The sequence below is a fragment of the Helicobacter pylori genome (assembly GCF_011140715.1).
Classification (GTDB): domain Bacteria; phylum Campylobacterota; class Campylobacteria; order Campylobacterales; family Helicobacteraceae; genus Helicobacter; species Helicobacter pylori_DA.
Genome location: NZ_SFZZ01000026.1, coordinates 1 through 57,671, shown reverse-complemented (window position 1 = coordinate 57,671; position 57,671 = coordinate 1). Strand labels below are relative to the sequence as shown.

Sequence of the window (57,671 nt, the reverse complement as noted above, 5' to 3'; positions counted from 1 at the left end):
TTTAATCACAATGTGATTGCCCTCATTATACGCGCTCAATTGCACTTTACCGGTTTCAGGCTTGTTAAGCCTTTTTCTTTCTTCTAAAGGCTCAATCCCATGATCGCATGAGTTACGGATAATGTGGATGAGCGGATCGCCAATCTCTTCTACAATGGATTTATCAAGCTCGGTTTCTTCACCCTCAATGATCAATTCAATGCTTTTGCCTAATTCCCGGCTTAAATCCCTTACCATGCGAGGGAATTTATTGAACACCTTGCCCACTGGTTGCATCCGGGTTTTCATCACCGCAAGCTGCAAGTCTGTGGTTACCGCTGAAATAGAAGAGACTACCTGGTTTAATTCCTCTAAAAACTTTTCCCCATCATAGCGTTCTTCCACATCGCTATAGATTCTAATCAAGCGATTCTTCCCTAACACAAGCTCGCCGATTAGATTCATCAAGTGATCCAAGCGGCGCACATCTACCCTAACGGTTTGCTCCACGCCAATAGAGGGGGCTTTATTTTCTTCAGTATCTGCTTTAGCCTTAGCTTTAGTTTCTGTTTTAGGGGCTTTGGGGGTTTCTGTTTTGGGGGGTTCTTTTGCTGGGGTAACTTCTTGTTTAGGCTTGGCTTGATCTTCTTGCTTTTTTTGGGCTCTTCGTTCTTTATCGGCCTCTTGGCGCTTGTTAAGCAGCCGTTCAATTTCCGCTTCCACTTCTTCAGCGCTCATGTTGGAATAATCCAAATCCGGCTCATCGGCTAGTGGGTTATCGCTTGTAGGGTTTTCTGTAGTAGGGGCTTTTGTTCCTGTCTGATTTTCTTTTTTATTTTCTTTTTTTACTTCTTTTTCTGGGGCTTCTTTAGCCCCTAAAGTTTCTTTAGCGCCCTCTAAGTTTTGGCTCGTAATGGCTTGAAGCTTTTTGACTACTTCTTCAATCTCGTTTTCCTTGCCGTTATTAGTATCCGATCCGGTGTCTCTAATCGTTACGAGCAAAGTTTTCATCAAATCAATGGAGCGCAACACGACATCCATGATATCCGGCGTGATTTTGATTTCGCCCTTTCTGGCGCGATTCAGGACATCTTCCATGTTGTGCGTGAGGTGCGTGAGAATATTAAGATTCAAAAACGAGCTAGAGCCTTTAATGGTGTGGGCGACTCTAAAAATGCGATTGAGCAAGTCCAAATCTTCAGGGTTATGCTCTAATTCCACCAAATCCTGATCCAACTGCTCGTTCATTTCAAAGGCTTCAATCAAGAAGTCTTCCATTATTTCTTGCAAATCATCCATTTAAACCCCTTTTTAGCGTTTGAGATAAGAGTATTTTACAATTTTATAAAAAGAATTACGCATTCTTGTCTAAAATCTTAGAAATTTCTTCGGTGAATTTCTCTGCGTCAAACTTGACTAAATACGCTACAGCCCCCATTTCTTTAGCCCTTTCAGCGCTATAATTATCGCAAATAGAAGAATTAAAAATCACAGGAATATAAGCAAACCTAGGGTCTTTTTGGAGCTTGAATAAAAAATGATAGCCATCCATTTTAGGCATTTCAACATCTGAAATAATGAATTTCAAATGTTTTCTCAAATCGTCCCCGTATTTTTTGAATAACATTTCTAATTTGTTCAACCCGTCTTCCCCATCCACAGCTTCAGTGATGCTAAAACCCAATTTACTCAAATGGTTTTTTAAGGTTTTTCTTGCGGTCTTGCTATCGTCTAAAAACAATACTTCGCCTTCAAAATGCTGTTTAGGAGTATCTTTAGTGTTTTTAGCGTCTTCATTAAGCTTTAAATCGTCTAAAATGCTTTCTAAATCCAAAATGAGTAGGGTTTGATCGTTTTCAATGCGCGTGGTGCCGGTGATATTTTCTCTGTTGATGCTATTGGATGCGCTAAAGGACGCAGGCTCCACATCTTTCCAGCTAATGCGCCTGATACGCCTGGCTGAATGGACTAAAAAGCCCATTTTAATGTTGTTAAATTCAGTGATGATGACGATTCTTTCATTTTCCTTGCTTTTATCCGGGACAATCCCTATCCATTTAGCCAAATCAATAAGCGGAATGATCGTGGAACGCAAATCAAACACGCCGATAATGTAATCTAGATTCGTGGGGTATTCAAAAATGGTAGGCATGGGGATGATTTCTTGGACTTTAGCCACATTAATGCCATAAATCCCCTCATAAGGGACGCCCTCTTGCATGCCATAAATACGAAAATCCACGAGTTCTATCTCACTCAATTTTAAATCGTTAGCTGTTTTTTCTGCCATGATTTAGGCGTCCTTATCTTGAGATGGTTCTAAAAGGCTTGATGATACCTTAAAAAGGCTTTGTTCGTAATAAAAGGAAGGCAGTGGGCAGTAAATAGGCACGCTTAAGGGGATTTTTGCGCCGCTTTTGAGGTGAAAATGCCCCTCTATAATGCCGTCAATGCTGTCAATGTTAAGATCTTTAATGTAGTTTTGATAGGCTTTTAGGCGCTTTTCAATAAAGGCTTTTAATTCTTTTGGCTCTAATTCCCAAAGGCGGATGGGTTTTTGATAGATGCGTTTTTTCAAAAAAGGGTATAAGGTTTTAAAACTCGCAAAATTTAAAAAAGTTAGAAAAAATCTCGCCCAAGTGGAAGTGAGCTGCGTGATGTAAAATTCATACGCTTTAGTGGTGAATAAATCCCCATGGGCTAGCAAAAAGCGTTTGTTATCATACTGGAATAATACGGGTTGGTTTTGGCGCTCAAAAACAACCACTTTAGAACTCAACACCAAACGCATGGAAAAATCATGGTTGCCTTCAAAATAAAAGACTTGTGAAATTTCGCTTAACGCATGGATTAAATCAATGATTTTTTGCTGCTCTTTATCTAGGGGTAAATAGCCCACAAGAACATGGAAAATATCGCCCATGAAAAAGACTTGTGGAGGTTTGGCGCTTAAAAGTTCTTTAAGCGTATGGATTAAATGAGAGCTTTTAGGCAAAAAATGCGCATCAGAGATAAAAACAGCCCCATTTTTAAGCGCATAAGTTTCTAGCATCTTACTCTTTGAACAAAAAAGAACCAATCCTTAAAAGATTCGCCCCGCAAGCAATCGCTAATTCAAAATCACAACTCATGCCCATTGAAAGAACGCTCGCATTCTTTATTTGGTCAAAAAGCTTTTTGGTGGTGATAAAGGATTTTTCAATTTTCTTTTCATCATCAGCATGAGCGCCTATACACATCAGCCCCTTAAGCTTGAGGCGCTTGCAAGTTTCACTGATTTGAGAATAAATTTCTAGCGCTTCTTCAGGCACCACCCCGCTTTTACTTTTCTCATACGCGCTATTAACCTGTAAAAGAGCGTTTAAATTGACGCCCAATATTTCGCAACGCTTTTCTATTTTTAGGGCGAGTTTTAAAGAGTCTAAAGAATGCAAAAGGGCGGGTTTTAAACTCAAAAGCGCATTGATTTTATTTTCTTGTAAAGAGCCTATCATGTGCCATTCAAGGGGCAAATGCTCTAAAGAATGCATTTTAGTTTTTAAATCTTGAACTTTATTTTCTCCAAAAGCCCTTTGAGAGCAGTTGTAGTAATGTTGGATAGCTTCTGGGGAAGCGTTTTTTGAAATAGCCACGATTTTGACAATATGATGTCTTGAATAGGCGGTGCGAGCCTTTTCTATTTTGGTGATGAGAGCATCAATTTTTTGGCGATAATCTAACATAATCCTTCTTTATGGCTATTCTTTATAGATCTTCTTTGTGCGTGCTGAAAGAATGCGTGAGATGGAATTTTTGATTTAAAGTTTCAAAATCTTTTAAAAGCCCTTTCTTTTTCAAATTTTCTATGACTTCCATGGAGCAATTGGTTTCGGTGGGCCATTCTCTAAAATGTTTATCCATAACGCCCTTATTGGTAGCGTCTATAAAAAAACAATGTTTAGAGGTGAGAATATCACGCCTGGCGTCAATATTATTAACGATGCGCCATAACAGCATGTAAGGGTTGTTTAAATCGTTGCTGACATGCTCTACAAAGATGACGATGCGCAAATGCTCTTCAAAACCGAGCAAGTTTTTAGCCAATTCAATGACGCTTTTATCTTTCTTTTCCACGCTAATGACGCAAATGGGGTTACGAGTGTGTGGGTAATATTGCTTCAAAAGAACGATATTTTGCATTTTATCTTGTAAAAGCGCTAGTAGGGCGTTATCGTTTAAAAGCGTGGGGTAGGGGGTATTGCTTTTAGAGGTCGCATCAATACCGAGTTTCCCCCCCATAGCGTATTCAGGGCTTGCATGATCTAGCGCGTCGCACACGCCTTGAGAGATGAGCGCGTTTTCTTTAGAAAAATTTTCTAATATGTATTCAATGATAGCGTTGGTGTCCCTTAGATTAGGAGCGTCTTCATTGACAAAAATCGCATGCTTGACAAAACTCATCTGCCCCACGCCCCAAAAAGCATGCATGACTTGCTTGGCATGAGCGTTATAGCGCGTGTGTATTTTGGCTAAAATCAAATTATGAAACACCCCATTTTCTGGCATGTAATAATCTATGAGATTGGGGGCGTGCGTTTGAAGCAAGGGCAAAAACAGGCGTTCGGTCAAATACCCCATGTATTTGTCTTCTAAAGGAGGCTTACCCACCACAGTGGCTAAGTAAATGGAATCTTTTTTATAGCTAATGGTTTTGACTTCTAAAACAGGGTAAGGCTCAATAGGGGTGTAATAGCCAGTGTGATCCCCAAAAGGTCCTTCAAGCTCTAATTTCTCGCAATCCACAAACCCTTCTATCACAATATCGCAATCGCTTGGCACGCTTAAAGAGTTGCTTAGGCATGGCATTACGCGCGCTTTTTTCTCCCTAATAAACCCATAGAGCATGAGTTCATAAATGCCATAAGGTAAGGGGGCTGTCGCGCACCATGTGTAGAGCAAATCCCCACCAATAGCGATGCTGACAGGCATTTTGACTTTAGCCTTAGCGTATTCGTGGAAAAAGAGCTGGGAGTCTTTATGGATTTGCCAATGCAAGCCTAAATGGTTTTTATCATAAACTTGCAAACGATACATGCCTAAATTCTTTTTTTTATGATCTAGGCTTTGGGTATAGACTTGCCCCATAGTGATGAAAGCCCCGCCATCTTTTTCCCAAGTTTTTAAAACGGGTAGATCCCACAAATTGACTTCTTTATCTTGCTTGGTGATGAGGTCTTTAGGGCGAGCGGTTTTTTTAGGGAAAACGTGTCTTAAATCCCATAAATCTTTTAAAACTTTCAAACTCTCAGTGAAGTTTTTAGGGGTGTCAAAGCGCAAGAACGCTTGCATGCGTTGTTGCAGACTTTCTATAGGGGTTTTTAATAAAAGATCCAAGCGTTTGAAAGAGCCAAAAGCGTTCATCAAAACCGGCATGCCAAAGGTTTTGATCTGGTCATGCTCTTTTCTTATGGGTTGTGTGAATAAAAGGGCTTTGCCTCCATTAGGTTTTTTTGCTTCTATATAGGCTAGATGAGCGATTTCTAAATCCACTTCAAGGGGGGTGTCAATGATTTCTAATTCATTATGTTTTTTTAAAAGCTTTAAAAATTCTCGCATCCAACTACCTTAAATAACCACATAATGAACGCTTAAGCATGCAGGAATGTTTTTAAGCTCTTCTAAAACTTCCAAAGAAACTTCTTCATCTACAATGATGAGCGCTAGGGCTTCTTTTTGCGTGTTGCGTCCCAAACGAAAATCAGCGATATTAATGCCATGCCTAGCGAACGCATTCCCCACGCTCCCAATAACGCCTGGAATATCCGTATTCCTGAATAAAAGCATTTTACCCTTTGGCTCTATATCAATATGAAACCCATCGATCTCAGTGAGTTTTAAAATATCTTCTTCAAACACCGTGCCGCTCACGCTGATCGCGCCATTAGCCGCATTTAAAGTTAAAGAGAGCATGTTTTTATAGGGCGAAGCGCTTTCTTTAAGGCTAACCTTAATCTCAATGCCTCTTTCTTTAGCCACAAAGGGAGCGTTAATGTAATTGATTTTATCCCCTACAACGGGTTTTAACACCCCCACTAGCGTAAAAGCGACAAGGGCGTCTTTGAATTGGTTGATCTCCCCACAAAGACTGAGCTCAATTTTTTGGCACACGCCCTTATGGATTTGACTGGAAAAATAACCCAATTTTTGCGCTAAATTCAAGTAGGCTTTAGCGCTTGCATCAAAAGCTTGCATGGGTAGATTTAGAGCATGCGGGTGGCTTGAACCCCTTAAAGATTCCATAACCCCTTGAGCGGCTTGTTTGGAAATTTCTTCTTGGGATTCTAAAGTGTTCGCGCCAATATGGGGGGTCGCATACACATTAGGCAAGTCTAAAAGCTTATTATGAATGCCAGGCTCTTTAGAAAAGACATCAATGCCAAGCCAACGCACTTTTTTGGTTTCTAAAGCTTCATAAAGGGCGTCTTCATTATAAAGCCCCCCTCTAGCGCAATTGATCAAAATAACCCCTTTTTTCATGCGTTCAATCTCTTTAGCGCCTATCATGTTAATGGTCTCTTTACTTTTAGGGGTGTGGATAGTGATCATATCGCATTGTAAAATGTCTTCAAAATTCTTTGTGTAAATGACCCCTAAATCAGTGGCTTTTGAAGAAGGGATATAAGGATCATAGGCTAAAACTTCCATTTCAAAAGCTTTAGCCCTAATGCCCACCCTAGAGCCAATATTCCCAAAACCGATGATGCCTAGCTTTTTATTTTTCAATTCCGTGCCATACCAATCTTCTCTTTTCCATAACCTTTGGTGTTTGATTTGATCGTTCGCGCAAGGGAATGAGCGCACTGCATTAATCAAATGCGCCATGGTCAATTCCACAGCGGCAATCGTGTTAGCGGTAGGGATATTCATCACTACAATGCCTTTTTGAGAGCAACTTTCTAAATCAATATTATCCACTCCCACGCCCGCTCTCACAATGGATTTTAAGTGGGTTAAGGGCTTTAAAAAATCGCTTGTGATAGGGGTCATGCTGCGAGTGATGAGCGCATCCATGGGAGTGAGTTTTTCTAAAAGCTCCTTTTTGGGGCATTTGGAATAATCATGCAAGATAATGTCTTTTTGGGCTTCTAAAATTTGAATGCCTTTAGCATGGATGGGGTCGCAAATGGCTACTTGATACATTTTTATCCTTTGAATTTAAAAAACAGCATGATAGCGTATTTTATAATAGTCTAAATCAGCTAAAAAGCGTTCTTTTTTGTTTTTGTCTAAATAGATGATGAGATTGGATTGGTTTTTGGTGTTATCGTAAGCGTAATCAATTTGTTCTTTTTTGAGGATTTCTTTTAAACACCACCATTGATAGTCCTTTAAATCCTTAATGATAAGCTTTGAATATTCCCTTTTTTTTTCTTCAAAAGGGATTTCAAAATAATGTTCCACAACGGGGTAATTGATAGATTCTTGTGCATCAAGGTTTTGAGAAAGGGTGTTATTATGATCTTCTTCGTTATGGGAGGCTTTTTCATCGTTAGGGGTATTAGGATTATTAGGGCTTTCTTCTAGGTTGATTTCATGGCTTTTTTCATTGGTTTGAGAGGGGCTTTCATTGGCTTGAGAGATTGCATGTGTTTGAGAGATCGCATGAGAAGTAGCGGGCATTTCTTTTTTAACGCTTAAAAACAAATAGGCTAAAACGCCAAGAGCGACAGCTAGGGAAATAAAAGCAACAACACTCTTAAATCTCATGCCATTCTCATGTTTTTAAAATCGCTCTTTAGAGTTTTTCTTTAAGAATATCCCCTAAAGTCATTTTATCATCGCTCGTGTTAAAAGCTTGCAATTCTTCTTTTTCTTTTTTGCGCTCTAACCTATGCACAGAAGCGCGCACCTTGTTGTTAGATTTTTCAATCGCAACCACCACGCATGTGATTTCTTGCCCTATTTTGATTTCATCTTTTTTCAAGGGGTTCAAATCTTCATTTTTGATCAGCACATCAATGCCATCAGCATTAATGAAAACGCCAAAATCCTTAATACTCACCACTTTGCCTTGAATCACGCTATCTGTTTTATGCTTTTGAGCGAATTCTTCTGTAGGGGAAGTCACCAAGTGCTTCGCGCTCAAAGAAATCTTTTTATCTTTTTTGTTGATTTTAAGGATTTTCACTTTGATCACATCGCCAATTTTATAGTGGTCTTTGCACTTTTTATCTTTATCCCAAAAAGCATCGTGATTGTGGAGCAAACCATCCACCCCACCCAGATTCAAAAACGCCCCAAAATCCGTTAAAGTCGCCACTTTGCCCTCTACAATATCCCCCACTTGGTGTTTAGATTCAAAAACATCAAAAGGCCTGTTAGTGAGTTGTTTTAAAGAAACCCTTAAGCGGCGGTTTTTAGGATCAATGTCAATAATTTTCACATCGATCTCTTGCCCCACGCTCAAGTAATGGCTAGGGTGGCTGACATTTTTATCCCAAGAGATTTCAGAAACATGCAAAAAGCCTTCAATATCATTACCAATATCCACAAACACCCCGTAATGTTCAATATTGCTCACCACCACTTTAATGGCGTATCCGGGTTTTAGTTTGTCTTGGATCTCTTCCCATGGGTCTTCTATGGTCGCTTTTATGGAGAGTGAAAGGCGTCTTTTTTCTTCATCATAAGTGATAGCTTTGACATAGACTTCATCGCCTTCTTTGTAGTATTTCTCAGGGTTGACTGGCCCTTTATGGCTGATTTCAGAATAATGAACCAAGCCCTCAATCCCCTTAGCTTCTACAAAAATACCAAAAGGGGTGATCTGCCTTACGACCCCTAACACCGGCTCTGTAGCTTCTAACAATTCTTTAGAAACCTCAAGCTGCCGTTTGTCATTGACTTCAAAGAATCGTTTGCGAGAAATATTGATAGAGTGGTTTTCCTTATCCACACGAATGATACACGCTTTAATGCGTTTGCCGATGTGGTTTGCGTCATTCTTTAAAGAAGAGTGCGAGCGGGAGAGAAAATACTCCACGCCTTGAGACTCCACGATATAGCCCCCTTTATTCTTGCCTATAATCTTGCCCTCAATAATGGCGTTTTCATAGTTTTCGCCCAATTCTTCAATTTTAGCTTGAATCTTTTGTTGGGAGATGGCCTTTTTGTAGGAAACGCTAGGGTGTTCGCCTTTTTCGGACACATGCACGACAATGGGGTCATTTTTTTGATACATCAATTGCCCCTTTTCATCGGTGATCTCATTCAAAGCCAAACGACCTTCTGTCTTACCGCCCACGCTCACCATGGCATACCCATCATTCTCATTGATGGAAACGATTAACCCTTCTTTGATAGTGCCTTTTTCTAGAGTTTCTTCTTTTTCTAAGAGTTTTGCGAAGTCTTCCTCCTCGTCATTAAAATACTGATCGTCTGCTATCTTGCTCATTGACTGCCTTACTATAAAATAAATATAAAATTCCTTAGGGGAATTGTATCCTTTTTTGGCTTACAAAATCGTTTAAAAACTAACAATTAGCGGTTTTTTTAAAGAAAATTTTCAAAATGTGTTAAATCGTGCTGATTTTTTGCTTGACATTTTCTATAATCCAATCCGGCGTGGAAGCCCCAGCGGTAATCCCGCACAATCTTTTATCCTTAAACCACGCCAACTCTAATTCGTTTTCATCTTCTACCAAATAACTGTCTTTGCAATGCTGTTTGGCGATGCTTAAGAGCTGTTTGGTGTTTGAAGAAGTTTTACCGCCCACGACTATCATAATATCCACTTCCTTACTCAAATCCAAAGCGGCTTTTTGGTTGTAAGAAGTTGCGTTACAAATCGTGTTAAAAATACGCACTTCAGTGCATCTTTCTACTAAATAAGAAGCGATTTGCAAGAGTTTGGGGGTCTGTTTGGTGGTTTGGGAGACTAAAGCCACTTTCCGTTGGAGCTTTTTTTCTTGCAATTCTTCTAACGAATTGACGACTAAAGCTTGGTTAGTGGCATAGCTTATCACGCCCTTGACTTCAGGGTGGTTAATATCCCCAAAAAGCACGATTTGATACCCTTCTTTGCTCATGGACTCCACAATTTGTTGGGGCTTGATCACATACGGGCAAGTCGCATCGGTGATTTTGACCCCCTTGTTTTTCAAGTATTCTAAATCCTGCTTAGGAATGCCATGGGTTCTTATGATCACGCTTTTGTTTTTAGGGATTTTTTTAGGATCTTCTTCAATTTTCACATTGAAGTTTTTTTCCAAACGATTGATTTCTTTAGCGTTATGAATGAGCGAGCCAAAAATCAAGCTGTTTTGATTTTTTTCAGCGATTTGTATCGCTCTTTTGACGCCAAAGCAAAAACCATAATCCTTAGCCATTTTAATTTCCATTAAGACTCCCTTTTTTGAATTGATTGAGTAAGCGTTTGAATTGCGGGAAAGAAATGTTTGCGCATTCTAAATTATCAATTTCTAAAGGCAACGCTAAAGTTAAAACAGCGAAACTCATCGCAATCCTGTGATCATTGAAACTCTTGATAATAGGGGGTTTAATCCTAGAAAAGCGCTGCTTTAATGGGCTTATATCTCCTAATCCCTCTATATAAAACCCGTCTTCAAATTCTTCGCATTCAATCCCTAAAGCTTTGAAATTAGAAACAACCGCTTTAATCCTATCGCTTTCTTTGGCTCGTAAATCTTTAGCGTTTTTAACCATGCTTTTGCCTTTTGCAAAAAGCATAGCGATGCTTAAAGCGGGGATTTCATCAATAAGACTAGCGATATTTTGATCAATATTGATCGCTTTTAAAGGGGCATGTTCTATGTAAATATCGCCAATAACTTCTAAATCTTTGGATTGGATAACATATTCTATATGAGCGCCCATTTTTTTCAAAACTTCAAAAGCTTCTATGCGAGTGGGGTTGAGCAAGACATTTTTTAAAAGAAGGCTGCTTTTTGGCGTAATCGCGCAAGCGAGAGCGAAAAAAAACGCACTAGACGGATCATTGGCTATGGTAAAGTCAAAGGCTTCTAGGGGTTTTTCTAGGGGTGAAATTTTTAAAACGCCGTCTTGATTGTGAATGTTAGCCCCCAAACTTTTAAGCATGATTTCTGTGTGGTTACGGCTAATCTCGCTTTCTTTATAGGCGCTTGTGCCTTGAGCTTGCAAGGCGCTTAAAATAAAAGTGCTTTTGACTTGAGCTGAAGCGATAGGGCTTTCATAATCGCAAGCTTTTAACGGACTCCCTAAGATCACTAAGGGGGCGAAATGGTTATCCTCCCTCCCTAAAATCCTTGCCCCAAAAGCTTTCAAAGGTTCAATGATTCTTTTCATGGGGCGTGAGTTTAGGGAATTGTCCCCGCTTAAAACAAAAAGGCCTTTTTGAGCGCTTAAAAGCCCGCTGTATAAACGCATGCTAGTGCCAGAATTGTTGCAATTTAAAATCTTATTAGGCTCTTTTATAGTCTTTGGGGGTGTGATTTTAAAAGAATTTTTGGCGGTATTTTCCACTTTAGCCCCTAAATTTTGAGCGATTTCTAAAGAGCTTAAACAATCTTCTCCCATTAAAAAATTCCGCACGAAACAAGGCTTTTGAGCGAGCAAGCTAAAAATAACGGCTCTGTGTGAGAGCGATTTATCGCTGGCGTTAATGTCAAGCTCTATCACAATTATCCTTTATATTATCCCTTAAGGCGGGCGTTAAATTCTTTTTCTAAAATTTCAAGCGCTTTTTGCACGGCTGAATTGACCTCTTCATCATTTAAGGTTTTTTCTAAAGAATGGATCACGCAACGCACGCTTAAGGCTATGGCATTATCGCTTTCTTTAAAAACATCAAGGGGTAGAATCTCGCTTAAGTTAGGGATTTGAGCGTCCTTTAAGGCTTTTTTAATCTTGCTAAAAGCGGTATTTTCATCAATGATGAGAGTCAAATCCCTCACACTGCTAGGGTAAATGCTAAAGGGTTTTAACAGCATGGCATGGCGTTTGAGTTTAAAAGCGTCTATCTCAGCGTAATAGCTTTCAAACAAATCCAATTCCTGGATCACTTTAGGGTGGATTTTAGCGATTACGCCTATGATTTCATTGTTTTGAATGATTTTAGCGCTCTGGTAGGGGTGGTTAATGGGGGTTTGAGTGGTTAGTTTTTCCAAACTAAAATCCCCTATAACTTTTGAAACGCATTCGGCAAAAGAGTAGAAATCCCACGCCTTGCCTTTAGCGTAAGGGTAGCTCTCTTTCTTTTGTAAGCCGCTTATTAAAAAGCCTAGTTTTTGAATCTCTTCTCTTTTAGAGTTATACACGCTCCCTTTTTCATAAAGGGCGATGCTTTTAAACCCTAAATTTTTATTCCTTAAGCTGGCGTCTAAAAGCCCGCAAACAAGGCTCGTTCTCAGGGTGTTTAATTCCGTTGTGATAGGGTTTTGCAATTCTAGGGGATCTTCTAAAACTTCAAAGCCCAGTTTTTGCTGTTTTTCTTTAGAATAAAACACGTAATGAATGACTTCTTTAAAACCGCAAGCGAGAGCCTTGTGTTTAAGGTTTTCAAAAAAGCGGTGCGTGTCATAATGGGGGTTTGAATGTTTGCTACTGATGCTATCAAGGGGCTTTGAGATCAAATTATCAATCCCTACAAAGCGCAAGATTTCTTCAGCAATATCTTGGATCGTTTTAATGTCATGCCTGAAATTGGGAACGATAACCTCTAAAATTTGGGGTTTTGAGTTTGGCTCTTTTGCGCTAACTTTAAAACCCAAATTTTTTAAAATGCCTTGAATTTTTTCTGCTTCTATAACAAGCCCCAAAATTTCAGTAATGTCTTCAAGTTGGAATTTAAGGGCACGATCTTTTAAAGAATGCTTAGTTTGCTTGCTTTCTAAAATCGTGGCTTTCAAATGAGCACTTAAAAAATTCAGGCCGTCTGATAAATTAGGGTTGCTCCCCCTAGCGCTCCTATAAATAAGGGCGTTGTCTTTTTGAAGCGTTTTATCTTTTAGAGCGTGTAATTTTAAAGACAGGCTTACAGGATCAATATAACTTGCCTCTAAAAGCAAACACTCGCTCAAATCTTTTTGATCTTGATGTTTTATAGCGATGGTGGAGCGTTTTTGATGGTTGATATAAACGCTTTCAAGGTTGTTTTCATCGTTTTTCACGCTCAAATCAACAGGGGTTGTATTTAGGCTATAAGCGTTCATTATTACCCCACTAAAATGCGCGCTAAATTCTATGAAATTGTTCAGATCGTTCTCACTCAAGGTATTGTTATGAGCGAGCGAAAGCTTGATATTTAAAGGGGTTTTTAAAGAATGATTATAAATCAAATAATAAGCCAGATGCGATTCAATATTTTCACCCACACTAAGCGTGATCAAATCGCTTGTTGGCGTAAAATTTAAAGCTTTAATGGGTTTTAAGGGCGTGTGATAAAAGGTGCTAATCTCTCTGGCAATCCCTAAAACGCTCAAGCAATCCCCACGATTGGGGGTCAATGAAATTTCTAAAACATGCGTGTTGAAAGGGGCGTATTCGTTTAATTCCTTCCCCAAAACCAACTCCCCAACGCTCTCATCTAATTCCAAGATGCCATCATTGATTTTAGGGAAGCCTAATTCGCTGCTAGAGCAAATCATGCCATGGCTTTCAACCCCCCTAAGCTCGGTTTTAGCGATTGTGGTTGAGCCGATTAGCGCCCCGTTTAAAGCGACTGGCACGAATTGGTTTGGCGCGACATTTTTAGCCCCACACACGATTGGCAACACTTCCTTGCCCACATCCACTTGACACACGCTGAGTTTTTCAGCGTTTTTATGGGGGGCTTTTTCTAAAACCTTACCCACAACCACATTTTTAGGAGCGACACAAGGGATACAGCTTTCCACTTCTAAGCCTAAGCGGCTCAAATCCTCACAGAGTTTGGCTATATCTTTAGGCGCATTGACAAAAACATTCAAATCATTGACGCTCAGTTTCATTAAAAGCTCTCCAACACCCTCAAATCAGTTTCAAAGAAACTGCGCAAATCATTGATTTGACAAGTCAGCATGGCTAATCTTTCAATCCCCATGCCAAAAGCAAACCCGCTCACATTCTCATACCCTATGGCTTCAAACACTGCATTATTGACCATGCCACAACCCAACACTTCTAGCCAGCCTGTGTGCGAGCAAACCCTACAGCCTTCTTGCTTGCAAAACACGCAACTAATATCCACTTCAGCGCTTGGCTCTGTGAAAGGGAAAAAGCTAGAGCGCCACCTTAATTTCACGCCCCCAAAGAAATAATGCAAAAAGTCTTCGATCACACCTTTTAAATGTGTGAAACGGATATTCCCTTTTTGATCCACGACAAGCCCTTCAATTTGGTGGAACATGGGTGTGTGGGTCAAGTCATAATCGCGCCTAAAGGTTTCGCCTAAACAGATCATCTTAATGGGTGGGGTTTGTTCTTGCATGGTGTGGATTTGAACGGGCGAAGTGTGGGTCCTTAAAAGCTTGTGATCTTTAAAATAGAAAGTGTCTTGCATGTCTCTTGCAGGGTGGTAAGGGGGCAAGTTTAAAGCGCTGAAATTATGGAAATCATCTTCCACCAAAGAGCCGATTTCAAGCTTGTATCCTAATGGGGTAAAAAATTCAATGATTTTATTTTTAGTATAATTCAAAGGGTGAGAAGAACTTGTTTTGATAGCGTTAAACAAACTCACATCAATTTTTTCTTTTTTCAAGCGTTCTTCTAATTCAAGCTCCAAAATAGCCTTTTTTTTCCATTCAAAGGCCTTTTCAAACGCTTGTTTATAATGGTGGATTTCTTTAGCAAAGGCGTTTTTTTCTTCGCCGTTTAGATGTTTGAGTTGGTTGAATTTATCCGCAAAAACCCCCTTTTTACCCAAAGCATTCAAACGCGCTTCTTCTAACTCTTTGCTATTAGTAACCTTTTCTAATCGCTCTATCAAGGTGTGCAATAACGATCCTTATATTTTATTTTTAAAAAGCTATAATACAACTTTAATAAAAGAAAAACCTTAAAAGGGAGCAAAAAGAGCATGAATGTGTTTGAAAAAATAATCCAAGGCGAAATCCCTTGTTCTAAGATTTTAGAAAACGAGCGTTTTTTATCCTTTTATGACATTAACCCTAAAGCCAAAGTGCATGCGTTAGTGATCCCTAAACAAAGCATTCAGGATTTTAATGGCATCACTCCAGAGCTTATGGCGCAAATGACAAGTTTTATTTTTGAAGTGGTGGAAAAATTAGGCATCAAAGAAAAGGGTTACAAGCTTTTAACGAATGTGGGTAAAAACGCGGGGCAAGAGGTGATGCATTTGCATTTTCATATTTTAAGCGAGGATAAACATTAAAAGCGTTGGTGGTATTTCGTGCGAGCGTTTTTAAACAGGAGTTTTGCTCCCTTACTCAACCCTAACGAGAACCTTTTAGATCAAGTTAAGTCTAGCATTATTTTAAAAAAAGGGGTGTCTTATTTTGACTGGGGGGCTTCAGGCTTGGCGAGCGCTTTAGTGGAAAAGCGCGTGAAATCCTTACTGCCTTATTATGCGAACGCTCATTCTGTCGCTTCTAAACATGCGATTTTAATGGGCATGCTTTTAAAAGAGTGCCAAGAAAAGTTGAAGCGTTCTTTAAATTTGAGCGATGATCATTGCGTCTTGAGCGCGGGGTATGGGGCGAGCTCAGCGATTAAGAAATTTCAAGAAATTTTAGGGGTGTGTATCCCTTCAAAAACGAAGAAAAATTTAGAGCCGTATTTGAAAGATATGGCTTTAAAGCGTGTGATTGTAGGGCCTTATGAGCATCATTCTAATGAAATTAGTTGGCGTGAAGGCTTGTGTGAAGTGGTGCGTATCCCTTTAAATGAACATGGTTTGTTGGATTTAGAAATTTTAGAGCAAATTTTAAAAAAATCCCCCAATAGTTTGGTTTCTGTGAGCGCGGCTTCTAATGTAACGGGAATTCTTACGCCCTTAAAAGAAGTTTCATTGTTGTGTAAGAAATATAAGGCCGATTTGGCTTTGGATTTAGCGAATTTCAGCGCGCATGCTAACCCTAAAGATTGCGAGTACCAAACCGGTTTTTATGCGCCTCATAAGCTTTTAGGGGGTATTGGAGGGTGCGGTCTTTTAGGCATTGCTAAAGATTTGATTGACACGCAAATTGCCCCAAGTTTTAGTGCAGGGGGCGTGATTAAATACGCTAATCGCACACGGCATGAATTTATTGATGAATTGCCTTTGAGAGAAGAGTTTGGCACGCCAGGATTGTTGCAATTTTACAGGAGCGCTCTAGCGTATCAATTGAGAGATGAATGCGGTTTGGATTTTATCCACAAGAAAGAAAACAACCTTTTAAGAGTGCTTGTGCATGGCTTAAAAGACTTGCCCGCTATTAATATTTATGGGAATTTAACAGCGAGTCGTGTGGGGGTAGTGGCTTTTAATATTGGAGGGATTTCGCCCTATGATTTAGCGAGAATCTTAAGCTATGAATACGCTATTGAAACCCGGGCAGGTTGCTCTTGCGCGGGGCCTTATGGGCATGATTTATTGAATCTTAACGCTCAAAAGTCAAGCGATTTTAACGCTAAGCCCGGATGGCTTAGAGTGAGTTTACACTTCACGCATTCCATAAACGATATTGATTATTTGCTAGACAGCTTGAAAAAAGCGGTTAAAAAATTGCGTTAAGCTAAAACTATTTTTAAGGAAAAATTTGGATATTTTAGATTTGAACAAAGCGCAAGCGGTGCAACAAAATGAGCGAGAGGTAGAGGATAAAGAACAAGAGTCTAAAGAGCCGGTGGTTTTAGAGGATTTGAGCGCTTTAGCATGGCTTGAATTAGAAGAGTTCAGCCGCCTTTCAGAGCTTCCTAAAGAAAGGATTTTGGAATTAGTGAATCTTGGTAAGATTAAAAGCAAAATAAGCCACAACAAGCTTTTAATTGATGCGAGCAGCGGGACAAACGCTCTAATCAAAAAGGTAGAAAATAATTTGATTTCTATGGATATGAATGGGCGTTCTTTAGAGCCTGTGTTTGTGGAAAAGACCATTAACACGATTTTGAATTTGCATGATAAAGTCATTGGCGCTAAAGATGAAACGATTTCAGCCTTTAAAAATGAAAACATGTTTTTAAAAGACGCTTTAATCTCTATGCAAGAAGTCTATGAAGAAGATAAAAAAACCATTGATCTTTTGCGAGACGAACTCAATCAAGCGAGAGAAGAAATTGAATTTATGAAGAGGAAATACCGCTTGATGTGGGGGAAAGTCGCTGACATGAGCAGCGTGAATAAAAAGTAGTTTTAAATTAACACCCGGCTTTGAGGGCTTATTAGCGGTAATTTATGTGAATATATGTTAGAATTTGGGGTATTTTAAGCAAGCTTGAAGGAGAACCATGTCCATTTCACGCAGAAGTATCCTAACAAAAATCCCAATCGCGCTCGCTAGTGCTAATGTTTTAAAAGCTGTTGGTATTTTTGAAAAAGTAGAATCCATTCCGCATGCAACGCATTTTGGCCCCTTTATCGCAAAGGTTCAAAACGGAGTGATTAAAGATATTATCCCCCAAAAGAGCGATTATAACCCTACCATGATGTTAAAAGCGATGGTTGATAGGGTGTATTCAGATAGTAGGGTGAAGTATCCTTGCGTGCGTAAGAGCTTCTTAGAAAACAAAAAAAACCACAAAGAATTGCGCGGGAGAGAAGAGTTTGTGCGCGTGAGTTGGGATGTGGCGTTGGATTTGGCGGCTAAAAAGCTTAAAGAAATCCCTAAAGAAAACATCTATAACGCCAGTTATGGTGGCTGGGGGCATGCGGGCAGCTTGCATCGTTGTCATCATTTAGCATGGCGTTTTTTTAACACGACTTTAGGGGGGGCTATTGGCACTGATGGGGAATATGGCAATGGCGCGGCTGCAAGAATAAACCCTATGATTGTAGGGGATATGGAAGTTTATTCGCAACAAACCACGCATGAAGAGATGATTAAAAATTGTAAGGTGTATGTCATGTGGGGGGCGGATTTATTCAAGTGCAACCGCATTGATTATTTTGTGCCAAACCATGTCAATGACAGCTACTACCCTAAGTATAAAAGAGCCGGTATTAAATTCATTAGTATTGATCCCATTTATACCGAAACCGCTCAAGCCTTTAGCGCTGAATGGATACCCATTCGCCCTAACACTGATGTAGCGTTAATGTTAGGCATGATGCATTATCTTTATACAAGCAATCAATATGATAAAGCGTTTATCGCTAAATACACTGATGGTTTTGATAAATTTTTACCCTATTTGCTAGGAGAGAGCGATAATGCGCCTAAGAATTTAGAATGGGCGTCTCAAATCACTGGAGTGAGCACAGAAAAAATCAAAGAATTAGCGGATTTATTTGTCTCTAATCGCACTTTTTTAGCGGGTAATTGGGCCATGCAAAGAGTTCAGTATGGCGAGCAACCGGATTGGGCGTTAATTGTTTTGGCCAGTATGATTGGTCAAGTGGGCTTATCGGGTGGGGGCTTTGGCTTTTCTATGCATTATGGAGGAAACGCTCAAGCGAGCTCTGGGGCAAGAATTGTTCCTATGATTTCGCAAGGGCATAATTCTGTAAAAAGCGTTATTCCAGCATCTAGAATTTCTGAAGCGATTTTGAATCCGGATAAAGAAATTGATTTTATGGGCAAAAAACTCCAATTACCTAAAATCAAAATGATCTATAATTGCGGGGCGGATTTGTTGGGGCATGAAGCTGATACGAACGAGCTGATTCGCGCTTTAAGGACCTTAGATTGCGTGATCGTGCATGAGCCTTGGTGGACGCCTACGGCAAAATTTGCTGATATTGTCTTTGCTTCCACTAGCACTATGGAAAGAGATGATATTACTTTTGGAGGGAGTTATTCTAAGAATGTGGTTTATGCCATGCGTAAGGTGGTAGAGCCTGTTTATGAATCCAAAGACGATTATGAGATTTTCAGGCAGCTTGCTTTACGCATTGGGGGCAATGAAACGGAGCAGAAATTCACTGAATCTAAGAGTTACATGGAATGGATTAAGAGCCTTTATGAAAAAAGCGATGGCCCTACTTTGAAATCGTTTGATCAGTTTTGGAGGGATGGCTTTGTGGAGTTTGAAATCCCTGAAAACGCAAGAAAGTTTGTGCGTCATGCGAAATTCAGGCAAGACCCTATTAACAATAAGCTAGATACAGAGAGCGGGAAAATTCAAATTTTTTCTCAAAAATGCGCGGATTTTAAACTGGCTGATTTTAAAGGGCATCCCACTTGGTTTGAGCCAGCAGAGTGGCTAGGCTCTAAAATGGCTGAGATTTATCCGTTCCATTTAATCTCCCCACACCCCAAATATCGTGTCAATTCACAGCTTGATAACACTTGGGTTAGGAACGCGTATAAGATTCAAGGCAGAGAGCCTGTAATGATCAACGAACTAGACGCTAATAAATTAGGCATTAGGCATGGTGAAATTGTAGAAGTGTTTAACGCTAGGGGGAGGTTGTTAGCAGGGGCGTTTGTAACTAAGAATATCCGTCAAGGGGTTTTGAGTATCCAAAAAGGGGCGTGGTATGACCCAGAAGATGAGAGGGTTAGAAACCCACGATGCAATGCAGGGCATGTGAATACGCTCACTTCTTCGCGCCCTACAAGCAGCATGACGCAAGCCATTTCAGTCAATACGGCCTTAGTTAATATTAGAAGACTTAGAAGGTATGAATTAGTCAAACCCTATCATTCTATTTCAACACCAAGCATCATTGGGGCTTAAAAGGAGTGAAAATACTAGCATGAGAGTGTTTTTACCCAATAAAGACTTAATAACTAAAGACTTGACTACTAGCCAAGCCAAAGCGTGGGGTGATTCTCAATTTTTATATTATAATACTTTGCGTCATGTAGCCTGTAGTTATGCAACCGATGATAAGTCAAGGATTATAAAAGATGAGCGTTTTTCAAATGAGTTTGAAATGTTGCGTGGGGTTGGTTTTGTCTATGGGGGTCTTATTAGGGGATTTTAAAGCTTTTAAGGTTAGGGTGGATAAAAGTTTAGCTCTGCCCTTTTTGAATGTGCTTTCATTAGCTTTTAAACAAGACATGAGAAAAGAGATCGTTTTTGTTTTCACCAAAAGCAACAAGTTGAGTAAAAAAGTCCTTTGTGGTTTTGACGCTTTTTTATTGCCTGAATCTCTGATGAGCGGCATGCCTAAAAAAGCGCTATTCCATAAGGAATTTTTATTCCAATCTAAAGAAAGCAAGACGCTCTATGCGTTTTCGCTGATTGATTCTCAATATTGCTCAAAAGGTGGAAATTACAGATACGAACTAGAAAAATTAGAACGCTGGTTTGTGCAAAAAGCTCCTGAGTTAGCTGAGAGCCACAGAGTGGATTATAAGAGCCAGTATGATAAAACACAAACAAAAAAACAAAAATAAAGAATGAGCGATGATTTTAGTATTAGATTTTGGGAGTCAATACACACAGCTGATTGCTAGAAGATTGAGAGAGAGTGGGATTTATGCAGAAATAGTCCCTTTTTTTGAAAGCGTAGAAAACATTCAAAAAAAAGCCCCTAAAGGTTTGATTTTGAGTGGGGGGCCAGCGAGCGTGTACGCTAAAGACGCTTACAAGCCTAACGAGAAAATCTTTGATTTGAATGTGCCGATTTTAGGGATTTGCTACGGCATGCAATATTTGGTGGATTTTTTTGGGGGGGTAGTGGTTGGTGCGAATGAGCAAGAATTTGGTAAGGCTGTTTTAGAAATCGCTCAAAATTCTGTGATTTTTGAAGGCGTGAAGATTAAAAGCCTTGTGTGGATGAGCCATATGGATAAAGTCATAGAATTGCCTAAAGGCTTTACTACCCTTGCAAAAAGCCCTAATTCCCCCCATTGCGCGATTGAAAACGGCAAGATTTTTGGCTTGCAATTCCACCCAGAAGTCGTTCAAAGCGAAGAGGGGGGTAAGATTTTAGAAAATTTTGCCCTTTTGGTTTGCGGCTGTGAAAAAACTTGGGGGATGCAGCATTTCGCTCAAAGAGAAATCGCGCGGTTGAAAGAAAAAATCGCTGACGCTAATGTGTTGTGCGCGGTGAGTGGGGGCGTGGATTCTACGGTGGTCGCTACGCTATTACACAAAGCTATTAAAGATAATTTGATCGCTGTTTTTGTGGATCATGGCTTGTTGCGTAAAAATGAAAAAGAAAAAGTCCAAGCGATGTTTAAAGACTTGCAAATCCCTTTAAACACGATAGATGCTAAAGAAGTCTTTTTGTCTAAATTGAAGGGCGTGAGCGAGCCTGAGTTGAAGCGAAAAATCATCGGTGAAACCTTTATTGAAGTGTTTGAAAAAGAAGCCAAAAAGCACCATTTAAAAGGTAAAATTGAATTTTTAGCCCAAGGCACTTTATACCCTGATGTGATTGAATCTGTGAGCGTTAAAGGGCCTTCAAAAGTGATCAAAACGCACCATAATGTGGGCGGACTGCCTGAATGGATGGACTTTAAACTCATAGAGCCTTTAAGGGAATTGTTTAAAGATGAGGTGCGCTTATTGGGTAAAGAATTGGGCGTTAGCCAGGATTTTTTAATGCGCCACCCCTTTCCAGGGCCTGGGCTTGCTGTAAGGATTTTAGGCGAAGTCAGCGAGAGTAAGATCAAGTGCTTGCAAGAAGCGGATTTTATTTTTATAGAGGAGCTTAAAAAAGCCAATTTGTATGACAAGGTTTGGCAAGCTTTTTGCGTGCTGTTGAATGTCAATTCTGTGGGGGTGATGGGGGATAATCGCACTTATGAAAACGCTATTTGTTTAAGGGCGGTAAACGCGAGCGATGGCATGACGGCGAGTTTTTCATTTTTAGAGCATTCTTTTTTAGAAAAGGTTTCTAATCGTATCACTAATGAAGTGAATGGTATCAATAGGGTGGTGTATGATATTACTTCTAAGCCACCAGGAACGATTGAATGGGAATGATTATCTTAAAAAATAGCGCTAAAAGTGGGATTTTTTGGGTAAGATTAGGAATTGATTTTAAATAAAAAGAAAGAAAGGAATTTAATGAAAAAAGGTAGTTTGGCAATCGTTTTAGGATCGTTATTAGCGAGTGGGGCGTTTTATACGGCTCTAGCTGATGGAATGCCTATGAAGCAGCAGCACAATAACATGGGCGAGTCCGTGGATTTGCATTTCCACTATCCTATTAAAGGCAAGCAAGAGCCTAAAAATGGCCATTTAGTTGTCTTAATCGATCCTAAGATAGAGGCTAATAAAGTTATCCCTGAAAATTATCAAAAAGAGTTTGAGAAATCTTTGTTTCTCCAATTGAGTAGTTTTTTAGAGAGAAAAGGCTATAGCGTTTCGCAATTTAAAGATGCTAGCGAAATCCCTCAAGACATCAAAGAAAAAGCGTTGCTCGTTTTACGCATGGATGGGAATGTGGCTATCTTAGAAGATATTGTAGAAGAGAGCGATGCGCTCAATGAAGAAAAAGTGATAGACATGTCTTCAGGGTATTTGAATTTGAATTTTGTTGAGCCAAAAAGTGAAGACATTATCCATAGTTTTGGTATTGATGTTTCAAAGATTAAGGCTGTGATTGAAAGGGTGGAATTGCGGCGCACCAATTCTGGAGGTTTTGTCCCCAAAACTTTTGTGCATAGGATCAAGGAAACCGACCATGATCAAGCCATTAAAAAAATCATGAATCAAGCTTATCACAAAGTGATGGTGCAGATCACCAAAGAGTTAAGCAAAAAACACATGGAACATTATGAAAAAGTTTCTAGTGAAATGAAAAAACGAAAGTAGTTTTAAGAAACGAAAAGCTTAAAAATCATTTAGAGCTGTTTTTAAAAAAGCAGCTTTTAAAAGGGTGGGGGAGTTGGATTAGGTGTTTTTTGAGCGTCAATTTTGATTTTTAGCGGTATTTTTGAAAAATTACGCTCAAAAATTAGAAAATTCAGTTATAATAACGCTTCATGTGAAAATTTCGGGGCGTAGCGCAGTCTGGTTAGCGCACTTGGTTTGGGACCAAGGGGTCGAAGGTTCGAATCCTTTCGCCCCGACCACTTTTTCACATAATTTATTGTTCTGTTTAAGATTCTTTGGTAGAATATCGCTTCCTTTCATTGAATGGTGGGAGTAGCTCAGTCGGTTAGAGCATCAGATTGTGGTCCTGAGGGTCGTGGGTTCAATTCCCATCTTCCACCCCATCTCATTAAATAAGCGTTTTTACCAAGTTTTATGTTAGTCATTCCTTTATTTGAATTGTAAGCGTTCGTAGCTCAATTGGATAGAGCACCAGACTTCGGATCTGGGGGTTAGGGGTTCGACTCCCTTCGGGCGTACCACCTAACATTAATACCATTAATGCGCTTGTAGCTCAGCTGGATAGAGCAACAGCCTTCTAAGCCGTAGGTCGCAGGTTCGAGTCCTGCCAAGCGCACCACTTTTGACATTCTTTAAAGAGGAGTTATGGATTCTTTAGAGTGGGGATTACTCATTTTCTTAATTCTTGTTTTTCTTATAGGCATAGGATACTACATTTTTATGGTTCTTTCTTCTAAAGATTGATTATCAAATCCCTTTGTTTTAGCCGTATTTGAAGCCTAAAAGGTGTTTTTTAAAGAATGATGAGTGGTATCGCAAGCGCAAAAGCGAGATTGGATTACCCTTTTGCCCTATAGCCCAATTACAAAAGATAGGTTAGAAATCCCTAAAGCATGGATCTCACGCAAAAACATTTAACAAAAGCGATGATAAAATCTAAAGAATAATAAAGAATAAGAGATATATAAAAATGTGCACATTATCCGTGACTTCATTGCACCGAACAGGGAAAGCTTTTTGACTACGGCCTACGCAAAATCCTACTATAAAAATATTAAATAAAGCAAGAGTTTTTGTTAAAAATTTATTTTTTAAAAAAATACTCCAAGCATTGCATCAAGTGATATAGCGATCTGAAAAGAGGCTCACAATTGAGCTAAAGCCCGCTTTTTAGGGCTAAATAAAAAGCGTTTTCAAATTGCATGGGTAACTTTATGGGGCGAAGCGTTTCTAAATTTTGGTATAATCGCGAGGCATTTGCTAAAAATCATAGAAAGAAATTTTATTGTTTGAATGGGGTTTTATATGCGTTTATTATTGTGGTGGGTATTGGTATTATCGCTCTTTTTAAATCCTTTGAGAGCGGTTGAAGAGCATGAGACAGATGCGGTGGATTTGTTTTTGATTTTCAATCAAATCAACCAGCTCAATCAAGTCATTGAAACTTACAAAAAAAACCCTGAAAGAAGCGCTGAAATCTCTCTGTACAACACCCAAAAGAACGACTTGATTAAAAGTTTGACTTCTAAAGTGTTGAATGAAAGGGATAAGATCGGGATTGATATCAATCAAAATTTAAAAGAGCAGGAAAAAATCAAAAAGCGTTTGTCTAAAAGCATTAAGGGCGATGATTTCTACACTTTCATGAAAGATAGATTGTCTTTAGATATTTTATTGATAGATGAAATTTTGTATCGTTTTATAGATAAAATCAGGAGCAGTATTGATATTTTTAGCGAACAAAAAGACGTGGAAAGTATCAGCGATGCTTTCCTTTTGCGTTTAGGGCAATTCAAACTCTACACTTTCCCTAAAAATTTAGGCAATGTCAAAATGCATGAATTAGAGCAGATGTTTAGCGATTATGAATTGCGTTTGAACACTTACACTGAAGTTTTGCGTTACATTAAAAACCACCCTAAAGAAGTGCTTCCTAAAAACTTGATCATGGAAGTGAATATGGATTTTGTGTTAAACAAGATCAGCAAGGTTTTGCCTTTCACAGCCCATAGCTTGCAAGTGAGTAAGATCGCGCTGGCTTTGATGATTTTAGCCTTATTGTTAGGTTTAAGGAAATTGATCACTTGGCTTTTAGCCTTATTATTAGATCGTATTTTTGAAATCATGCAACGCAATAAAAAAATGCATGTCAATGTGCAAAGCAGCATTGTTTCGCCGGTTTCTGTCTTTTTAGCCCTATTCAGTTGCGATGTGGCTTTAGACATTTTCTACTACCCTAACGCATCGCCTCCTAAAGTTTCTATGTGGGTGGGCGCGGTGTATATCATGCTTTTAGCATGGTTAGTGATAGCGCTTTTTAAAGGCTATGGGGAAGCGTTGGTTACCAATATGGCTACCAAAAGCACGCACAATTTTAGAAAAGAAGTGATCAACTTGATTTTAAAAGTCGTGTATTTTTTGATTTTTATTGTCGCGCTTTTAGGGGTTTTGAAACAACTAGGGTTTAACGTTTCAGCCATCATCGCTTCTTTAGGGATTGGGGGGTTAGCGGTGGCTTTGGCGGTTAAAGATGTGTTGGCGAATTTTTTTGCTTCGGTCATTTTATTATTAGACAATTCGTTTTCTCAAGGGGATTGGATCGTGTGCGGTGAAGTGGAGGGAACGGTGGTGGAAATGGGGTTAAGGCGCACCACAATTAGGGCTTTTGATAACGCTCTTTTGTCCGTGCCTAATTCAGAATTAGCCGGAAAACCCATCAGGAATTGGAGCCGGCGTAAAGTGGGAAGGCGCATTAAAATGGAAATAGGCTTAACCTATAGCTCCAGTCAAAGTGCCTTACAGCTTTGCGTGAAAGACATTAAAGAAATGTTAGAAAACCACCCCAAAATCGCTAATGGAGCCGATAGCGCTTTGCAAAACGCGAGCGATTACCGCTACATGTTTAAAAAGGATATTGTTTCTATTGACGATTTTTTAGGGTATAAAAACAATCTGTTTGTCTTTTTAGACCAGTTTGCGGACAGCTCTATTAATATTTTAGTGTATTGTTTTTCTAAGACGGTGGTTTGGGAAGAGTGGCTAGAAGTCAAAGAAGACGTGATGCTAAAAATCATGGGGATCGTAGAAAAGCACCATTTGAGTTTTGCTTTCCCATCACAGAGTTTGTATGTGGAGAGTTTGCCAGAAGTTAGCCTGAAAGAAGGGGCTAAAATCTAAAACTTGCAATTATTGGTAGATGTATTCTTTGGTTAAGGGGAAAGTGTTATCCACGCTGTTGGTTAAAAGCAATTGGAATAAATCCGCGCTCCCCACCCTGAAAGCGGAAGCGCAAGTCCTTAAATACAGATCCCACATGCGGATAAAGCGTTCGTCATAGCCGAGTCTTTTCACTTTATCTAGATTGTGGTTGAAGTTGTCTCGCCAAATGTCTAAGGTCTTAGCGTAATGGATTCGTAAGCTTTCAGCCATGAGCAGGTGGAAGTCGCACTCGCTCATCACGCTCATCACTTCTCTTAAAGAGGGCAAGTAGCCGCCCGGGAAGATGTATTTATCCACCCATGCGTTAGTCTTGCCTTCAAAACAGCATAAAATGGAGTGGAGCAAAAACATCCCGCCTCTTTTTAACACTTCTTTAACTTTTTTGAAATAAAAGGGCAAATTATCCTTACCCACATGCTCAAACATGCCCACGCTCACCACCTTATCAAAGCGGTATAACCGCCCGTCTAAATCCTGGTAATTCAATAATTTGATCGTTACTTTATCCTCTAACCCTAGCTCTTGGACTCGTTTGTTAGCCTGTTTGTATTGCTCGCTAGAAATGGTGATCCCCATCACTTGCGCCCCATATTCTTGCGCGGCTTTTATAGAGAGATAGCCCCAGCCACAGCCTATATCCAGCAGTTTTTCGCCCGGCTTTAAATGGAGCTTTTTTAAAGTGTGATCCAATTTTTGGAGTTGGGCGGTGTGGAGAGTGTCATCATCTTTTTTGAAATAAGCACATGAATAGCTTAAGGTTTCATCTAACCAGATAGAATAAAAGTCATTCCCTAGATCGTAATGCTTAGAAATATTGGAGCTTTCTCTGATCGGTTTTTGGATAGCTTTAGCGTTGTCATGTTTGTGCAAATGCTCATAATTGGTTTGCAAATACAAAGAATGCATCACCTCATCCATAGAGCCTTCAATATCAATCACGCCGTCCATATAAGCCTCAGCAATCGTCAAAGACATGTCTTTTTTAATATCGCTAAATTTTAGGGGGCGGTGGATCTTAAGGGTGAATTTAGGCGAATGTTCGCCATTCCTATAAACGCTATTATCCCAAAAAACGACCTGATAATCGCCGTTTTTCCACTGCTTGAACATGCTTTTGAGCAAAAATTTTGAAATCATCTGTCTATTCCTTAACTCATTTTTTAATTTTTTGAGCGTTAATTATAATGAATTTTAAGCTAAAAACACCCCACAAATACGCATAAATTCAACCTCTATTCTCTAAATTTTTAAAAGCATGTTAAAATTAAGAGATTTCAAACAATTTTAAGGTAACACGATTATAAAGATGCAAAAATCACTGATCACAACCCCCATTTATTATGTGAATGATGTCCCCCATATTGGCCATGCTTATACGACTTTGATTGCGGACACTTTAAAGAAGTATTACACGCTCCAAGGCGAAGAAGTCTTTTTTTTAACCGGCACCGATGAGCATGGGCAAAAGATCGAACAAAGCGCGAGGTTGAGGAATCAAAGCCCCAAAGCTTACGCCGATAGCATTAGCACGATTTTTAAAAACCAGTGGGATTTTTTCAATTTGGATTATGATGGTTTTATCCGCACCACAGACAGCGAGCATCAAAAATGCGTGCAAAACGCCTTTGAAATCATGTTTGAAAAAGGGGACATTTATAAAGGCACTTATAGCGGGTATTATTGCGTGAGCTGTGAGAGTTATTGCACGATCTCTAAAACGGACAACACGAACGATAAAGTCCTATGCCCTGATTGCTTGAGGGAGACCACGCTTTTAGAAGAAGAGAGTTATTTTTTCAGATTGAGCGCGTATGAGAAGCCTTTATTGGAGTTTTACGCTAAAAACCCTGAAGCGATTTTGCCCATTTATCGTAAAAATGAGGTAACTTCTTTTATTGAGCAGGGTTTATTGGATCTGTCTATCACGCGCACGAGCTTTGAATGGGGCATTCCTTTACCTAAAAAAATGAACGATCCTAAACATGTGGTGTATGTTTGGCTGGACGCTTTATTGAATTATGCGAGCGCGTTAGGGTATTTGAATGGTTTAGACAATAAAATGGCGCATTTTGAACGCGCTAGGCATATTGTGGGTAAGGATATTTTACGCTTCCATGCCATTTATTGGCCAGCCTTTTTGATGAGTTTGAATTTGCCCTTATTCAAACAGCTTTGCGTGCATGGGTGGTGGACGATAGAGGGCGTGAAAATGAGTAAGAGCTTGGGTAATGTTTTAGACGCTCAAAAGCTCGCCATGGAGTATGGGATTGAAGAATTGCGTTATTTTTTATTGCGTGAGGTGCCTTTTGGGCAAGATGGGGATTTTTCTAAAAAAGCGTTAATAGAAAGGATCAATGCGAATTTGAATAACGATTTGGGGAATTTGTTGAATCGTTTGCTAGGCATGGCTAAAAAGTATTTCAATTATTCTCTAAAAAGCGCCAAAATCACGGCGTATTATCCTAAAGAGCTAGAAAAAGCGCATCAAATTTTAGATAACGCTAATTCTTTCGTGCCTAAAATGCAATTGCATAAAGCTTTAGAGGAATTGTTTAATGTTTATGATTTTTTAAACAAACTCATCGCTAAAGAAGAGCCATGGGTTTTGCACAAAAACAACGAATCAGAAAAACTAGAAGCTTTGTTGGGTTTGATCGCAAACGCGCTGTTACAATCAAGCTTCTTACTCTATGCGTTCATGCCAAAGAGTGCTATGAAATTAGCGAGCGCTTTTCGTGTAGAAATCACGCCCAATAATTATGAACGCTTTTTTAAAGCTAAAAAATTACAAGATATGATTTTACAAGACACCGAGCCTTTATTTTGTAAAATGGAAAAAGTGGAAAAAGCCCCACCAACACAAGCAGAAAAAGAAAAAGCCCCACCAACACAAGAAAACTATATCAGCATTGAGGATTTCAAGAAAGTAGAGATTAAAGTGGGGCTTATCAAGGAAGCTCAAAGGATTGAAAAATCCAATAAATTACTGCGCTTGAAAGTGGATTTAGGCGAAAATCGTTTGAGGCAGATCATCTCAGGGATCGCTTTGGATTATGAGCCTGAAAGTTTGGTGGGTCAAATGGTGTGCGTGGTGGCTAATTTAAAACCCGCCAAGCTCATGGGCGAAATGAGTGAGGGCATGATTTTAGCGGTGCGAGATAATGATAATCTGGCTTTAATCAGCCCTACCAAAGAAAAAATCGCAGGAAGTTTGATCAGTTAAATGCGATTAGGGGTGAATGAAGCCGTAGAATTGAGTTTGGGTGAATTGCAAAACACGCCCTCAATCAGCTATTTTAATTCCATTGTTTTGTCTTTAAATAAGGTACAAAAAGGCTCTTTATTTGCCGCTAAAGATCATGCTCTCATTCCTAAAGCTTTAGAGTTAGGGGCTTATGGGATTTTATACACAGGAGAGTATCCTTTAAGCGATAGGGATGTGGCATGGATCAAGCTTAAAGATATAGAGCATTCTTTGAACCATTTGTTTAAATTTTGCTTGTTGAACGAGCGCGTGGTTGGAGCGTTACTAAGCCCCATAGAATTAGAGATCGCTTCTAAAATCATCGTGAGCGATTTTGTGTGGTGCTTGAAAGAAAGCCTTGAAGATTTATTCATTATAGAGGGGTGTAAAATAGCCTTTTTTGATAAATTGGAGTGGCTTCATTTATTTTATAAGCAGGAGCGCTTGAGAGAAGATTTAAAGGAAGATTTAAAAGAAAGCCGTTTGATTGTTCTCAACCAATCCTTTTTTTGCAGCGCTTTAGTCTATGAAAAACAAGAATACGAATTAAAAATGCCATGCGTCTTTTTAGAGCCATTAAAAAGGGTCATTCAATTGTGCGAAAAATTACAAATTGAATTTGATTTGAATCTTTTAAGCAAGAAAGAACCTGCTTTAGATCATTGCAAACCCTTTTTTGTGAATAAAAATTTAGAAATAGCCCCCTATGGTGCAACGGCAAGGGTGGTTATTGCTGAGGCGTCAAAAGAATTGTTTGAAATGATGCTTCAAAAAGCCTTTGAGACTTTATCGTGGGGGAAAATTGTCGTGTTTTGTCGTAAAAACAGCACGGCTTTCTTTGAAAAAAATAACCCTTATTGTTACACCACCCAAAACAACTTAAAAGAGCAATTAAAAAATTTAGCGTTTAATTTCGCTTTTATTTATGGGATTAGCTCTTCTCATTTAGAATCCCTTTTAAACCCTCCTTTTTTTAAAAAAACCCCCACGCTATGGTAAGTCATGCTCATTTGTAACGATAAATTCAATCCAAAAACCCTTTTAGAAGAAATCATGGCGTTAAGGCCATGGCGTAAAGGCCCTTTTAAAATTTCTCAAATCAAGATTGATAGCGAATGGGATAGCTCTATTAAATGGGATCTAGTCAAAAACGCCACTCCTTTAAAAGATAGGGTTGTGGCTGATGTGGGTTGCAATAACGGCTATTACTTGTTTAAGATGCTAGAATATAAGCCTAAAAGCTTGGTGGGGTTTGATCCGGGCGTTTTAGTCAAAAAACAATTTGAATTTTTAGCCCCCTTTTTTGATAAAGAAAAAAAAATCATTTATGAGTCTTTGGGGGTAGAGGATTTGCATGAAAAATACCCTAACGCTTTTGATGTCATTTTTTGTTTAGGGGTGCTATACCACAGAAAAAGCCCGCTAGAGGCTTTAAAAGCCTTGTATCATGCTTTGAAAATAAAAGGGGAGTTGGTGTTGGATACCTTAATCATTGATTCGCCCCTAGACATCGCCCTTTGCCCTAAAAAAACTTACGCTAAAATGAAAAATGTTTATTTTATCCCTAGCGTTAGCGCACTAAAGGGGTGGTGCGAAAGGGTGGGGTTTGAAAATTTTGAGGTTCTTAGCGTTTTAAAGACCACGCCTAAAGAACAGCGTAAAACGGATTTTATTTTGGGGCAGAGTTTGGAAGATTTTTTGGATAAAACAGATCCCTTTAAAACTTTAGAGGGGTATGACGCTCCTTTGAGAGGGTATTTTAAAATGCTTAAACCAAGCAAGCGTTAAAATAAAGGATAAGATAGTGCAAGAATCAGTCGTTCATGTGGATTATGACTCTTTAGAGACTTGTAAGAATTTCAAACCAAGCGTTGGCACTGAATTGGTCGTTTTAGAAAAAGATATAGCCCATGCGCGTTTCAAGGGCAATGAAAGCATGGTGTATGAAGAAAATTTTGTGCATGCCGGGTTTGTGCTTATTGCGTGCAATTATGCGGCCTTATGCGCGTTGAATAAAAGACACAGCGTAGTAGTTTCTAATAACATCAATTTTTACGCCCCCCTAGAATTGAATCAAGAAGCGCTCATTAAAGCGCAAGTGATTCAAGATGGCGTGAAAAAAGCTGAAATAAAAATAGAGGCGTTTGTGTTAGACATTCAGGTTTTAGAGGGAATGATAGAAATCGTGGTGTTTGATAAAAAGCCTTTTAAATTCAATTTTAAAGAAGAGTAGTTAAATGGTTATTGTTTTAGTCGTGGATAGCTTTAAAGACACCAGTAATGGCACTTCTATGACAGCGTTTCGTTTTTTTGAAGCGCTGAAAAAAAGAGGGCATGTGATGAGAGTGGTCGCCCCTCATGTGGATAATTTAGGGAGTGAAGAAGAGGGGTATTACAACCTTAAAGAGCGCTACATCCCCCTAGTTACAGAAATTTCACACAAACAACACATTCTTTTTGCTAAACCGGATGAAAAAATCTTAAGAAAGGCTTTTAAGGGAGCGGATATGATCCATACTTATTTGCCTTTTTTGCTAGAAAAAACAGCCGTAAAAATCGCGCGAGAAATGCAAGTGCCTTACATTGGCTCTTTCCATTTACAGCCAGAGCATATTTCCTATAACATGAAATTGGGGCAATTTTCTTGGTTTAACATGACGCTTTTTTCGTGGTTTAAATCTTCGCATTACCGCTATATCCACCATATCCATTGCCCGTCAAAATTCATTGTAGAAGAATTAGAAAAATACAATTATGGAGGGAAAAAATACGCTATTTCTAACGGCTTTGATCCCATGTTTAAATGCGAACACCCACAAAAAAGCCTTTTTGACACCACGCCCTTTAAAATCGCTATGGTAGGGCGCTATTCTAATGAAAAAAATCAAAGCGTTCTCATTAAGGCGATTGCTTTAAGCCGATACAAACAAGATATTGTATTATTGCTCAAAGGCAAAGGGCCTGATGAGAAAAAAATCAAACTTTTAGCCCAAAAACTAGGCGTAAAAACGGAGTTTGGGTTTGTCAATTCTAATGAATTGTTAGAGATTTTAAAAACTTGCACCCTTTATGCGCACACAGCCAATGTGGAAAGCGAAGCGATTGCGTGTTTAGAGGCTATTAGCGTGGGGATTGTGCCTGTTATCGCTAATAGCCCTTTAAGCGCGACCAGGCAATTCGCGCTAGATGAACGATCGTTATTTGAGCCTAATAACGCTAAAGATTTGAGCGCTAAAATAGACTGGTGGTTAGAAAACAAGCTTGAAAGAGAAAGAATGCAAAACGAATACGCTAAAAGCGCTTTAAACTACACTTTAGAAAATTCAGTCATTCAAATTGAAAAGGTTTATGAAGAAGCGATCAAAGATTTTAAAAATAACCCCCATCTCTTTAAAACCTTATCGTGATAAAAGGATAAAAAATGCAAGAAGTCCATGATTATGGGATTAAATTTTGGAGCAATAACGAATTTAAGATAGAAAAAGGCTTGGTTAAAGTTTGTCATGGCAAAAACCCCTCGCTTTTAGAAATCGTTCAAAGCGTGCGCGATAAGGGCTATAGAGGGCCTTTGTTGGTGCGATTCCCCCATTTGGTACAAAAACAAATCAAAAGCCTGTTTGATGCGTTTTCTTCAGCGATTAAAGAGTATCAATACAGCGGGGCTTTTAAGGCGGTTTTCCCTTTAAAGGTCAATCAAATGCCCTCGTTTGTTTTGCCTTTAGTGCAAGGGGCTAAGGGTTTGGATTACGGGTTAGAAGCCGGGAGCAAGTCCGAACTCATCATTGCGATGAGCTACACGAACTCCACAGCCCCTATCACCGTGAATGGCTTTAAAGACAAGGAAATGATTGAGCTTGGCTTTATCGCTAAAAGCATGCAACATGAGATCACTTTAACGATTGAGGGTTTGAATGAGCTAAAAACCATTATCGCCGTGGCTAAACAAAACGATTTTGTAGCATGCCCTAAAATTGGCATTCGAATCCGTTTGCACAGCGCTGGCACTGGCGTTTGGGCAAAGAGCGGGGGGATCAATTCTAAATTTGGCCTTAGCAGCACGGAAGTTTTAGAAGCGATGCGCCTTTTAGAAGAAAACGACTTACTAGAGCATTTCCACATGATACATTTCCACATAGGCTCTCAAATCAGCGATATTTCGCCCTTAAAAAAGGCTTTAAGAGAAGCGGGTAACTTGTATGCAGAATTGCGTAAAATGGGCGCTAAAAATCTTAATAGCGTGAATATTGGAGGGGGGTTAGCCGTAGAATACACCCAACACAAGCACCACCAAGACAAGAACTACACTTTAGAGGAATTCAGCGCTGATGTGGTGTTTTTATTGAGGGAAATTGTGAAAAATAAGCAGGAAATCGAGCCGGATATTTTCATTGAATCAGGCCGTTACATTTCCGCTAACCATGCCGTTTTAGTGGCCCCGGTGTTAGAATTGTTTTCGCATGAATACAATGAAAAATCCCTAAAAATCAAAGAAAGTAATAACCCCCCTTTGATTGATGAAATGCTAGACTTGCTCGCTAATATCAATGAAAAAAACGCCATTGAATATTTGCATGATAGTTTTGATCACACCGAGTCGCTATTCACGCTTTTTGATTTGGGCTATATTGATTTGATTGACAGGAGCAACACTGAAGTTTTAGCCCATTTGATCGTCAAAAAAGCGGTGCAATTGCTTTATGTTAAGGATCACAACGATATTTTACGCATTCAAGAGCAGGTCCAAGAGCGCTATTTATTGAATTGCTCGTTTTTCCAAAGCTTGCCGGATTATTGGGGCTTGAAGCAGAATTTCCCGGTCATGCCCTTGAATAAATTAGACGAAAAGCCCACCAGGAGCGCGAGCTTGTGGGATATTACTTGCGATAGCGATGGGGAAATCGCTTTTGATTCCACGAAGCCCTTGTTTTTGCATGATATAGACATAGATGAAGAAGAATACTTTTTAGCGTTCTTTTTAGTGGGAGCGTATCAAGAAGTTTTAGGCATGAAACACAATTTATTCACACACCCTACGGAATTTAGCGTGGTTTTTGATGAAAAAGGCGATTATGAAGTGGAAGATATTTGTGAAGCCCAAACGATTTTAGATGTGTTAGACGATTTGGACTATGACACTAAAGAGATCGAGCGCCTTTTAAAACAAAAAATTGAAGACAACAACCAATTGGACATGGAAGAAAAGAAAGAAATCATGGGGCGCTTGTATGTCATGCTGAGCGAAAACGGGTATTTGCGCACGATTTCTTAAGAGAATGCTTATAAATGGATTATAGCTAAAATAAAGATACAAGAAACGCCAAGCAACATTTGAAAAATAAAGATACAAGAAAAATAAAAGAGAGATTAAAAAAAGGAGACCCCTCACAAGAGAGTAAGGGGGGGGGTTAGTTTTCTAAATTTTTAGCCTCGCTCTCGTTTTCATTTTCAGGCTCGATAACATTACTCTCATCATCATAGTCCTCATCTCGTAGTCCATAAGACCAAAGATTATCGGCTAATAAGTTAGCAGTTAAGCCCGCACAACTTAAATCATACTTATTGATACCACCATCGCATAAGAGTTGAGCGATAAACAACGCCTCCTCTTTATTAGTAGGTAACATTTCAGCCCAAATACCTCCTAAATCTTGCGCCTCCTCATCACCTCTCGCATACAACTTAATAAGCTTACAAAAGAGTGTCAAATTGCCTAAATTCATATTATCAAAAGTGTCGTAATAACAATTTTCAACATTACGATTTTCAAGCATTTTAGCCTACTCAAGGTCGCTATGCTTATTTAAGCCCTCCGCACACGATAAAGCGGTAAGAATGTAAGTTTTAAGTGTTCTCTAAGTTTCAATCTAAGTCAATTAAAAAATCATTGAAAATGTAGCATAAATTTTTTAAACAAAAGCTTAAAGAATAATTTCATTCCTTTAATATTGATTGTGAGTTCTTATGAAATGGGTTGGTAGTTCTTATATGAGTTGCTAGTAAGTTTTAATGGTGTTTTGCTCCTAGTTCTTAATCATACAAGCAACCTAGTTCATATCAATTAGAGCAGATAAGTTCTTAATCTATTTCCCCTTAGTTCTTTGCTTAATGTGAGCTATTAGGTTCTAACTTGTGGCTTTTAGTTTTTATCGTGTAGCCCTTAGTTCCCTAATTGTTGCTTACAAGTTCTTACTACTTGCTTGTCAGTTCATAGCATTTAGCTTGCAAGTTCTTATTGGTAGGCTGTAAGTTCTTTTGCTTGTGCTATAAAGTTTTCATTCTATAGGCTACTAAGTTCTTACCATATGGCTATCTAGTTCTTAATGTTTTGACTACAAGTTCTTTCAATAAAAATCTCTAAGTTTTTATAGCGTTTCTAACAAGCCCTTGCCTAAAAAATTGAGTAATGGGGTTAAAGCTTTTGAATGAAATTTTTCTCTCTTACTAGATTAAAAATTTAATTCATCTATCAAAGCACTTTTTAAAAACTTTTTAGGCAAAAAGTTAGCAAAAACCCTTATTTTTTAAAAATCTAGCTCCAAGTCCCTTGAATATGAAGTTTTAACCATATGTGTACGCACACATGGTGTTATCCTGCATTTTTTAGTTCTATAGTTCTAATTTCAATTCTTTGTGCTATGCTACAAAGAATTGAAAAATCGCTAGATTTAAAATCAAAAGTCTAGCTCTTAAATTAGCGTTAGCTTGAATAAAATTTGGGCGTTTTAAATGCCTTGTTAGTATAGGGAAAGAAGTTTAGCTTGAAAGTGTGCGAATTAGATAAAAATTTAGCAATGTTGTTAAGTCTTAAAGGGTTTGTATGCTAGATAGGGCTATATTAGATACTAAGCTAGATAGTCGCCCTATGGACCTATCTTTCTTAGATGATATTTTAAAGCATATGCAAAAGCCTAGATTTAGTGATAGCGATAAAGTAGATAAAAGATTGCTCATTAAGTTCAATCAATTTAACCCTAACTCAAAGTTTATTAAATCTAATCTAGTTGGCACAAAAAACAGCTAGTCCTGTGCTTATTAAAAACATAGGGCAAATGAAACGCTCCCACTTAGAAAATGCCCTAAATTATGCTTTAGAAAATAGCGAAACAGCTTACAATGAAATGTTTTTAGAATGCGATAAGCAATTCATCTTAGAGAGTTGGCTCAATGACTTTGATTTGACTAAAGATTATAACGAGACTATGCACTTAGTTTTTTCTATCAAAGATAAGCCAGATGAAGAGACAATGCAAGGGCTTTTACATTCTACTTGGGAGAGCTTAAAAATAAGATTGCCTGAATACAAGTTTGCCCTTGTGCCACACGCTCATCAAGACCATGCCCATATCCATTGTTTTATCAATAAGACTAATCAGCTCACACGAAGAAGACTGCGTTTTAAGGGGCATGAAGATTGTAAAGAATTTTTTAATGAATTAAGAAGTGAGTTTGCTTATAGGTTGAATGACCACTTATTGAGCGAAGAATACTTGTATGTCAATGAGCCAAAACTTAAAGAGCTAGACAATATCAAACAACAATTACAAGACTTGGAAAAAGAAGAAAAAGCCTTAGAACAAATCAAATCCCCACAAGATGAGTGGGACTTAAACAAGGCTTTACAAAGCGAGTATTTACAAGAACTCAAAGATAAAAACAAAGCAAAAGCCCTAGACATTCAAAATAACCACAGCACCCCTTTAAAACAAAAGATTTCTGAATTTAAAATCGCTCTGTTTAATCACAAAGACACAAGCGATGATGAAAAAGAACAGCTAGATATTGACAGGATAGATAAGAGAAAACCAGTAAGCGAACACTTAAAAAACACTAACAAACACGAGCTATACGAACTCTTAGGCTTTTATCAAAAAGAATTAGATAAAAAACAAAACCATTCAGCCTTTAAGAATTTTGCTATTCTCAATGGTTTAGACAGAGACTTTGAAAGAGAGACTAAGGGCTATTCTGTTTTAAAGAAAAAAGAAATGCTTTTAAATAAGCTTGAACACCTAGACAAACGCCTTTTAGATAAAAACTCACACTTACTATTAGCCCAGCTAAGAAATGAAGTTAAAACCAAGCAAAACACCCAATACAACACTCTAACTAATCCTATTCTTTTAGCCAAAGCATTAGAACTTTCTAAAGATAAACGCCCCACTCTCAAAACTTTTAAAAACGCTTATTTTAGTGCTAGAAAATATCAATTCATGCTAGAGAGCTTTAAAACTAAGCAAAATGACCCCACTTACAAGCTTAATGATAACACTTATGAGCTAGTGAGTAAGCAACTGCAAGACTATCAAAACACCATGCTTTTATTAGCCAAAGAGAGATTACTTTTTTTAGAACAAGATTTAAAACAAAAAGAAGAAGAGTTTGAAAGAGCCAAAGAACATTATGTGAAATCTTCAAAACATTATAGAGAAACTTCATTGTCTCCAAAAGAAAAACAAGGCTTTCTCAAACAAATTAAACAATTTTCTAAAATTTCTAAGGATATTCTCTATACTTGTAATGAAATCATAGGAGCTAATAGGTTTTTAACCCACTATGACAACCTAAACCTTGAAAAAGTCCTAGAACACGCTAAAGATACTAAGCTAGAGCAAAAAGAAATTCAAGCTATCACAAAAGAGCCTAATAACGATGAGCCTTGGATTGAGTTTGGTAAAAAAGAACAAGCTAGAGCTAAAGCACACTATCAAGCTATGCTAGAAAAAGAAAAAGCTAAAGAATTAGCTAAACAACAAGCTAACACCTTGCACTTTAATGATCTTGATGATGACCCTAAAGCTCATGCTGGATTAAAACAAAATGACAACACAAACTTTAAAGGGCGTAATAGATAATGCTCTCAAGCGATGATTGCCTTTAATGTTCTTAATAAAGAATATACCCTTTGATTAAAGGGGTTTATTCTTGTTCTTTTCACAAATTAGCTTATTTAAACAGATATACAAATAAAGCACTCTAAAATGCCCCACAATCAAAATAAAGCCATAAGATAAGACAACTCTATTAACCTAAAAACAAAAACGCTTTAAAACGCCTTATAGAGCTTAAATTTTTCTTAAGTAGCACGCAAAAATTTAAAACCTTAAAGTTTTCTTAAACATAATCATAAAGCAAGTTTAAACCTAACCCTTGAACCTACTATCAAATCAAACTTAACTCTTTTAATACTAAGAGCTAGAAACAAACCTTAACCCTACACACTCTAAACAAAAACCTTTCTAATCCTAAATAATAATGAAACAAACCGCTTACAACCTAACTTAAATAACACAAGCCTTGACTAATCATTCCTCCCACAACTAACATGTCATTGATAGGTAATTCCTATTTTTCTTTTATTTTGATTTTGTTCTTATTTTTACCAATAAAAGAAATTAAAAACTTTCCTTAAACTAAACCTAGCCACAACTAACTTCACGGCTCTTTCAGTCAGTTTGTCTCTTTTAATCAAAAGTTCTTTTTTTTGATTTTTCTTTTTTTCCTTTAGCAAGTTCCTAGTTGTCTAATTTAATCAAGTTTTTTAAAAAAAAGAAATCCCCCTCATGACATGATATTTACTAATAACATGTTTACTCAATAGGTTAGGAAAGAAAGGTAAACCTTTCTTTCCCTTAATATCTTTATAACTATACGGAACTTAAGTTCCGCTTTCATATCTAATACCCATAAACACGCACTTCTTAACCTTAAAAAGCGCTTAAAGCTTACTTTCAAAAACTATTTAATCGTTGATAAATTCAATTTTTGTATTTAGTGAGTAATGCAAATAACTATGTATTTGATTATTTACTTTTAAGGGGGCGAAATTTTGTTTTTATGTTTTAGTTAAAAGCGGAACTTTTTAAAAACTAAGATTTAAAGACGGAACTTAATAACTCTAATGGATAATGCGGAATTGTTTAAAAATACCGCTTTTAGAACCTAACAAACTAAAAAACATAAAACTCTCATTCTTTAAGATTTCTTTTTATATTTTAATAAGGGAGCAATATGCCACATAACAAACTCACTAAATCTCAGAGAGAACTCTTTTGTAATCTCAAAGCCTTTTTATACACTAAGGCTAAAAACTTCACGCCCATTCAAGATGTGAAGGATATGGCTTTAATCCTAGACACACAAGATAAAATCTTAAAATGTCATAATATAGAGCAATTAAAACAACTCTGTCATATTCTTTATAATCAAGGCATTAAACATACTATAATGATGCAAGGCTTGTTTTTATTCTTTAACTATTTTAAAGATAATCTCAAATTAAGAAGTTTTAGAATGCTTAGCGAAGAGCAAGTGATTAACTTTCTCTTTGAACTCGCTCAAAATAGAAAACCCAGCTCTATGGCTAAGTATGTGATGTATTTAAGACAATTCTTTGATTATTTGGATAGAAAAAGGCGTTATAGCTTTGATTTTACGCTTAAAAACCTAGCCTTTGCTAAGACCAAAGAAAGCTTACCCAGACATTTAAACGATAAAGACTTAAAGAGTTTTTTAAAAACACTCTTAGACTATAAGCCAGCTACAAGCTTTGAAAAACGCAATAAGTGTATTCTACTTATTGTAATACTTGGGGGACTTAGAAAATGCGAAGTGTTAAACATAGAATTAAAACACATTCAAGTAGAAGAGCAAAACTACTCTATTTTAATTCAAGGTAAAGGTAGAAAAGAGAGAAAAGCTTATATTAAAAAGAGTTTGTTAGAACCAAGCTTGAATGCTTGGCTTAGTGATGAATATAGACTAAAATATTTTAATGGGGCATATCTTTTTAAAAAAGACAAACAAAAAGCACAAAATTCTTTAACGCTTTATAAAATATTCTAAAAACAATGTAATTATAGATTATTGTTACTCATTAAGAATATATTTGATTAACAATACAAATAACTAAATTCTATTAAATACTGATAGATTAACTAAAGCTATTAAATACCTACTTAACAAGATTGTTTATCGCCTACGCTTAGGTGTGGGGGTGTATTCATTGGAATTGTCTAAATCATCTGCGTTGTCATGGGAATTTGAGTAAGTCGCTGTTTTAATTTGGTCTATTTTGTCTATTAAAAAATCATAAGCACTTAAAGAAAGGTCTTTATAGTGTGAAATGGGTTCTACCATATCTATTTCTATGCTATAACGCTTTTTATCTAACTCTTGCAAAGAATTTTGAAGAGTTAGTAAGTCTTGCTTAGTTATTTTTTGAGAACTTAAAAGCTTGTCAAATAAATTATTGTCATTATGCAAAGCCACTGCTATATCAAAAATATCTCTTGTTTTATTATCAGTTTTTCTAAAAGTAATCTTTTTAGCAATAATATTTTCTAAACTTTCTATATAAATATCAAAAGCAAAAATCTTTTTAGAATTATCTACATATCCCTCATTTCTAGCATAATCCACTAAAACATCTATTTTAATGTTGTCTTTATTCGTTACGCCTATATGATTATGTTGGTCTATGTATCTTGTGCTATCAAAATGACTGCAATTATCTATCCATAATTTAGGGCTAAAAAATCCCAAACATTGAGCATCATTGACAAACAAATCAATATCAAAGCTTAATCTATGCTGGAAGTAATACATGCTCAAAGCTGTGCCTCCTCCAAACTTAATACTACTAGGATTAAGCCCTAAATTCAAAGCATTTTTAATAATGGGATAAAATTGTTCTAGGGCTTGAATTTGAGCTTGAAAGTTGTTTTTGATAAAACTAAGGCTCTTTTCATTGATAGGGATTGATAGAAAGGACATGTAAAATATTCTCCATAGGAATATGATAGTCTTGCGAAAACCATTCTATTTCTTGCTCTAGTGCCTCTGTTTGAATTGTGCCTATAATATACTTGTCAGTATTGCTTAGATTAGTTGTTTTTTTATCCATAAAAAGCCCTATAAGATACTCTAAACTCACATGCTTATCTTTATTGCCAATAGAGTTATTGATTGTAGCTAATAACATAGGGGCAAATGACATTTTTATCCTCCCTAAATTGATTTGATTGTAGTTTAGCAAATTTTGTGTTGGTTTTGGTTTGAATTATAATGATTGTTTAGCTATAATACGCCTACATTCTTAGGGCTGACCGAAGCCCACTTTCTTATAGCTTATAGACTACTTAGTTTTTCCAAGTCTTTGTTTCCAATACTTTTGATTAAATCATCTAAAAATGAAACAATTTTGTTAGGCATGATACTAAAGTTGAAACTTTTACTTGTAGGCTTTTCTAATTCTCTGATAAAGCGTGTTGTAATGCGTGGGCGGTTGTTTGCCCTTAGCTTTAGTAAATTTTCCCAATGATACGCACGATTTCTAATTGTCCATAGTAAGTTTAAAGCAATATTAGGCTTTAGCATAATTAGAAAGATGTTGTTTTCTACCCTTAATAAGCAAAGTATCCTTATTATCTTTGTAATAAGCCTTAAGACTATAGGCTCTCAAATCTAATGCTAACCCCTCTAATTTGTAAAAAAAGATAAGCTTAATCACCGCTTCTAAAGACATTTTAGACAAGACCAAAGAATGCGTGATTTCTTTTTTCTTGTCTTTCAATTCTTCTATTAAGGGGATTAAAGAAACTTCATCAAACACCCACTCATTCCCTTTAATTTGAGTTAGGCAATAATCTAGTGCGTTGCGTAAATAAATCTCTAAATTAGAGATTTTAGGTGTGATTAGACTAATGAGCTTTAAATTTTCTTTGTATTGCTCTAGGTTGTCATAAGTCTCTAGTCTGTCTTTGGATAGAATGAGTGTAATATCATTCTTGAAATGTTGTAAATCTTGCATAGTGTCTCTTAAAATAATTGTTGAACCAAATTATAACACAAACAAAATTAGTTATAAAAGATTGTTATTGCTTGTTAAGATAATATATAGTGAGTAATTAAAATAACCAAATTCTACTAAATACATACAAAATAACTTAATATTTAATTATTATTAATATTTCTTTAAATTTCTATGCTATAATGATTACAATTCAAGTTAAGTTAAAAGGAATAGAAAAATGATTAAATTAAATGATTTGAATAAAACTTTAAAAACAAGCTTATTAGCTAGGGTTTTACTAGGTGCTACTGCTCCCTTAATGGCAAAGCCTTTATTAAGCGATGAAGACTTATTGAAACGAGTAAAACTACACAATATCAAAGAAGATACGCTGACTAGCTGTAATGCTAAGGTGGACGGCTCTCAATACTTGAATAGTGGTTGGAATTTATCTAAAGAATTTCCGCAAGAATATAGAGAAAAGATTTTTGAATGCGTAGAAGAAGAAAAACATAAACAAGCCCTTAATTTAATCAATAAAGAAGACACTAAAGATAAAGAAGAACTTGCAAAAAAAATCAAAGAAATTAAAGAAAAAGCTAAAGTTTTAAGGCAAAAATTTATGGCTTTTGAAATGAAAGAACACTCTAAAGAATTCCCAAATAAAAAGCAACTTCAAACCATGCTTGAGAACGCTTTTGATAATGGAGCTGAAAGTTTTATTGATGATTGGCACGAACGCTTTGGGGGTATAAGTAGAGAGAATACTTATAAAGCACTTGGCATTAAAGAATATAGTGATGAAGGAAAGATATTAGCCTTTGGTGAAAGAAGTTATATCAGACAATATAAAAAAGATTTTGAAGAAAGCACTTATGATACTAGGCAAACCTTATCTGCTATGGCTAATATGAATGGCGAAAACGATTATAAAATTACTTGGTTAAAACCCAAATATCAGCTCCATAGTTCAAATAATATTAAACCCTTAATGTCAAACACAGAGTTGTTAAATATGATAGAGCTAACCAATATCAAAAAAGAATATGTTATGGGCTGTAATATGGAAATAGATGGTTCTAAATATCCCATTCATAAAGATTGGGGATTTTTTGGTAAGGCAAAAGTCCCAGAAACTTGGAGAAATAAGATTTGGGAATGTATTAAGAATAAAGTAAAGTCCTATGACAACACTACCGCTGAAATAGCAATAGTTTGGAAAAAAAATACTTATTCTATCTCTCATCACTAAATCCTTAATCCCATATACTAAAAATGGGAAAACCAAATTGGTCAAATTTAACATTAGGGTTTTGAAAGTATCTTCCAACTCTTTCTCTTTCGTTTATTCTTTTTTGCGTTAATTGTTTGTCTATATGGTTTTCTTCTTTCCCAAAGCCATCATTATTTTGCCTAAAATAATCATCTGCCATAATCTCGCTTTGCATTGCCATTGTTTGATTTAAAAAGAGCATTTGATTGGTAATTTCTTTTAAATATTTTAGAGTAAGTAATTTAATCCTTTGGTTGAAATTTGCGTAGGCTTGGCTTTGAGCGTCTTTATTGGGGGCTTTGGTTAAATCAAGCGTGAGCGTTTGGATTTCTTGTTCTAATTCGTTATCTAATCGAGTTGTCCTAAATACATTTTTAATAGGGTCGCATTTACCTGTCTCTTTATTTTCTGTGCAATAATGTATCCCTTGCTTATTATGGTTAGCTGTAGGGTCAGTTACACCAAACTCAGTTTGTAGGACATCAAGTCTTTTTAGAAATGGGTCAAGTTTCTCTTTTAACTGCCTATTATCATTAACCTTTTTCTTTACTCTAAGCAAAAATCTTTGTTTTTGCTCTTCTGAGCTATTGCCTGTTGCTAAAAGAGCTTGCTCGCTTTCATAATTACTATCGTTTACCATTTTACACAACATTTCCCCCCACGCTCTACCACTCAATTCCCCAGCAAGTGATTGCATGTTTTTATGGCCACTGCTACTTAGAGATTGGATTAAATTTTGCGCATCTCTTGCGGTTTGGGTTTGTTCGCCATTTTTGGTGATTAGGTTATTGAGATTTTTAAGATTGTCAATCTTATTGTTAGTAAGAGCATTGACATTAAGCCAAGGGCATTGTTGCGATAAATACTTGTTTCTTAGCAAATTTTGTGTGTTCCAATTTTCTATGCTTTGCTTTAAATTCTCATAGTTGTATCTAATGCTTTGAAGTTGATACTGAGCGTTTTGTAAAACTTGCATAGGATTGGCTAAAGTGATAGCACTACTACTAATCAAAGAATTAGTCGTATTTATCATGTTATTGACTTTTTGTAACTGATTGACTTGAGCTTGAGCCTTAGAAATAATCTCTTCGTATCTTTTGATACTATCTACCATTTTGCCTATGATAGTGGCTTGACTTACATGGGTTTCTGGGTCATTGACAATCAAAGGAGTTTCCCCCTCTGCAAAGACACTTTTGCAACATAAAAGAGCGCTAAAAAGCGCACTAAAAATTGATTTTTTCATTTTTAAACCTTTCATTTGTTATTTTTATCATTATCAAATCCAAAGCCACTTTTAACACTTGCTACAAAGTGTCTCACACCAGCTTTAGCACTTCTTGCATTTACAGCATTTGCCCCTCCACTTAGTCCAGCAAGTCCAAGAGCTTTAGCTCCAGCTTGAAGTCCTGCTAGTCCGCCCCCAGCACTCTGATAGGCTTGCTTAACTTGATTAGCAACCATAACTGCACTACCCCCAAATATAGCTCCGCCTATTGTCATGCCAATTTTTTGCATCATTTCTGTTACTGCCCCCACGCCTCCACTTGTGCCAAAGATATTATTGATAAAATCAGGCACTCGTTTGACTAGAAAGAAACAAATCACAGAACCTAAAACAATAATGGTTAAAAAGCCTACAATAGAACTATGGGCTATATAAGAGTTCCAATCTCCTTTTAAGACATTGCCAAAGGCATCAATAATTTTTCCCTCATTTGCCATTTTATCCGCATTGCCATAAAAGCCTTGTGCGACTTCGTGTTTAGTGGGGATTAAAGCATTGGCTTTATAGATTATTCCATAATTAAAAAAAGCTACTAACATCATACAAGGTTTATAAAGAGTAAGGGAAATGAGCTTTTTAAGATAGCTAAATAACATGCCTTTGGTTTGGGGGATTAAACCTAAAGGCAATACAATTAAACCTAATGCTGACCACATAAAAATTTCTGCTGTAACTAATAACACAATAATAAGCAATAAGCCTAAAAACAATAATTCCCCTAAAATCACTAAAAAAAACATGATTATTTTAGGTATCATTGTGAGCCAATTAAACATGTTAATACCATCAAAAGCATTATCCCACAGATTAACTATCATTGCATAAGCACTTGAAACTAGATTGCCTATATTAAAGGTTTCACTAGGACTAACATTAGCATTGGTAGGAATTTCTAAGCCATCATTTAAGCTTTGAGCGATAAGTATAGCAAGCTTTTCAGCTGGATAAAATATCGTGTTAATGAAATAGGTGTTAAAATCATTAGGATTTCTAATCCCCCAATTGATAAACCCCACAAACACGATGAATACAACCACTCCCATAGCGGTTTTAAACTCAAACATATCGCCCTCTTTCACACGCTTATACGCCCATATCATAAATAAAATAGTAATAATGGTGTTTAAAATGAGTTGTGCATGAAAAAAGCTACCCACATGTTCAGCAAGACTTTTGGCTACTTTTTGAGATGGCTCAACAAACATGCCCATAATGGTGTCAAAAAGATTCATCGCCCCCTCCCTTTAACACAACTTTGTGCTTGTAAATTTTCTTTAGCATTTTCTAAAATGCCCTTAAGCCTTTCATTAAAGGGCTTAATGCTATCAATTTGTTCTAATTTATCCATGATATTTTCCTTTTCTTGTGTTGAAGTGTAGTTGTCTTTTAATTTTTCTAAAGAGCTTTCTAAAAACTCCGCCATAGTGTCAATGTTAATCGCCTTATTTTCTATAATGTGTGCTAATTTCAAATCATCGTTACAATCTTTTGAAAAAGGCGTATAGATAGTGGGGAATTGCTGTGTAAGAGCATATAAAATACCCTCGCATTTTTCTTTGTATCCTTTACCCTTAATATCATTATCAAAGGCTAAGATGACATTAAAACTATCTTGTGGCTTATTAACAGGCTTAGGCTTTCTGTATTCTCTAGTTCTTTCAACTTGCTTGTTATAAATAAGAGCATTTTTTTCTCTTTGATAATTTTTAATAATGTCAGTGTAAGTCTCTACTACCACGCTATTAAAATCATCACTAGCCCTGCCTTGTCTCACTAATTCTTGCCATTGTTCTTCTTGTTTTAGATAATGGTTATACGCTCCTTGTTGTCGCCCTTTTAATTGCTTAAAAAAACTTTTTAAAAAGAGTTCTAATTTTTGTGCATTAAATTGCCCTGCGGTGCTAATTAAAACGCTCTCTTTAGGCTCTAAACCTTGTAACTCTAAATAAGCTAGACTATCAAAGATATTTTCAGTAACAATGACATTTTTAACTAAGCTTAAATTATTAGGGAACAAGACTTCTATGCCTTTACTTCCTTGTGCGATAGATTTTAATGGCTTGTCTCTTATGTTGCCCTCTTTGTCTGTGCTTAAGGGAGTATTTAGGCGTTTGTTAATCCCACACTGATGAATGGGTATGACATTAAGATTTTTATTCTCAAAAGCTAAATGGTAGCAAGGATAAGATTATTAAAATTGTCCGTTTTTAAATGCTCTTTATAAGGCTCTAACAGCTTTGTATCAATGCCACGCTTTTTAATGAGTGTAGCGTTTTGTAAATCATAGGGTTTAAGGTTTTTAAACTCATTGATGATTTTTTGAATTTCTTCGTTATTTTCGCTAGAGTTATCCCTTGCTTGTAGAGTATCTTTTTTATTGCGATAGCCTTCTAACTTCCCAGCGAGTAAGTCTTCAACGCTGATATTTCTATCCTTACAAAAAGTAATGATATTACCGACCTTATCGGTATGAGTTTCTTTGTAGGTGTAACTAATTGAGCCATCTTTATTTTGATTTTTAAAGATGACTAAACTTCCCTCTTCGTTTTCATGCTTTAAGCAAGGGTTATTCTTGCTATGCTTATTTTTGTTGATAACATAGCCATTATCTAATAAAATCTCATGCAAAGGCAAGGCAGTGAGATTAGGGATATAACTCATAGGATTTTCCTAACGCCTTCTGCTCTTAGAGAGCGTATTTTGTGTGTAGCCATAATCTATAGTTGGCATTTCTTTTTTCACTTCTTTTTGAGCGTTATTTTGCTCTTTAGCTAATTCTTTAGCTTTTTCTCTTTCTAAACAAGCTTGATAATGCGCTTTGGCTTTTTCTTGCATGCGTTTGCCATGCTCTATCCAAGGCTCATCGCTGTTATTACTCTGTGCTTTCTCTTGGATTTCTTCTTTTTGGCGTTCTTGTAAGCATTTGTGAGCTTTAGGGTCATAATCTAGCCATGGTTCATCAGGATGCAAGGTTTTCTTTGGCTCTTTTGCTTGAGTAGTGCCATTTTGCTCTATAGCTTGGTTTTGTTTTGTGTTTTCTTGTTGTGTAGCGGTGCTATTAGTTTGAGCGTTAGTAGTCTCTTGTCTTGGCTCATTTTGTGAGTTTTTAGGTTGCTCTGAATTTTTATTAGCCTTATTTTGCTCTTTAATAGCATTTACCCCCACACTTTGAGTGGCACTATCTAAATTTTTGAGTGTTTTTGCTTGTTGCTTGTCTAAATGCTTTCGCATCACTTCATACACTCTATTATCCATAGGCTCTAAGCTATCTTTAGATTTAGCTAAATAATCTTTTAAGACTTCGTGGTGTTCTTTTTCTAATTGGTGTCCCAAGATAGACTTAACGCTTAATTGCAAGCCCTTATCTTGCATGTGCTTATTACCATGCGCTTGTTCTAAGCAATCCTTAATCAAATTAATATGCTCTTTAGTGAGCTTGGTTGGCTCTTTTTGGCTTACCACTAATAAGACTTTCAATTCATCTTCATTCATGTGGTTTTTAGCGTAATTTAAAAAGCTCTCTTTAAAATCAAGCTTAGTCTTAATGCGTTTTTGCTTAATATCAAGCTCGGTTTGTTTAAAGAAACTATGCAAACTAGCGTATTTGTCTTTAAGGTCTATATCATTGCTAGGTGTTTTCTTTTCTTGCTCTTTTTGTGCGTATTCGCCTTGTTCTTGTGTGTTAGGCTCTTTTTCATTAAGCTTATTGCTTTCTTCTAAAGCAATAGAAGCGATTTTACTTGCAGTATTTTCTCCTGTAGGTCTTAGCAATTCAAGCTCATTAGGATTTAAAAAAGTGATAACTTCGTTTGTTTCATCTCTTATAACTTGCAAACTCTCTAAAAGTGTTGCACTTTCATTATCCAAACCTTGCTTGGTATTATTATCTCTTAATGTCTCTAATTCTAAGTCTTGCTGGTTTAAAAGCTCTTTTTCTTGCTCTTGAAAAACTTGTTGCTCATAGAGAGTATCAGGGTTTTGGCTCTCATAATATTGCTCTAGGGCTTTATTTTCGCCCTCTAGGGCGTATCTTTCTAGCTCTTCTTTTTCAAGCTTATTTTCATGCTCTGCAATACTAATTTCTCCAGCTCTTTGAATTTGATTTTCTTCATAATCTTGTAGTGCCTTACTTTCAAGCTCAGCCTCTTCTCTTTCAAGCTCTTGTTGTTCTAACTTGGCACTAACTCGTGCAATGCCATCATTTTCATTCATTTGTATGTATTGCTCTTGTTGGTATTCATAATACTCATCTTCTCTCATTTCTAAAAAGCTTTTTTCTTCTGTAAGCTCTACTTCATTTTCGCTAGAATTTTGTATCTCATGTTTATTAGCATTTTGTGTCTCAACAATCACTTTTTCTAAACTTTCTACAAAATCGCTTGGATTATCATTAGAGATAGATTGCTCTTCATTGATTTCTTGTTGGAACGCATTAAAAAAATCGCTTACATTTTCATTGTCTTTTGTATTAGAGATTTCATTTTTCATGCTCTCAATGACTTCTAGCATAGAAGAAATGTCATCTTTTAAGCCCTCTTGGCTTAAAGACTTGATTTCTTGTTCTAAAATGCCTAAAAAATTGGTGGGGTCATTTTTAGAATTTTTAACTTCATCTAAAAAACTCTCTAAAAAAGCGTCCTTTCCATCATCACTCCAAGCTTTCCACGCCTTTAAAAATCCATTGATAAAATCTTGCATTATCTGCCCCTGCCTTTAGATTGAGTAAGCACTACTTCATCATTAGCAAAGTAGTGGTCATACTTTTGTTGCTCTGCTCCTTTATTAAGAGTTTGTTGCAACATCGCTAACATTTGGGGATTGTTTTGAGCCATTTCAAACATTTTAGAAAACTCTGCCATATTCATTTCATTGTTGTTTGGCTCTTTAGTGTTGTTTTCTTTGGCATTGTTGTCTGTATTAGGTGCAATTTGTTGCTGTGGTTCTTGATAGATTTTGTGTTGCTTTCTTTTTTCATGATGGGTTGCCCCATATTGATTGACATAATCTAGCACTTTGTTATACTGCTTTTCATTCAAATGCTTGGATAAATCATAAATCACCAAATTTTGATTATTCATAGAGAAAGTATTGCTAATGTATTGTGTTCTTAAAGTTTTAGGGTCTAATTCTTTAAGCTTAGTTTTGTCTAGCGTTTGAAAAACATTGACATTGTAGAGATTTTTAATCTCTAAAGTCGGCTCTATGTCTATCTTTTCTTTTTTAAATTCGTAAAAGGGCGTTTTGCCATCTTGCATATACTTGATATTGCCCTCTTTGTCTCTTTGAGGAACTTTTTCATTCTCATAAATCACTTCGCCATTAGAATAATGCTTAAGATTGCCCTCTTTGTCTTTAAGGGGGATTAAATTACCCTGTTCATCTCTTGCTTTAACATAGCGCATTTCATAATCTCTAATATAAGCAATACTTGCCTTATCATAAAAGCCATTAGGATTATTTTTACTCTTAGTGTTGTTTTTAATATGCTCCACTTCTTTAGGGTTTGCCCCAAGTTTTAAGGCATCATCTAAACCTACCCAAACATTACTCTCATAGCCATTCTCATGTTGCTTGGCATCTAAAATAAGAGAATTTAAGCCATTATAGGCATTGCCAGCATTACCATTATAAGCTCTATTATTTGGCTTAAACTCTAATCCAGATTCTAAACTTTTAGCAATTTCGCTCGCTAAAAACCTAGCAAAAACCTCTTTTTGCTCTTTAATATCCATTTCATTCCACGCTTTCATTTAATGCTCCTTGTTTTTATTGACTTCATTTTCTAAGGAATGTTCTAACTCTATTTTTGTTTCTTGTTCGCTTTTAGGCTCTACTCCCATTTGCATAAACTCTATCATTTGCCATTCATTCATAGGGTATTTTCCCTCTTTAAGTTCTAAAAAATCTTGTGTCATTTTTTCTGTCCTTGTTTTTAAAAAATCTTTTTAGAATGCCATTAAAATTACAAGGAAATCAAGGTCTTGACTTATTTACTTTTTCAAAGTGTGTGCGTACACATATGCCACTTTTTAAGCTATTTTTAAGCAAAAAACACAAGTGTGTACGCACACATTTTTTAGGCTCAAACCATGCAACCCCCTAAAATGCGTAACTTAATCTAAAAGTAAATGAAAAGTAAATAAACCTAAAAATTTAATGAAAAAAGTTAAAATTTAAGCTAATCTTAAGCTAAAATGATAGTTTTTTGCTCCTTTTTAATGTTTAAAAAAACTTTTTTTAAAAATGAAAAAGACAAATTAAACCTTAGAATTTCTTGAGAAAGTTCGCTTAAAATGCTTTAAATTTAATTGATAATTTAATTTCTTAATAGTTTAATGATATAAGCTAAATAAGAATAAATTCTTTTAACATTGTAATATTAAATTAAAGACTAAATACTCTTTAAATAACATAGTTTTATTATCCCTTACTAAGTTTAATTATTTATTATGTTTGTATAAACAATCTTAAACAATCAAATTGTTTAAAGTTAATTCAAAATCTATATAATTGTGATATACTTTTAAAACAACTAAAATAAGGAAAATAACATGACCATTTGCATTGCTAATGAAAAGGGTGGCAGTGGTAAAAGCACGCTTTGTTTAAACTTAGCCGTGCAATTACTCAAAGACAATAAAGAAGTGGTTGTTTTAGATACAGATAGCCAAAAGTCTATGGAAACTTTTGCTACAATTCGTGCTGAAAAAGAACGCCCCACTTTTAGCTTATTTAATCGTAGTAGTGGCTTTAGCGATACTTTAAAGCAAATGGTATCTAAGTATGAAAATATCCTTATTGATACTAAGGGGGAATACAGCAAAAAAACCCAAAAAGCTATGCTTTTAAGTGATATTGTGCTAGTGCCAACAACTCCTAGCCAATTAGACACTGAAGTCTTAGCTAATATGCTAGAAAGAATTGAGCAACTCCAAGAGCTTAATGAAAATCTAAGAGCCTTAATTGTCATCAATAGAATGCCTACTATTCCTACCCTTAAAGAAAGACAAGCCTTAATAGAGTTTATTAAAGAAAATAACCCTAGCGGTAGGATTACACTTTTAGAAAGCTCTTTGAGTGAGCGCATTGTTTATAAGCACAGTGTAAGCGAAGGCTTAGGGGTCATAGAATACAGCGATAAAAAGGCTATCAATGAGTGGGTTAATTTTTATAACGAATTAAAAAGCCATTTAGAAAAAGAGAAAATACATGCGGTTTAGAAGAGTTAAAAAGCACAAAAATAAACACAATAAGGAGCATACAAGTATGGATTTACAACAAATTGATGAGCTAGAAAAGAAGTTTGAAGAACAAGAAGAACAAGCCCAAGATACCCCCCTAAAACAAGAGCCTAGCACAAAGGAAGTAAAAATCCCTAAAAAAAGGGGGCGTAAAAAAAGCTTGTTAGATGAAGATAAGAAAAAGAGCTTTAACATTGCCTTTAGTCCTTGTGTGATAAAAGAACTTGATGAATTTTTGCTAGAATTTGGCTCATTTAAAGAGACACGAAGCACTTTTATTGAAGAAGCGCTTATTAGGCATTTAAAACACAGAAAAAACACCCAAGAGCAAAAGCTTTTAAAGCAACTAGAAAGATTACAAAACAAAGAAAAGGGCAATAATGAAAACAATGAACTTGAATGAATTTTTTACGCATAAGATAATCTATAAAGACACCCCTTTAAAGTTTAAGGATACACTAGAACAAGAAATCAGCCAAGCTAGTTTAGTAGAGAAGTTAATCTTAGCTAATATCTTAGCCAATATGGTGTTTGCTAAGATAAGCAATGAGAATGCCCCTAAAATTCTTATTTCACGCTTGATGTGTAAGTTTAGTCCTATTGATCATGAAAGCACTATTCCTAGTGATTTTAAGCCTATAGATGAAGAAGAATATGAAGATGATTTAGAATGGCTAAATGAAGAAAAAGAAGATAGGCTCTTTAATTACTATCTATTTTTAAATGGTATTAAAGAAAGTGATGTAGAAGAAGTGTTTAATGAAAGTGTAGAAATCTATGATGAGTGCTTAATAGAAATCGCTCAAAATGTCCTTAAAGATAAATTTTCTTATGACATTGACTTATTGCAAGTTTTAGTAAAAGGTTATGCTAAAGAGATTAGAGAATTTTTGAGTTATAAACCTACAAAAGAAATCAAAGACTTTAAAGACAAAGACACCGCACTTTATATCAGCTTAGGAAAAGACTATGACAAAGAAAAAGAGTCATTTTCTAAAAAATTGCAACAATGTTTTAAAGAGATTTTAGAGAGCAAGGGTATTTAAGTAGTTTTAAATAGAATTAAATTAACAAGACAAAACAACTAAAAACTATCAAATACCCACTCAATAAGGTTACTTATCGCCTACGCTTAGGTGTGTAGGTGTTTTCATTAGAATTGTCTAGGCTATTATCATTATTGCTATAGCCTTGTTGCTCTTGCAAGGCATTAAGGGAATGAGATTGTTTTTCAAGTTTTTTATGTATTAGTTGAGCCATTACCCCTAATTCTAGGGCTGTTTCTTCTAAGTCCATAATTTGATTTAATAAAGCATCTAGTTTTACATCTACTAAATAATCGCTCACTAATTTATCAGGGTCTTTGCTAAAATCTTTTAAGCGACTTGCTAAATCTAAGTTAAAATGTTCTTCATAATGCTTGGCTAAAAAATGCAAATCAAATAAATCTCTAGCTTTAGTTCTTATATGCTCCCCATCAAAGCAAGCACAGAGTTTGTTATCAATAATACGCTCTATTTTAGCAATTCGCATTCCCTCAATCACATTGACTTCGCTCTCTTTTGGTGCGTCTCTATAAGATATTTCTAATTTTAAAGTTTGTTCTTCTTTATTGTCTTTGGTAGCATAACGCACCATATAACGCCCCACACTATCAGTGTCTTTTTTAATATGAATATCATTTAAGATAATGCCATTAGGAATAGCGCTCTTTACTCTGCCTAAGAGATTGATTTTTTTATGACAATCAAAGTCTAAATCTTCTGAAAAACGATTTAAGCCATAGCCTATATACAAAGCTGTTCCGCCTTTTAATACCATAGGGGTGTCGGCTAGATTTTTAACAATGGCTCTCATCAGTTTTTCATGATTAAGAGCTTGTTCGCTTAAACTCACTCTATAATGGGGTTTCTTGCTATCCATTTATCCAAATTCTCTCTTTCTTGCTTGTTTAATTTGGGTTTCATCACTTCTATAAGAGCATAGACACTCTCTTTATCTTCAATACTAGGAAACCATTCATCTAGCATAACAACCCCTAGCTTTCCAGTTTGCAATACAGAAACATAGAGACAATCTACACAAGCTCTTGGATGCTCTGCAATATAAGTGGGAGTATGTTTAGGGTAATAGCCCATTTTATTGAGCCTTGCTGTGCCATCTATAATACCTAGATTGCCTAGTAGTTTATTAGTATTATGAGCTTGTTTTTCACCATAGATATAAACCCCTATATCATCAAACGCATTCTCCATTAAAGCATAGCTACTATGCCAATCTCCTGTGCCTTGTGGGCTATGGATATTTAAAGCCACAATAGAGCTAACATAGACTTCTTTTGAAGTGGGTGGAATATAAAGCATGCTAAACTCCCTCATTAGTTTTAATTAGGTTCTAGTTTAGCAAAATTTCACTTACTACTTCTTATGATACTCATTGATAAAATCCCCACACACTTTCATACTATATTTAAATCCTTTGGGGAGCTTGACATTATGCTTTTTAGCTAACATCTCAGCAAAGCTAATTTGTTTAGGCGTAGCGGGTCTATTTTCATCATTATTAGAGCTACTAGCCTTTTTGTTGTTTTTCTTAAAAAACTCATGCTCTTTAATGTATCGGTCTAAAAACGCCTTAGCCACTCTGTTGTCTTCTTTGTAGTTTTTAAACTCTTCGCTTAAATCTAATTGCAAATCTCTTAAAATATTTTCTATATAAGTGATTTGTCCTTCACTGCTAGGTTTTATCTCATCATCATTTCTTTCTAGCTTTTCAATCTTAGGGCATTTAGAATTTAAATTGCTGATAAAATCCACATAAGAGCTTTTATTTTCTACAATCTCATCTAGCACTTCTTCCATTTGTTTAGTATAGGTCAAATCAATAATGAATTGATAAGCATTTTCAAACACTTCTACCACTCTTTTACCCTTATGTGTAGGCGTAATAATGTGTTTTTTATCTTGGCTAATGCTGATGTATTCTCTTTTTAAAAGCGTAGGCAAGTAACTCGCATAGGTGCTAGGTCTGCCTATGCCTTTATTTTCTAAAAGCTTGACAAAACCTGCCTCTTTATAAGGGCTTGGGGCATTTCTTTTAATGGTGGCTAAATCTAGGGCTTTTAGGTTTAACATATCATCAATTTTTAGATTAAATTGTGCGTTTTGTTCTTTTTCTTTATTGTCTTTATCATCATTACTTTCATCATTTTCTAGCTCTTTTTTAGAAAACATTGCTAAAAATCCAGCACTTTTTAAACCCTTTACAGAACATTTAAAATACTCGTTTTTGATTTTAAAGAGCAAATCTTGCTTGTCATAAATGGCATTCTTGCCTTGACTTTCAATAGTCCTTTCAAAAATGAGTTGATAGAGTTTTAAAGCGTCTTGATTAGTAATATTAGCATTATAGACTATGCTTTCTAAATCTTCAGTAGTATGGGGGTGTGTGATGCGAATTGCTTCATGGGCTTCTGCTTGGCTTTGCTTGCCAGCCTTGTATTCTCTTTTTAAATACAAGTCCTTATAAATAGGTGCATAAAAGCTCTCTGTCTCATCTAAAAACTCCACGCTCAAACTTTCCGCATCTGTCCTAATGTAAGTAATCAGTCCAGCCTCAAAGAGATTTTGAGCTAGTGATTGCACTTCGCTAATACTTAAACCAAGCATAGAACTTGCTTTTTCTAAAAGCGTAGAAGTGATAAAGGGCTTTTTAGGTTTAGTCTCTACAACAGAGTTTTTTAAATCCTTTAAAAGACAAGCTTTATTATCCTTTAAGCTCTCAAAGAGTTTTAAAGCCTCTTCTTTATCATTGAATTTAATCTCTTCACCCTTTTCATCACAATGCTTGATAGTTACTTCTCTGTTAGCACTATCGTTAATCTTAGCTTGAATTTGATAGCTTACTTTCTCATTTTCAGGTAAAGCCTTAAATTTTTCAATCTCTCTGTCTCTATCTACAATGAGTTTTAAACAAGGGGTTTGCACTCGCCCAGCACTACTACCTTTCATTTGTCCTAAAGCCTTACCTAAATAAGGGGATAGCGTAAAACCTAAGAGCATATCTGCAACTCGTCTTGCTAAAGCGCTTTGATACATTTGCTTATTGGTGTTTTCAAATAAAAGGGCGTTTTGTAAGCCCTTGTTAATCCCACTTGGTGTGATTTCAAAAAACTCCGCCCTATAAATAGAACTAGCTACATTTTTGATTTTTTGATAAAACATATAGCCTATAGCATAGCCCTCTCTATCAGGGTCAGTGGCGATATAAACCTTTTTGTTTTTACACGCCTCTATCATCTCAAAAATATGTTTTTTCTTTTCTTGGTCATAATCAAAAGTCGGCTTAAAGCCATTACTTTCATCATAGCTTTTAAGTTGCATAAAATGCCCTATGGTAGCAAAGACCTTAGCTCCTGTGATTTCTCTAATCTTAGCTACCTTATTAGGACTTTCAATAATGATGACGCTGTTATTCATTTGATTGCTCCTTTAAAATGGGATTTTATTAGGATTTATCGTTTCTTCCAACTCAAGCACAGAAAGATAAACTAAACTTCTTAGGGCATTAAAATCTTCGCATTTAACATCACCGCAAAAAATAGGCATTTTAGGTATTACTTTGGATTTAAAAATCCCATTAAAAAAATCTCTAACTAAAAAGGTTAAAAGTTCTTCTGTGTAGCCAATCATTTCGCCATCAAATTTGGTTTTTTTGGTTAATTCAAACATCATTTTTACGATTTCAACCCATGCTTTAAACATAATCTCAAATTGCTCTTTAAACAAATCTTCATTATCAATAATCAACATTTTAAAAAGCTCGTTTGAATGTTGTTGTAAATCTTTCTTTAAAACTTCGCTTTCTTTTTCCAATTTCTTAATTAACTCCATTTTTTCGTTAGCCTATTTGCTACGCTTTATTTCTGTATTGCTCATTGTTATTACTCCTTAAATTTTGATTTTCTATAACTCTCTGTAAGATGTGGTAGCAATTCCCCCTTAATATCCATAATGATAGGTTTATGCGCCATTTCAAGAATACTAGGAATTTTAATATTACAATTACAGCGTTGTAATTTCTCTTTTAATCTCTTATTCTTATCTTTTAATTTAAGATATTGCCTTAATCCATAGGCATACCAAAGAATTAGCAAGATTAGTGCTAAAAATCCCATTAAAACATCGTAATTCATTGCTTTAACTCCTTAATTGATTTTTGTTCCAAGATTTCTAATCTCTTTTTGCACTCGCTTACATCATCAAGCAAGCTTTCTAATAATTCGCTATGCTTAATAATAAAATCTTCTTGAGATTGTTTGGCGCTATTTAGGGCTTTATACAAGTAGATAGAATTGATAATATAAAGCCCTAAGAATAGAAAAAATCCTAATTCAAACATTGTTTTCCCCTAATTTAAACTTAGCTAATCGTTTCACTAGCTTGACTACTCCCATAATAAGGCGTAAATCACGCCACTTAATGCCATTTAAAAAACTAAAGAGTTTGTTAGACTGCTTTCTCATCTTCTACCCCTTGATTTAGTAATTTCCACTTCTTGTTTGTTCTCGTAGTAATCAACATTATTAGTGGTTGCAACTTCCTTAGAATAGATAATTTCAGCTCCTTTTTCTATTTCTTTTTCAATCACTTGTTCTGTAGCTGGCTCTATTTCATCATGGCTCTTTGTGTTCCCCTTAACCCCTTGCTCTTCTCTCTCATTCTCTAAATTCGCTCTTTTTTCAGCGTTCATTTTCTTTAAGACTTCTTTAGATTTAGGGTTGAATA

Annotated in this window: 45 protein-coding genes, 4 tRNA genes and 6 pseudogenes (1 of these 55 running past the window's edge); 24 read left to right on the top strand and 31 right to left on the bottom strand. The window is 36.5% G+C overall.

Annotated elements, in window-relative coordinates:
- From cheAY2 to pheS, 12 genes are all read right to left on the bottom strand, one after another.
- Positions 1–1,278, bottom strand: partial view of a chemotaxis histidine kinase/response regulator CheAY2 gene (gene cheAY2 / locus EWZ81_RS03240; RefSeq protein WP_165549004.1) — the 5' portion only. It extends 1,146 nt beyond the left edge of the window; 1,278 of the gene's 2,424 nt are visible here — the first part of the coding sequence; the start codon lies at positions 1,276–1,278; its stop codon lies beyond the left edge, outside the window.
- A gap of 55 nt (positions 1,279–1,333) precedes the next feature.
- Positions 1,334–2,269: a chemotaxis protein CheV3 gene (gene cheV3, locus EWZ81_RS03235; RefSeq protein WP_165549003.1), complete on the bottom strand. Its 936-nt coding sequence runs from the start codon at positions 2,267–2,269 to the stop codon at positions 1,334–1,336.
- A gap of 3 nt (positions 2,270–2,272) precedes the next feature.
- Positions 2,273–3,031 carry a UDP-2,3-diacylglucosamine diphosphatase gene (locus EWZ81_RS03230; RefSeq protein ID WP_165549002.1) on the bottom strand — a complete coding sequence of 253 codons (759 nt, stop codon included), beginning with the start codon at positions 3,029–3,031 and terminating at the stop codon, positions 2,273–2,275.
- 1 nt (position 3,032) lies between these two features.
- Positions 3,033–3,701 carry a YggS family pyridoxal phosphate-dependent enzyme gene (locus EWZ81_RS03225; RefSeq protein ID WP_165549001.1) on the bottom strand — a complete coding sequence of 223 codons (669 nt, stop codon included), beginning with the start codon at positions 3,699–3,701 and terminating at the stop codon, positions 3,033–3,035.
- A gap of 22 nt (positions 3,702–3,723) precedes the next feature.
- Positions 3,724–5,574: a menaquinone biosynthesis decarboxylase gene (locus EWZ81_RS03220; RefSeq protein WP_165549000.1), complete on the bottom strand. Its 1,851-nt coding sequence runs from the start codon at positions 5,572–5,574 to the stop codon at positions 3,724–3,726.
- 9 nt (positions 5,575–5,583) lie between these two features.
- Entirely contained in the window at positions 5,584–7,158 is a 1,575-nt protein-coding gene (gene serA, locus EWZ81_RS03215; protein ID WP_165548999.1) for a phosphoglycerate dehydrogenase, read from the bottom strand.
- A gap of 15 nt (positions 7,159–7,173) precedes the next feature.
- Positions 7,174–7,725, bottom strand: a complete 552-nt coding sequence (locus EWZ81_RS03210) for a hypothetical protein (protein WP_165548998.1) — start codon at positions 7,723–7,725, stop codon at positions 7,174–7,176.
- Between the two features lie 28 nt (positions 7,726–7,753).
- Positions 7,754–9,412, bottom strand: a complete 1,659-nt coding sequence (locus EWZ81_RS03205; RefSeq protein WP_165548997.1) for a 30S ribosomal protein S1 — start codon at positions 9,410–9,412, stop codon at positions 7,754–7,756.
- 121 nt (positions 9,413–9,533) lie between these two features.
- Positions 9,534–10,358 carry a 4-hydroxy-3-methylbut-2-enyl diphosphate reductase gene (locus EWZ81_RS03200; protein ID WP_000403576.1) on the bottom strand — a complete coding sequence of 275 codons (825 nt, stop codon included), beginning with the start codon at positions 10,356–10,358 and terminating at the stop codon, positions 9,534–9,536.
- Positions 10,348–11,637, bottom strand: coding sequence for a 3-phosphoshikimate 1-carboxyvinyltransferase (aroA, locus tag EWZ81_RS03195; RefSeq protein ID WP_165548996.1), 1,290 nt, complete (start codon positions 11,635–11,637; stop codon positions 10,348–10,350). The genes EWZ81_RS03200 and aroA overlap by 11 nt, the downstream gene beginning before the upstream one ends.
- Before the next feature lie 14 nt (positions 11,638–11,651).
- Positions 11,652–13,946: a phenylalanine--tRNA ligase subunit beta gene (gene pheT, locus EWZ81_RS03190; RefSeq protein ID WP_165548995.1), complete on the bottom strand. Its 2,295-nt coding sequence runs from the start codon at positions 13,944–13,946 to the stop codon at positions 11,652–11,654.
- The gene (pheS, locus tag EWZ81_RS03185) at positions 13,946–14,932 is read right to left on the bottom strand and encodes a phenylalanine--tRNA ligase subunit alpha (protein WP_000557024.1); all 987 of its coding nucleotides are present in this window, start codon (positions 14,930–14,932) and stop codon (positions 13,946–13,948) included. Before pheS ends, pheT begins: the two co-directional genes overlap by 1 nt.
- Positions 14,933–15,013: 81 nt before the next feature.
- Here pheS and EWZ81_RS03180 point away from each other — a divergent pair, with 81 nt between their 5' ends.
- From EWZ81_RS03180 to EWZ81_RS03125, 12 genes are all read left to right on the top strand, one after another.
- Positions 15,014–15,328 carry a histidine triad nucleotide-binding protein gene (locus tag EWZ81_RS03180; RefSeq protein WP_001100347.1) on the top strand — a complete coding sequence of 105 codons (315 nt, stop codon included), beginning with the start codon at positions 15,014–15,016 and terminating at the stop codon, positions 15,326–15,328.
- A gap of 18 nt (positions 15,329–15,346) precedes the next feature.
- On the top strand, positions 15,347–16,669 hold the full coding sequence (locus EWZ81_RS03175; protein WP_165548994.1) for an aminotransferase class V-fold PLP-dependent enzyme: 1,323 nt from the start codon (positions 15,347–15,349) through the stop codon (positions 16,667–16,669).
- 25 nt (positions 16,670–16,694) lie between these two features.
- The gene (locus EWZ81_RS03170) at positions 16,695–17,285 is read left to right on the top strand and encodes a DUF3972 domain-containing protein (protein WP_165548993.1); all 591 of its coding nucleotides are present in this window, start codon (positions 16,695–16,697) and stop codon (positions 17,283–17,285) included.
- A 97-nt stretch (positions 17,286–17,382) separates the two neighbouring features.
- Complete coding sequence (locus EWZ81_RS03165; protein WP_165548992.1) at positions 17,383–19,773, top strand: molybdopterin guanine dinucleotide-containing S/N-oxide reductase; 2,391 nt, start codon at positions 17,383–17,385, stop codon at positions 19,771–19,773.
- Positions 19,774–19,946: 173 nt separating this feature from the next.
- A complete protein-coding gene (locus tag EWZ81_RS03160; RefSeq protein ID WP_165548991.1) occupies positions 19,947–20,438 on the top strand; it encodes a hypothetical protein in 492 nt (163 codons plus the stop codon).
- 10 nt (positions 20,439–20,448) lie between these two features.
- Entirely contained in the window at positions 20,449–21,975 is a 1,527-nt protein-coding gene (guaA, locus tag EWZ81_RS03155; protein WP_165548990.1) for a glutamine-hydrolyzing GMP synthase, read from the top strand.
- Between the two features lie 84 nt (positions 21,976–22,059).
- Positions 22,060–22,809 carry an HpaA2 protein gene (hpaA2, locus tag EWZ81_RS03150; protein WP_165548989.1) on the top strand — a complete coding sequence of 250 codons (750 nt, stop codon included), beginning with the start codon at positions 22,060–22,062 and terminating at the stop codon, positions 22,807–22,809.
- A 182-nt stretch (positions 22,810–22,991) separates the two neighbouring features.
- A tRNA-Pro gene (locus tag EWZ81_RS03145) sits at positions 22,992–23,069 on the top strand.
- 67 nt (positions 23,070–23,136) lie between these two features.
- Positions 23,137–23,213: transfer RNA gene (locus tag EWZ81_RS03140), tRNA-His, on the top strand.
- A 61-nt stretch (positions 23,214–23,274) separates the two neighbouring features.
- Positions 23,275–23,351 (top strand) — tRNA-Arg (locus EWZ81_RS03135).
- Between the two features lie 21 nt (positions 23,352–23,372).
- Positions 23,373–23,449, top strand: a tRNA-Arg gene (locus EWZ81_RS03130).
- Between the two features lie 686 nt (positions 23,450–24,135).
- Positions 24,136–26,007 (top strand): mechanosensitive ion channel family protein, encoded by a 1,872-nt coding sequence (locus EWZ81_RS03125; RefSeq protein WP_001238084.1) that lies wholly within the window; start codon positions 24,136–24,138, stop codon positions 26,005–26,007.
- Positions 26,008–26,016: 9 nt separating this feature from the next.
- On the opposite strand, the gene cfaS is transcribed toward EWZ81_RS03125, so the two are convergent.
- Positions 26,017–27,186: a cyclopropane fatty acid synthase gene (gene cfaS, locus EWZ81_RS03120; RefSeq protein WP_165548988.1), complete on the bottom strand. Its 1,170-nt coding sequence runs from the start codon at positions 27,184–27,186 to the stop codon at positions 26,017–26,019.
- 169 nt (positions 27,187–27,355) lie between these two features.
- Here cfaS and metG point away from each other — a divergent pair, with 169 nt between their 5' ends.
- Genes metG through speA form a run of 6 tightly spaced genes read left to right on the top strand, consistent with a single transcriptional unit; the run spans position 27,356 to position 34,562 of the window.
- Positions 27,356–29,272 (top strand): methionine--tRNA ligase, encoded by a 1,917-nt coding sequence (gene metG / locus EWZ81_RS03115; RefSeq protein ID WP_165548987.1) that lies wholly within the window; start codon positions 27,356–27,358, stop codon positions 29,270–29,272.
- On the top strand, positions 29,273–30,292 hold the full coding sequence (locus EWZ81_RS03110; RefSeq protein WP_165548986.1) for a ferrochelatase: 1,020 nt from the start codon (positions 29,273–29,275) through the stop codon (positions 30,290–30,292).
- Positions 30,293–30,295: 3 nt separating this feature from the next.
- A complete protein-coding gene (gene cmoB, locus EWZ81_RS03105) occupies positions 30,296–31,081 on the top strand; it encodes a tRNA 5-methoxyuridine(34)/uridine 5-oxyacetic acid(34) synthase CmoB (protein WP_165548985.1) in 786 nt (261 codons plus the stop codon).
- 16 nt (positions 31,082–31,097) lie between these two features.
- Complete coding sequence (locus EWZ81_RS03100) at positions 31,098–31,526, top strand: hotdog domain-containing protein (RefSeq protein ID WP_001158293.1); 429 nt, start codon at positions 31,098–31,100, stop codon at positions 31,524–31,526.
- A gap of 4 nt (positions 31,527–31,530) precedes the next feature.
- Positions 31,531–32,700: a glycosyltransferase family 4 protein gene (locus EWZ81_RS03095; protein WP_079299359.1), complete on the top strand. Its 1,170-nt coding sequence runs from the start codon at positions 31,531–31,533 to the stop codon at positions 32,698–32,700.
- A gap of 14 nt (positions 32,701–32,714) precedes the next feature.
- Positions 32,715–34,562, top strand: a complete 1,848-nt coding sequence (speA, locus tag EWZ81_RS03090) for an arginine decarboxylase (RefSeq protein WP_165548984.1) — start codon at positions 32,715–32,717, stop codon at positions 34,560–34,562.
- 136 nt (positions 34,563–34,698) lie between these two features.
- On the opposite strand, the pseudogene EWZ81_RS03085 reads toward speA, so the two are convergent.
- A pseudogene (locus EWZ81_RS03085) lies at positions 34,699–35,127 on the bottom strand (hypothetical protein); the annotation flags it as partial.
- Between the two features lie 983 nt (positions 35,128–36,110).
- On the opposite strand from EWZ81_RS03085, the pseudogene EWZ81_RS03075 reads away from it, so the two are divergent.
- Together EWZ81_RS03075 and EWZ81_RS03070 are read left to right on the top strand one after the other, a co-directional pair.
- Positions 36,111–38,145 (top strand): annotated as a pseudogene (locus EWZ81_RS03075) (relaxase/mobilization nuclease domain-containing protein).
- 1,156 nt (positions 38,146–39,301) lie between these two features.
- Positions 39,302–40,123 (top strand): annotated as a pseudogene (locus EWZ81_RS03070) (site-specific integrase); the annotation flags it as partial.
- Positions 40,124–40,261: 138 nt separating this feature from the next.
- Here the strand turns inward: EWZ81_RS03070 and EWZ81_RS03065 are convergent.
- The 3 genes and pseudogenes from EWZ81_RS03065 to EWZ81_RS03055 form a co-directional block, all read right to left on the bottom strand.
- Entirely contained in the window at positions 40,262–41,065 is an 804-nt protein-coding gene (locus EWZ81_RS03065; RefSeq protein WP_165548983.1) for a nucleotidyl transferase AbiEii/AbiGii toxin family protein, read from the bottom strand.
- A complete protein-coding gene (locus EWZ81_RS03060) occupies positions 41,037–41,288 on the bottom strand; it encodes a hypothetical protein (RefSeq protein ID WP_000006537.1) in 252 nt (83 codons plus the stop codon). Before EWZ81_RS03060 ends, EWZ81_RS03065 begins: the two co-directional genes overlap by 29 nt.
- Positions 41,289–41,419: 131 nt before the next feature.
- Positions 41,420–42,101 (bottom strand): annotated as a pseudogene (locus tag EWZ81_RS03055) (CAAX protease).
- Positions 42,102–42,321: 220 nt separating this feature from the next.
- Here EWZ81_RS03055 and EWZ81_RS03050 point away from each other — a divergent pair.
- Positions 42,322–43,335 carry a hypothetical protein gene (locus tag EWZ81_RS03050; RefSeq protein WP_165548981.1) on the top strand — a complete coding sequence of 338 codons (1,014 nt, stop codon included), beginning with the start codon at positions 42,322–42,324 and terminating at the stop codon, positions 43,333–43,335.
- A 4-nt stretch (positions 43,336–43,339) separates the two neighbouring features.
- Here EWZ81_RS03050 and EWZ81_RS03045 read toward each other — a convergent pair whose 3' ends face one another.
- The 6 genes and pseudogenes from EWZ81_RS03045 to EWZ81_RS03015 all read right to left on the bottom strand — a co-directional run bounded on the left by EWZ81_RS03045 (position 43,340) and on the right by EWZ81_RS03015 (position 50,559).
- A complete protein-coding gene (locus EWZ81_RS03045; protein WP_165548980.1) occupies positions 43,340–44,617 on the bottom strand; it encodes a hypothetical protein in 1,278 nt (425 codons plus the stop codon).
- Positions 44,614–45,876, bottom strand: a complete 1,263-nt coding sequence (locus EWZ81_RS03040; protein ID WP_165548979.1) for a type IV secretion system protein — start codon at positions 45,874–45,876, stop codon at positions 44,614–44,616. The genes EWZ81_RS03045 and EWZ81_RS03040 overlap by 4 nt, the downstream gene beginning before the upstream one ends.
- Positions 45,873–47,305, bottom strand: a pseudogene (locus EWZ81_RS08435) (hypothetical protein). Before EWZ81_RS08435 ends, EWZ81_RS03040 begins: the two are co-directional and overlap by 4 nt.
- Before the next feature lie 9 nt (positions 47,306–47,314).
- Entirely contained in the window at positions 47,315–49,342 is a 2,028-nt protein-coding gene (locus EWZ81_RS03025) for a hypothetical protein (protein ID WP_165548978.1), read from the bottom strand.
- Positions 49,342–50,394 carry an ArdC family protein gene (locus tag EWZ81_RS03020; protein ID WP_000649269.1) on the bottom strand — a complete coding sequence of 351 codons (1,053 nt, stop codon included), beginning with the start codon at positions 50,392–50,394 and terminating at the stop codon, positions 49,342–49,344. The genes EWZ81_RS03025 and EWZ81_RS03020 overlap by 1 nt, the downstream gene beginning before the upstream one ends.
- Complete coding sequence (locus EWZ81_RS03015; RefSeq protein WP_000189763.1) at positions 50,395–50,559, bottom strand: hypothetical protein; 165 nt, start codon at positions 50,557–50,559, stop codon at positions 50,395–50,397.
- A 636-nt stretch (positions 50,560–51,195) separates the two neighbouring features.
- Here EWZ81_RS03015 and EWZ81_RS03010 point away from each other — a divergent pair.
- The 3 genes from EWZ81_RS03010 to EWZ81_RS03000 are packed head-to-tail and all read left to right on the top strand — an operon-like array spanning position 51,196 to position 52,931.
- Complete coding sequence (locus EWZ81_RS03010; protein ID WP_165548977.1) at positions 51,196–51,864, top strand: AAA family ATPase; 669 nt, start codon at positions 51,196–51,198, stop codon at positions 51,862–51,864.
- A 46-nt stretch (positions 51,865–51,910) separates the two neighbouring features.
- Positions 51,911–52,288: a hypothetical protein gene (locus EWZ81_RS03005; protein WP_000365702.1), complete on the top strand. Its 378-nt coding sequence runs from the start codon at positions 51,911–51,913 to the stop codon at positions 52,286–52,288.
- On the top strand, positions 52,266–52,931 hold the full coding sequence (locus EWZ81_RS03000; protein ID WP_000855658.1) for a hypothetical protein: 666 nt from the start codon (positions 52,266–52,268) through the stop codon (positions 52,929–52,931). The genes EWZ81_RS03005 and EWZ81_RS03000 overlap by 23 nt, the downstream gene beginning before the upstream one ends.
- Before the next feature lie 73 nt (positions 52,932–53,004).
- Here the strand turns inward: EWZ81_RS03000 and EWZ81_RS02995 are convergent, their stop codons facing one another.
- The 8 genes and pseudogenes from EWZ81_RS02995 to EWZ81_RS02965 all read right to left on the bottom strand — a co-directional run.
- Positions 53,005–53,808 carry a nucleotidyl transferase AbiEii/AbiGii toxin family protein gene (locus EWZ81_RS02995; protein WP_000377490.1) on the bottom strand — a complete coding sequence of 268 codons (804 nt, stop codon included), beginning with the start codon at positions 53,806–53,808 and terminating at the stop codon, positions 53,005–53,007.
- Positions 53,778–54,248 (bottom strand): hypothetical protein, encoded by a 471-nt coding sequence (locus tag EWZ81_RS02990; RefSeq protein ID WP_000965788.1) that lies wholly within the window; start codon positions 54,246–54,248, stop codon positions 53,778–53,780. Before EWZ81_RS02990 ends, EWZ81_RS02995 begins: the two co-directional genes overlap by 31 nt.
- A 54-nt stretch (positions 54,249–54,302) precedes the next feature.
- Positions 54,303–56,363: a type IA DNA topoisomerase gene (locus tag EWZ81_RS02985; RefSeq protein ID WP_165548976.1), complete on the bottom strand. Its 2,061-nt coding sequence runs from the start codon at positions 56,361–56,363 to the stop codon at positions 54,303–54,305.
- 12 nt (positions 56,364–56,375) lie between these two features.
- Positions 56,376–56,759, bottom strand: a complete 384-nt coding sequence (locus tag EWZ81_RS02980) for a hypothetical protein (RefSeq protein ID WP_000410259.1) — start codon at positions 56,757–56,759, stop codon at positions 56,376–56,378.
- Between the two features lie 68 nt (positions 56,760–56,827).
- Positions 56,828–57,079 carry a hypothetical protein gene (locus EWZ81_RS02975; protein WP_001105124.1) on the bottom strand — a complete coding sequence of 84 codons (252 nt, stop codon included), beginning with the start codon at positions 57,077–57,079 and terminating at the stop codon, positions 56,828–56,830.
- Positions 57,076–57,285 carry a hypothetical protein gene (locus EWZ81_RS02970; protein ID WP_165548975.1) on the bottom strand — a complete coding sequence of 70 codons (210 nt, stop codon included), beginning with the start codon at positions 57,283–57,285 and terminating at the stop codon, positions 57,076–57,078. Before EWZ81_RS02970 ends, EWZ81_RS02975 begins: the two co-directional genes overlap by 4 nt.
- Positions 57,278–57,409, bottom strand: a complete 132-nt coding sequence (locus EWZ81_RS08600; RefSeq protein ID WP_275690018.1) for a hypothetical protein — start codon at positions 57,407–57,409, stop codon at positions 57,278–57,280. Before EWZ81_RS08600 ends, EWZ81_RS02970 begins: the two co-directional genes overlap by 8 nt.
- Positions 57,406–57,671 (bottom strand): annotated as a pseudogene (locus EWZ81_RS02965) (hypothetical protein); the annotation flags it as partial. The pseudogene EWZ81_RS02965 and the gene EWZ81_RS08600, both read right to left, overlap by 4 nt.

Excerpts from the sequence above, each read along its gene's own strand:
- pheT (WP_165548995.1), bottom strand. The coding sequence starts at position 13,946 with ATGAAACTGAGCGTCAATGATTTGAATGTTTTTGTCAATGCGCCTAAA.
- metG (WP_165548987.1), top strand. The coding sequence starts at position 27,356 with ATGCAAAAATCACTGATCACAACCCCCATTTATTATGTGAATGATGTC.
- EWZ81_RS08600 (WP_275690018.1), bottom strand. The coding sequence starts at position 57,409 with ATGAGAAAGCAGTCTAACAAACTCTTTAGTTTTTTAAATGGCATTAAG.
- EWZ81_RS03225 (WP_165549001.1), bottom strand. The coding sequence starts at position 3,701 with ATGTTAGATTATCGCCAAAAAATTGATGCTCTCATCACCAAAATAGAA.
- cmoB (WP_165548985.1), top strand. The coding sequence starts at position 30,296 with ATGCTCATTTGTAACGATAAATTCAATCCAAAAACCCTTTTAGAAGAA.
- EWZ81_RS03160 (WP_165548991.1), top strand. The coding sequence starts at position 19,947 with ATGAGCGTTTTTCAAATGAGTTTGAAATGTTGCGTGGGGTTGGTTTTG.
- EWZ81_RS03125 (WP_001238084.1), top strand. The coding sequence starts at position 24,136 with ATGCGTTTATTATTGTGGTGGGTATTGGTATTATCGCTCTTTTTAAAT.
- serA (WP_165548999.1), bottom strand. The coding sequence starts at position 7,158 with ATGTATCAAGTAGCCATTTGCGACCCCATCCATGCTAAAGGCATTCAA.
- EWZ81_RS03095 (WP_079299359.1), top strand. The coding sequence starts at position 31,531 with ATGGTTATTGTTTTAGTCGTGGATAGCTTTAAAGACACCAGTAATGGC.
- speA (WP_165548984.1), top strand. The coding sequence starts at position 32,715 with ATGCAAGAAGTCCATGATTATGGGATTAAATTTTGGAGCAATAACGAA.
- EWZ81_RS03205 (WP_165548997.1), bottom strand. The coding sequence starts at position 9,412 with ATGAGCAAGATAGCAGACGATCAGTATTTTAATGACGAGGAGGAAGAC.
- EWZ81_RS03045 (WP_165548980.1), bottom strand. The coding sequence starts at position 44,617 with ATGAAAGGTTTAAAAATGAAAAAATCAATTTTTAGTGCGCTTTTTAGC.
- EWZ81_RS03040 (WP_165548979.1), bottom strand. The coding sequence starts at position 45,876 with ATGAATCTTTTTGACACCATTATGGGCATGTTTGTTGAGCCATCTCAA.
- EWZ81_RS03015 (WP_000189763.1), bottom strand. The coding sequence starts at position 50,559 with ATGACACAAGATTTTTTAGAACTTAAAGAGGGAAAATACCCTATGAAT.
- EWZ81_RS03200 (WP_000403576.1), bottom strand. The coding sequence starts at position 10,358 with ATGGAAATTAAAATGGCTAAGGATTATGGTTTTTGCTTTGGCGTCAAA.
- EWZ81_RS02975 (WP_001105124.1), bottom strand. The coding sequence starts at position 57,079 with ATGAATTACGATGTTTTAATGGGATTTTTAGCACTAATCTTGCTAATT.
- EWZ81_RS03210 (WP_165548998.1), bottom strand. The coding sequence starts at position 7,725 with ATGAGATTTAAGAGTGTTGTTGCTTTTATTTCCCTAGCTGTCGCTCTT.
- EWZ81_RS03020 (WP_000649269.1), bottom strand. The coding sequence starts at position 50,394 with ATGAAAGCGTGGAATGAAATGGATATTAAAGAGCAAAAAGAGGTTTTT.
- hpaA2 (WP_165548989.1), top strand. The coding sequence starts at position 22,060 with ATGAAAAAAGGTAGTTTGGCAATCGTTTTAGGATCGTTATTAGCGAGT.
- EWZ81_RS03110 (WP_165548986.1), top strand. The coding sequence starts at position 29,273 with ATGCGATTAGGGGTGAATGAAGCCGTAGAATTGAGTTTGGGTGAATTG.
- cfaS (WP_165548988.1), bottom strand. The coding sequence starts at position 27,186 with ATGATTTCAAAATTTTTGCTCAAAAGCATGTTCAAGCAGTGGAAAAAC.
- EWZ81_RS02995 (WP_000377490.1), bottom strand. The coding sequence starts at position 53,808 with ATGGATAGCAAGAAACCCCATTATAGAGTGAGTTTAAGCGAACAAGCT.
- EWZ81_RS03165 (WP_165548992.1), top strand. The coding sequence starts at position 17,383 with ATGTCCATTTCACGCAGAAGTATCCTAACAAAAATCCCAATCGCGCTC.
- guaA (WP_165548990.1), top strand. The coding sequence starts at position 20,449 with ATGATTTTAGTATTAGATTTTGGGAGTCAATACACACAGCTGATTGCT.
- cheV3 (WP_165549003.1), bottom strand. The coding sequence starts at position 2,269 with ATGGCAGAAAAAACAGCTAACGATTTAAAATTGAGTGAGATAGAACTC.
- EWZ81_RS03060 (WP_000006537.1), bottom strand. The coding sequence starts at position 41,288 with ATGTCATTTGCCCCTATGTTATTAGCTACAATCAATAACTCTATTGGC.
- EWZ81_RS02990 (WP_000965788.1), bottom strand. The coding sequence starts at position 54,248 with ATGCTTTATATTCCACCCACTTCAAAAGAAGTCTATGTTAGCTCTATT.
- EWZ81_RS03010 (WP_165548977.1), top strand. The coding sequence starts at position 51,196 with ATGACCATTTGCATTGCTAATGAAAAGGGTGGCAGTGGTAAAAGCACG.
- EWZ81_RS03180 (WP_001100347.1), top strand. The coding sequence starts at position 15,014 with ATGAATGTGTTTGAAAAAATAATCCAAGGCGAAATCCCTTGTTCTAAG.
- EWZ81_RS02970 (WP_165548975.1), bottom strand. The coding sequence starts at position 57,285 with ATGTTTGAATTAGGATTTTTTCTATTCTTAGGGCTTTATATTATCAAT.
- EWZ81_RS03065 (WP_165548983.1), bottom strand. The coding sequence starts at position 41,065 with ATGTCCTTTCTATCAATCCCTATCAATGAAAAGAGCCTTAGTTTTATC.
- EWZ81_RS02985 (WP_165548976.1), bottom strand. The coding sequence starts at position 56,363 with ATGAATAACAGCGTCATCATTATTGAAAGTCCTAATAAGGTAGCTAAG.
- EWZ81_RS03230 (WP_165549002.1), bottom strand. The coding sequence starts at position 3,031 with ATGCTAGAAACTTATGCGCTTAAAAATGGGGCTGTTTTTATCTCTGAT.
- EWZ81_RS03000 (WP_000855658.1), top strand. The coding sequence starts at position 52,266 with ATGAAAACAATGAACTTGAATGAATTTTTTACGCATAAGATAATCTAT.
- EWZ81_RS03025 (WP_165548978.1), bottom strand. The coding sequence starts at position 49,342 with ATGCAAGATTTTATCAATGGATTTTTAAAGGCGTGGAAAGCTTGGAGT.
- EWZ81_RS03050 (WP_165548981.1), top strand. The coding sequence starts at position 42,322 with ATGATTAAATTAAATGATTTGAATAAAACTTTAAAAACAAGCTTATTA.
- EWZ81_RS03005 (WP_000365702.1), top strand. The coding sequence starts at position 51,911 with ATGGATTTACAACAAATTGATGAGCTAGAAAAGAAGTTTGAAGAACAA.
- EWZ81_RS03220 (WP_165549000.1), bottom strand. The coding sequence starts at position 5,574 with ATGCGAGAATTTTTAAAGCTTTTAAAAAAACATAATGAATTAGAAATC.